The organism is Pseudarthrobacter sp. CC12, assembly GCF_039907755.1.
Classification (GTDB): Bacteria; Actinomycetota; Actinomycetes; order Actinomycetales; family Micrococcaceae; genus Arthrobacter; species Arthrobacter niigatensis.
In genome coordinates this window covers 1-55076 of the sequence record NZ_JARDJH010000017.1, presented here as the reverse complement: position 1 = coordinate 55076, position 55076 = coordinate 1, and the positions used below count along the sequence as shown (strand labels likewise).

Genomic DNA, 55076 nt, shown 5'->3' with positions numbered 1-55076 from the left:
CCAGTGTAGGAGCACCGCGCAACGGGGCGGGCAGCCGTGTTGCCGAACAGCCGCCGCCCCGCGGGCCGGGACCCGGCTTAGCAGCCCTCGAAGTCGGTGAGGACCTTGACCTTGCCCGCCGAGGCCGACGCCGGATCGAACGTGTACCCGATCCATTCCTTTGCCAGGCGGCGGGCGAGTTCGATGCCCACCACGCGCTGCCCCATGGTGAGGACCTGGCAGTCGTTGGACAGGATGGACCGCTCCACCGAGAACGAGTCGTGCGCGGCGGTGGCGCGGATGCCGTCCACCTTGTTGGCGGCGATGGCGACGCCGATTCCGGTACCGCAGAACAGGATGGCCCGGTCAGCGGCGCCGTCCCTGATCATCTCGCCGGCCGCTATGCCCACATACGGGTAGGGCTTGGTGAAATCATTCGGGGCGTCGCTCCGGTTGACGCCGATGTCGATGACCTCGCTGACGCGCGGATCGTTCCGCAGGTCCGCGAGGACCTTGTCCTTGTAGTCCACGCCGGCTTCGTCCGCGCCGACAATGAGCCGCAGCCCCATGGTGTTCCCTTCCGTTGTCATGACTCAGCGGCCGTCGCCGCAACGGTGGTGGTGCTGCCTTCGGACCCGGTGGCACCGGTGAAGTGCGGCCCCATGACGGCAAAGACCATGGCCAGCGATGTGGCGCCGGGATCCGCCGTGCCCAGGCTCTTTTCCGCAAGGGGCCGGGCCCGGCCCTTGAGTGGCAGGAGGTCCGCGGTGGCTTCCGCGGCGATGGCCGCCTCGCGTGCCGCGTCCTCCCAGGCGCGGCCCGGTTCCACGCCGTAGCCCACCGCACGGCTGAACCCGGCAACAAATGGCAGCAGCGCGTCCACCATGGTCTTGTCCCCCGCTTCGGCTTTGCCCAACTGGACAATCCGGTCCGCGAACGCCGTCACTGCTGCCGCAAGGGCACTGGGAGCGGGTGCGGAGGCATTGCCCACCGTTTCACCGAAAGCCCGCAGTCCAGCGCCCCACAGGACACCGGAGGTGCCGCCTGCCTTGTCCGCCCAGGCGTCCCCGGCGGCAGCCAGCACATCGCCGGCTCCGGCACCGTGGCCCAGAGCGGCGGACGCGGCTGCGGCGGCCGCGTCCACGCCGCGGACCATGCCCCGGCCATGGTCGCCGTCACCGGCAATCGCATCCATGCGGCCCAGCCGCTCTTCGGCGTCGTGCAGCGACGAACGGGCGGCGTCGATGGCCGCTACGCAGGCCGCGGCATACCCGCGGGAGGATGCGGTGGCAACGAACGCAACAGCGGCCGCGCCGCCGTCGGACGTTTCCTCGACCCCACGCGCCCCGGTCTCCCGGGCAGCGCTGCCCCGGCGGTAGGCAGGAGTCTCGGCAGGGGCAACCCACAGCAGTTCCAGTTCCTCATCAAGCCAGGTGACGGTAAGCGAGACGCCTGCCATGTCAAGGCTGGTGACCAGCTCCCCCACCTCGGGCATCACCAGCGTGTAGCCGGCGGCGCGCAGCAGCGGTGCCACGGTCCCCCAGAGGACGAAGAGCTCCTCATGCTTGGTGGAGCCGAGGCCATTGAGGATGACGGCGATGCGGCTGCCGGCGTCCGGCGGGGTTTCGGAGAGTACGCGGGCCACCAGTTCGCGGCCCAGTTCCTTGGCCGAAGGCAGGTGGGTGTCGTGCAGGCCGGGTTCACCGTGGATGCCCAGGCCCAGGCCCATCTGCCCCGCCGGGAGCGTGAACAGCGGGGCGCCTGCGCCGGGGAAGGTGCAGCCGGCGAAGGCGCTGCCGATGGTGCGGGTGCGCTCGTTGGCCTTGCGGCCCAGGCGGACCACTTCGGCCAGGTCCGCGCCATTCTCGGCGGCAGCGCCCATCACCTTGAAGACCGTGAAGTCACCGGCGATGCCGCGGCGCTTGGCGGATTCCGACGGCGGGGCGCTGGCGATGTCGTCAGTCACCAGGACGTTGTCGACGGCGATGCCCTCGGCGGCCAGGCGCTCGCTGGCCATGCCGAAGTTCATCACGTCGCCGGCGTAGTTGCCGTAGGTGAAGACGACACCGGCGCCGGACTCTGCGGCCTTGGCCACCGAGTAGGCCTGCTGGGCGGAAGGCGAGGTGAAGATGTTTCCCACCACCGCTCCATCCGCGAAGCCGGTGCCGATCACCCCGGCGAACGCCGGGTAGTGCCCGGAGCCACCGCCGGCCAGGACGGCAACCTTGGGCTTTGCCGGCCGGAAGCGGCGGACGGCACCGCCGGGAACCTGCCGGACCAGGTCCGAGTGGACGTCGCAGAACCCGGCCAGGGCTTCTTCGGCGAAGTCGGAGGGGTCATTGAAGATCTTTGTCATTGGGAGCTTTCTGGCTGGCGCCGGGGCCGGCTGCTAGTGGATGTGGCTGCCGCCGTTGATGTCGACGGTGGTGCCGGTGAGGTAGGCCGAGTCCTCGGAGGAGAGGAAGGCGATCACGGCGGCCACTTCCTCGGTGGTGGCGTTGCGTCCCAGCGGAATGCCGGCGTTGATGGCTGCTTCCTGCTCCTCGGTGCTGCCCACGCGGATGTTGGTGTCCACGGCACCGGGGGTGATGGCGTTGACGGTGACGCCGGTGGTGCCCAGCTCACGGGCCAGGGCCTTGGTGAAGCCCAGGATGGCTGCCTTTGCGGCGGAGTAGGGGACCTTGCCGAAGACGCCGCCGCCGCGCTGGGCGGACACGGAGGACATATTGACGATCCGGCCCCAGCCGTTGCCGATCATGTCCGGCAGGAAGGCCTTGGTCACCAGGTAGGTACCGGTGGCGTTGACGTCCATGACCTTGTGCCACAGCTCCAGGGTGGTTTCCAGGAACGGGACGGGCGAGGTGATGCCGGCGATATTGGCCAAGGCGCCGACGGGCGCGAGGTTGCCCGCTGCCACTTCGGCGGCGACCGCGGCCTGGGCGGCAATCACGGAGGCTTCGTTGGCGACGTCGATCTCGTGGCCGAAGGCGGGGACGTTGAACTCGTTGCCGATTTCGGCTGCGACCTTGGCGGACTTCTCGCCGTCGAGGTCGAGGATGACGATGCCCCAGCCGTCACGGGCGTAGCGGCGGGCCGTGGTGATGCCGATGCCCCGGTCCGAGGTTGCTCCGGTGAGGACTGCGGTGCGCTGGATGGTGGTCATGGTGGTGCTCCTTGAATTGATTTTGGGGCTCAGATGAGGTCGGTGATGAAGCTTGCCGCTTTGGCGGCGGCGGCCGGGCGTTCGTCATTGGTGACGTCCCGGGTTTCCAGTTCAAGCGAGAAGTGGCCGGTGTAGCCGTCGGCGGCAAGGCGTTTCAGGCCGCCGGCGAAGTCGGCGTCACCGTTGCCGATGCTGAGGTTGATGTTCCCCGGCACGGCGTCGCGCAGGTGGACGTGGCTGATGCGGCCCTGGTGCCGGTCCAGGTAGGCCTGGATATCTTCGCCGGACGCCACAATGTGGCTGAAGTCCATGACGATTCCGACGCCGGAACCGGCGAGGCGGTCGGCCAGGAGTCCTGCGCGCTCCAGGTTCCAACAGAACCGAAGGAAGTGGAGGGACTCGGTCCAAAGTCCGACGCCGAACTCCGCGGCCCGCTGTCCGGCACCGGTGAGCTGGGCGGCCACGAGGTCCAGATCCTCTTCGACGCTCCGGACCGGGGTATGGTCCAGGGCGCCGCACGGCAGGACCAATGCCTTCGCCCCTATGTTGGCCGTCAGGGTCAGCAGGGCGTCGAGGTGGCGCTCCCGCGCAGCCCGGCCCTCGTCGTCGAGCACCTTGTTGAGGTCACCGACGTCGCCGTTCACGGAGCGGACCCGCAGGCCGGACGCGTTGACCTCGGCGGAGACAGTGTCCACCGCGGCCGCGTTGAGCCCGTAGGGCACGTGGTCGCAAACGCCGGGCAGGGCGCCCAGATCGATTTCTTCGAAGCCCAGTTCCTTCATGGTGCGCAGGGCCGTGCCAAGGTCCAGGTGCCGGAAGCTGATGGATGAGCACCCAAGTCTGGAGTGGAACATCATTGATCCTTTGGTTCGTGCCGGGCGGTAGTGATGGGGACCACAATACGTTCGTTAACTGTCAACAGTCAACTCTAAAAGTCGACTGTTGACGGTCATAATGATGTAGGTCACACTGGTGTCCATCAATTGTTAACAGTCGACAGCGGCGGACTTCCTCCAGCCGCTTTTCGAAAGGGAACCACCATGAGCAAAGATGCTCTGACCATGCGCGGGCCGGTCCACGGCACCAAGGACGCCCGGCGAGTTGCCATCGGATCCGGCGTGGGGGCCGTCATCGAGACGTATGACTTCATCGGCTTCGGCACCGCTGCCGCACTGTACTTCGGCACCGCGTTCTTCCCCGGCAGCGATCCCGTAACGGGGACCCTCGCCTCCTTTGCCACCCTGGGCGTCGGCTTCGCCGCCCGCCCGCTGGGCGGCATCATCGGCGGCCACCTCGGCGACAAGGTGGGCCGCAAGCCGGTCCTGGTCGCCTCCCTCATCCTGATGGGCCTGGCAACCTTCGCGATTGGCCTGCTCCCCACCTACGCCGCGGTGGGACTGCTGGCCCCGGCACTGCTGGTCTTCGTCCGCATCGTCCAGGGCCTGGCCTTCGGCGCGGAATGGGGCGGCGCCATCCTGATGAGCTACGAGCATGCCCCCTGGAAATCAAAGGGCAAGTTCACCGGAATCGTCCAGGCCGGCTTCCCCGTGGGCCTGCTGCTTGCCAACCTGACTTTCCTGGCGAGCACCGGCCTCGGAGGTGAGCTGGCATGGCGGATCCCGTTCCTGGCCAGCATCGTGCTGGTCGTCGTAGGCCTCATCATCCGGTCCAAGGTCCCGGAATCCCCGGTCTTCGATGAGGTGAAGGACAGCGGCACCATCGTGAAGGCACCGATCGTCGAGGTCATCAAGACTGACTGGCGCAACATCGTCAAGGGCATCGGCCTGCGCATCGCCGAGACTGCCGGCTACGCAGTATCCATCACCTACATGATTTCCTACCTCAACAGCCAGCACCTGGCGGACAAGACCCAGACCCTGGTCGCCCTCTGCATCGCGTCTGCCATCGGCATCTTCGCCACCCAGGCCTGGGCCGCACTGACGGACCGCATTGGCCGCCGCCCCCTTTATGTCTGGTCCACCGCTTTTGCCGCACTGTTCGCGATCCCGATGTTCCTGCTGGTTAACACCGGCCTGTTCATCGCCATCATCCTCACCATCGTGATCTCCTATGCGGTCTGCCAGAACTCCTTGGCCGGCGCCCAGGGTGCCTGGTTCCCGGAGCTCTTCCAGGCCAAGACCCGCGCCTCCGGTGCCAGCCTCGCGTACCAGATCTCGGCCATGGTTTCCGGCTTCACGCCGTTCATTACCACCTTGCTGTTCGTCAGCTTCGGCTGGATGGGCCCGGCACTGCTCTTCGGGGCGTACGCCCTGATCGGCCTTTGGGCCGCCGTCGCTACCCGGGAAACCTGGGGCAAGCGGGAACGCGAACTGGCTGACGAGGCCACCAAAAGCACCCCGAACACCGTCAACGCCTGAATGACCACCGCGCACGAAACGACCACGGAGCCAGCAATGCCTACAGATACCGTCCAGGACGCCGCCCCGCAGGGTCAAACACTGCAGACCGCAGTGACGCCCGAACGGCTGGAGAAGATCAGCGCCGCCGCGTACCGCATCCGGCACCACGCCCTGAACATGGGCGAGGTCCAGGGCCAGGGGTACGTTGGCCAGGCCCTGGGTGCCGCGGACATGCTCGCCACCGTCTACGGGGACCAGCTGAACTTCCGCGCCGGGGACCCGCACTGGGAAGCCCGCGACCGGTTCCTGCTCTCCACCGGCCACTACGCCATCGGCCACTATGCCGCTCTCGCCGAAGCCGGGATCGTCCCCGTGGAGGAACTGGAAACCTACGGCTCGGACGACTCGCGGCTGCCGATGTCCGGGATGTCCACCTACACCCCCGGCATGGAAATCTCCGGCGGTTCGCTGGGGCACGGGCTGACCATCGCCGTCGGCATGGCCTTGGGCCTGCGCTACCAGGGCTCGTCTGCCCGGGTGTTCAACTTCCTCTCCGACGGCGAACTGGACGAAGGCTCCACGTGGGAGGCCGCCATGGGCGCGCACCACCACCAGCTGGGCAACCTCACCGCCATGGTGGACATCAACGCCCTGCAGGCCGACGGCAAGACCGACACCGTGCTCCGCACCGAGCCGGTCACCGAAAAGTGGGAATCCTTCGGCTGGTACACCCAGCGCGTGGACGGGAACGACGTCGGCGCGCTGCTGGCAGCGTTCGACAACGCAGCCGCCCGGGCCGCCGCCGTCGGACGCCCCTCCGTGATCCTGTGCGACACCAAGGTGGGCCGCGGCGTTCCGCTGCTGGAAAACCGCGAAAAGGCGCACTTCATGCGCATCGAAGAGAACGAATGGCAGACCTGCCGCGAGCAGCTCACCGCCGGATACGAAGGAAAGGCTTCAGCATGAGCACCACCACCGAGGCCCCCGACACCGCAGCAGCGGCCAAGCCGAAACTGAAGACCTCGGCGATGATCGCGTCGTTCGCCGACCCGGGCCAGAAGACCTCCAACGCACCGTTCGGGCACGCCCTGGTCAAGGCCGCACAGGAAAACGACAAGATCGTGGGATTGACCGCGGACCTGGGCAAATACACGGACATGCACATCTTCGCCCAGGCCTACCCGGAGCGGTTCTTCCAGATGGGCATGGCCGAGCAGCTGCTCTTCGGCGCCGCCGCCGGGCTCGCCGAGACCGGGCTGGTGCCGTTCGCGTCCACCTACTCGGTGTTCGCAGCCCGCCGCGCCTACGACTTCCTCTGCCTGGACGCAGCCGAACCGAACCTTAACGTCAACATTGTGGGCGGCCTGCCCGGCCTGACCACCGGATACGGCCCCAGCCACCAGGCCACCGAGGACATGGCGATCTTCCGCGGCATGCCCAACCTGACCATCGTTGACCCCTGCGACTCGATCGACATCGAACAGGCCGTCCCGCAGCTCGCCGCCTCCGAGGGACCCACGTACCTGCGGCTGCTGCGCGGCAACGTGCCCACCGTCCTGGACGAGTACGGCTACACGTTCGAACTCGGCAAGGCCAAGGTGCTGCGCGGCGGCAACGACGTCGTCTTCATCTCCTCCGGACTGATGACCATGCGTGCCCTGCAGGCAGCCAAGGCCCTGGCGGCACACAACGTGGACGTCGCCGTCGTGCACACCCCCACCATCAAGCCGTTCGACGCCGAAACCGTCCTCAAGGAAATCAACACGGACCGGCTCGCCGTCACCCTGGAGAACCACTCCGTGGTGGGCGGGCTTTTCGAAACTGTTGCCTCCGCCGTCGTCACCGCCGGAGCAGGCAAGCGCGTGGTGCCCATCGGGCTGCCGGACCAGTTCCTCGACGCCGGCGCCCTGCCCACCCTGCACGAGCGCTACGGGCTATCCGTGGACCGCATCGTGGCCAAGGTCCTCGCCGAACTCGGCTGACGGATTTCAAGACATGTGGGAAAGCACGGCACCGGTCAAGGCCGGTGCCGTGCTTTCTGCCGTACCATCGGAATTACTACCGACTGTTAGCAGTCGACTTAAGACATTGAGGACAAAGCCATGGCCGGATTGGGCGCACCCCTGCTGGGACTGGAAAAGAAGAGCCTTCGTGAGCAGGCGCTCTCGGCGCTGCGGACCGCCATCACCAGCGGCGAGCTGGAACCGGGCCGGCACCTGGTGGAAACGGAACTGTCCGAGATGCTGCAGATCAGCCGCGGCACGCTCCGCGAAGCCCTCCGCCAGCTGGAACAGGAAGGCCTGCTGTCCGCCGGCCCCCGCGGACGCCTGTCCGTCCGCCACCTGGATGAAAAGGAAATCCGGGACATTTATGCTGTCCGTGCCGCCCTGGAATCGCTGGCCGCCCGGACCCTCTGCGAACTGCCGGACCGGCAGCAGGTCACCGAGTCGCTGCACAAGGCCATTGATGCCATGGAGGCCGCGGCCAGCGGCAGCCTTGAGGAACGGATTGAATCCGACCTCGAGTTCCACCGCACCCTCTGCCGGCTTACGGGCAACGAAACACTGCTCCACTCCTGGGAATCCCTTGAGGGCTCCATCCGGATGTCCATCATGTTCGCCGGACTGGAAAAGGGCGTCAGCAACATGAGCGTGGACCGCCACAAGGACATCGTGGGCGCCATCGACACCGGCGATGCCACCCTGGCCCGGAAGACCATCCTTGAACACATGAACACGGCTGCCGCCAACCTGGTGGCGTAGCGCGTCACGGCCCGCGTGCTGGGAATCCTCGCGGCCTCCCGGCCGTTAACCTACTGAGCGGTAAATAGCCGCGGTGGTAACGAGGGATGGTATGACCGCGAAGTTTGTGTCAGTAGAGGACGACGCCGGGAAGGTCACCCGGTACAGCCGCCACGACAACGGCGGCGGCCTCATCGCTCCGGGGGCCAGCGTGGCTGAGAGCACCCGGATCGGCCCCATGACCTATGTGGAGCACGGCGCGAAGGTGGGTTCAGGTTGCCGGATTGGACACGGCAGCTGGATCGACCGCGGCGCGATCATCGGTGACAGGACGGTCATCGGCGACGGCGTGCGCATCGGCCGGGGCACGGTGATCGGCAACCGTGTCCACATTGGCAGCCACTCGCGCATCGGCTCAAGCGTCCTGATCGAGCACGGCGCACACCTGGATTCGGACAGCACCGTGCCGGACGGCAGCGAGGTCCTCGCGGGCGCCCATTCACGCCTGGCGCCGGCCAGGCATCGGACGCACCGCAAGGTAAAGGGCGGCCTGGCCGCCTAGGTGCAACCAGGCGGTCGGGCCGACATCCTGCGGCTTTGGGTCCGCTACTGCACGGAGCTTCCGCGCACCACCAGTTCCGCAGGATAGATGACTGGTCCCGGAACCCCGTCGAGATTCGCGATGGCACCCACCAGGAGCTTTCCGGCTGCGGCTGCCATGTCCACCATGGGATGGGCCACCGTGGTGAGGCCCAGGCCGTTTGCCGCCTGGATGGAGTGGTTGTCGAAGCCCACCACTGCCACGTCGTCCGGCACCCGCCGCCCCCTTCCGCGAAGGGTGTCCACGACGCCGAGCGCCATCAGGTCCGATGCGGCGAATATTCCGTCCACGTCAGGCGATGTAGCCAGCACTTGGGCTGCAGCATCGGCACCGCCCGCCGTCGTGAAGTCCCCGTGGATGACCGGTCCGGGCTCAAGGCCGGCTTCCCTGAGTCCCTTCCGCCATCCTTCCAGGCGGTCGACGGCGGCCGTCATGTCAGGAGGGCCGGCAACAGTCGCCAGCCGGGTGCGGCCGATACCGGCCAGGTGCCGTGCCGCCAACCGGCCTCCCTCGAAGTTGTCCAGGTCCACATAGGGAATTCCGGACGACGTGTCCCACGGCCTGCCGATGAAGACGGTGGGCAGACCGGTGCCGCCCAGGGTCTCCACCCAGTCATCAGCGTGGTGGTGGGAGACCACGATCGCGCCGTCAACGTGGCCGCCGCGCAGGTAGCGGATGGTCCGCGCCGAGTCGTCACCGGCCCGGGACATCAGCAGTACCAGCTGCAGGTCCGTCTCGCGCAGTGCTTCATTGACTCCAGTAATGACGGCGGCGAAGTACGGGTCCAACATGACCCGGGCGTCAGGTTCGGGGATCACCAGTGCCACGGATCCGGCGCGCCGGGTGACGAGGCTCCGGGCAGCACGGTTGGGGGTGTAGCCCAGCGCCACGATCGCGGCGTCAACGGCCGCCTGGGCCTGCGCGCTGACCTTTGAGCCGCCATTGATGGCACGGGATGCTGTGGAGCGGGACACCCCTGCCGCTGACGCCAAGTCCTCCAGCGTGGGACTGAGCCGCCCTGCCCCTTCCGGAGCGGACCGGCTGGTCTTTTCGTTCATTACACCGACAATACGACACCGATCCAGCGTGGGAGCGCTCCCGTCAACCCTTGCCGGGGCAAAATCCCGATGCTACGCTCTCCCGACGGGAGCGCTCCCACCACTCGGCCCCGGCTGCCTGTCGCAGCCGTCGTGGTCGTCCAGCCCCTCCACTGACAGGACCAGCAATGCCGCTAGCCTTACGCCCAGACGCACCCCGACCCCTTCCGGCGCAGCGCCCGAGCCGCGCCGGCACTGTTGCAGCCGCCACCGCCCTTCTCCTTGGCCTTGTTGCCGCCGGCGGGACGGCCGCAGCACAGGCGGCGCCCTCAGCAGCCCAGCCCGCAGCCCAGGCTCCGGCGTCGCCGCCACCGCCGGCACCGACGCCGCAAAACCCGTTCGGTTCCAATACCTACGTCTTCGACCCCGGCATGCCGGTGGCACAGATCCAGGCCACCGTGGACGCCATTGCGGCCCAGCAGGTGGACGATGAGATGGGCTCAAAGCGCTACTCGCTGCTGTTCAAGCCCGGGACTTATGGCACCCCCGAAGAGCCGCTGATCGTCCAGGTGGGTTACTCCACCGAGGTGGCGGGACTGGGCGCCGCACCCACCGACGTCACCATCAATGGACACGTCGACGTCTACAACCGCTGCCTTACCGCGGACAATTGCATCGCCCTGAACAACTTCTGGCGCTCCCTGTCCAACCTCACCATCAACGTCACCGGCCTGGAAGGCTGCCGCAGTTCCGCGAATTTCTGGGCGGCTTCCCAGGCTTCACCGATGCGCCGGGTCAACATCACCGGCGGCAACCTCTCCCTGATGGACTACTGCACCGCCGGCCCGCAGTACGCCAGCGGCGGGTTCCTTGCGGACTCAAAGACCGGTGCCATCATCAATGGCTCCCAGCAGCAGTACCTGGTGCGCGACAGCAGCATCGGCAGCTGGTCCAATGGGGTCTGGAACCAGGTCTTCTCCGGCGTGAACGGCGCGCCCGCCGACTCCTTCCCCAACCCGCCTTACACCACGCTGGACAAGACTCCGATCAGCCGCGAGAAGCCCTACCTGACGTTGGATTCGGCCGGCCAGTACAGCGTGTACGTGCCCTCCGTCCGCAAGGACCCGGCCGGGACCACGTGGGAAAACGGTCCCGGCCAAGGCCGCAGCATCCCCCTGTCCGATTTCTATGTTGCAAAGCCCGGTGATTCAGCGCAGGCCATCAACGCGCAGCTGGCCCGTGGAAAGAACCTGCTCCTTACTCCCGGGGTCTACGACGTTGACCGGAGCATCGAGGTCAAGCGTGCAGGAACAGTGGTGCTTGGACTTGGAATGGCAACACTTTCCGCCGTCAACGGATCGGTTCCCCTGACAGTTGCGGACGTCCCCGGCGTGGACATCGCCGCCGTTACCGTGGACGCGGGCGAGGTCAACTCCCCTGCCCTGATGCGCATCGGCAAAGCGATTCCAGGCGCAGGGGACGGACCAGCCAGCTCAGGCGTCCTCAGCGATCCAGCCAACCCCACCACGCTCCACGATGTGTTCTTCCGCATCGGCGGGCCCCACGTGGGCAAGGCCTCAGTCAGCCTGGAAGTCAACAGCGACAACGTCCTCCTGGACCACATCTGGGCCTGGCGCGCAGACCATGGGAACGGTGTCGGTTGGACCACCAACACCGGCAGGAACGGCGTGATCGTCAACGGCAACAACGTCACTGCCACCGGCCTGTTCGTGGAGCACTACCAGGAGTACAACGTCATCTGGAACGGCGAAAACGGCAAGACCGTCTTCTTCCAGAACGAACTGCCCTACGACGCCCCCAACCAGGCAGCGTGGCAGCATGACGGGGTCCTGGGCTGGGCCGGGTACAAGGTGGCAGACTCCGTCAAAACCCACGAACTCTGGGGCGGCGGCAGCTACGTATACACCAACGTGGATCCCACCATCCACGCCACCCGCGGTTTCGAGGTTCCGGTGACGCCGGGCGTTAAGCTGCACAGCCTGCTGACCGTGAATCTCGGCGCCGGGACACTGGACCACGTGGTCAATGACACCGGAGCACCGGTGTCCACGGACGCCGTCGGAGTTCCCAGCTACGTGGCCGATTTCGGCTAGGAGCCACGGGGCGCGTTGCCGGCAGTGGATGCCGGCGACGCGTCCCTATCCGTTCCGGGCCTGCCTCCACGCCAGCGCGGCGCCGCCCCAGACGGCCAGCAGCAGTCCCACCAGCAGCAGGCCGGCCTCTCCCAGGTCGATCGATGAAAGCCAAGCCGTCACCGGATCATCCAGGCCGAAGGCAGCGTGCATGAAGCCTGACAAAGTAATCACGGCAATGAACAGGGCCGAGACCGCCGAGATGCCCGTCACCACAGCATTGAAGCCAAGCTTCCGCCGCGGGTCGGCCAGTGCCGACCGGTACATCCGCATCATCACCATGCCGTTCACCGAATCACACAGCGTCATTGCGGCTGCGAAGGCGAGCGGCAGGGCGAGCAGGGCGAACGGGGGTACCCCGGCCAAGGACGCCGCCGTCGTCATCATCAGCAGCCCGATGGTGGTTGCGGTATCGAAACCCAGCCCAAAGAGGAAGCCGACCACGTAGATGTTCCGCGGCCGGCGCACCCTCGCGAGGGGTTTGGCCAGCAGCCGCGCCACCAGTCCCTGCGGTTCCAGGTCGCGGGGATCGATGGCCGCTCCGGCCCGGGAGCGCCGGAAGGCAGCGGCCGAGCGGGTGAAGGCCGAGCCGTTGAACAGCCCCATGGCCAGCAGGAACAGCCCGGATACACCGCTGCCGATCAGCCCCAGCACGACGTTGCCGGCCGTACCTTCCTCCATCAGGCTGCCAACCATGGACGCACCGGCGATCACCAGCACCCCGGCCAGGGTCACCACCGAGCTGTGGCCCAGGCTGAACGCGAAGCCCACACTCACCGGATGCTGCCGCTGTGCCACGAACTTTCGGGTCGAGTTGTCGATGGCCGCCAGGTGGTCCCAGTCGTAGCTGTGCTTCACTCCGGCGAGGTAAGCGGTGAGGACAAGTCCCCAGGAGAGCGCCCCGCCGCCCCCGGGCCGGGTTCCGGCAAGCAAAAGGACGACGGCGGCAGCGTGCAGCGCGGCCACTGCACCAAAGGTGAACAGCGCGCGGGTCCGGAGCGGCAGGGAGTCCCGGTCCCGGTAGAGCGCGGCGATGCTGGTCATCAGTGCTTCCTCAGGTCCAGCGGCCCTTGGCCGAACCAGCGACTGCGCAGGAAGTCGGTGCAGGACCGAAGCAGGCGGTTCAGTTCGTCGGTGCTGTTGGACAGGCTCCGCAACACCAGCCCGGTAGTTCCCGCAACTGGGCGCGTCAGTGAAATGCCGGTCAGCGCTTCGCCGCCGGCGGTCAGCAGGTGCAGTTCGTCGGCGAGCGCCTGGTCCACCCGGGGATCCACCACCACCAGGGATCCGAGGTGGCTGTAGCCTTCCATGAAACCGAGCCCGCTTACGTCGTGCAGCGGCGGCCGGATCAGCAGGTTGTCCAACACCAGCAGTTCGGTGCCCGCCCCGGTTTCCACGCAGATGCGGTTCCTCAGCCGCACTTCCTCATACCGGAAGGCGGCGCCGTCCGGCGACCAGCCGGGCGTCACCACCTCGGCCATGACCAAGGACGACGACGGCCGCAAGGTTACAGAGGTCCGTTGCCGGTAGCTGGCCTCCCGGTAGGCGATGAGCTGGTCCGGCATGAGTTCCAGCCGAGCCCCCTCCCCCAGCCGGACAGCCATCCGCTGCTCGGCAAAGGACCCGGGAGTCCGATAAACCTTCGTAGCGGACTGCGTCGTCAACAACAGGTCAGCAGAATCGTGGACCTCAACATCAACAAGAAAGAGATCCGCCCCCAGATAGGCCCCGCCAGGATTCACAACGACATAACAAACCTGCCCGGAGTCATCCAGATAATGAGGGCGAAGAACCCTCAAAGCACCTTCGTGGAACTGATGTGAGGCAAGGGACCGACCGCCCCGCAAAGTGATGCCCAGCTCAAGCCGCCCCATCGGTGACGTTCCCACTGAGGCGGCTGAGCCGGATGTAAGGGGCCGCGGCGTGGCGGGCACCGCGGAGCGGGCACGGCCCCTTACATCCGGTGAAGCGCCGGAAGTCGCACCGTTCCCTGGCCGGGGCGCCTCGACCGCCGTCGTGCTCATGCCAAATCAAGCATCAGGACGTCGTGCCGAATCCAGTCGATGACCTTGTCGAGTCCCTCATCAGTCTTGAGGTTCGTGAAGCAGAACGGCTTATTGCCGCGGAACTCCTTTGAGTCCCTCTCCATGATGGCCAGGTCCGCCCCGACGTGGGGTGCGAGGTCGGTCTTGTTGATGATGAAGAGGTCGGACTTGATCATGCCCTGGCCGGCTTTGCGGGGGATCTTTTCGCCTTGGGCCACGTCGATGATGTAGATGGAGAAGTCGACGAGTTCGGGGCTGAAGGTGGCGGAAAGGTTGTCGCCGCCGGATTCTACGAAGATGACCTGCAGGTCGGGGTGCCGGGCCTTGAGTTCCTCGATGGCGGCGGTGTTCATGGAGGTGTCTTCGCGGATGGCGGTGTGGGGGCAGCCGCCGGTTTCGACGCCGATGATCCGGTCCACGGGGAGGATGCCGTTGGCGGCGAGGATTTTGGCGTCCTCGATGGTGTAGATGTCGTTGGTGATGGCGGCCATGGAGATGTCGCCGCTCATGTGCCGGGTGAGCCGCTCCACGAGCTGGGTTTTACCGGCGCCGACGGGCCCGCCGATGCCGATTTTGATGGGTTCGGTCATGGTTTCCTCCTGCTAGCTCATGAACATGCGGGCACGTTGGCGTTCGTGCCGCATTTGCGAAATTTCCAGTCCGGGGCTGACGGCGCCGAAGTCGTCCGCCGTCAGGTGCGCGATCGTGGCGATGGCGGCAGCGACGTCGTCGTGCGCTTTCCGCAGCACCCGCTGCCCGGCGTTCTGGCCCAGGGGGATGGCGCGGACGGCGTTCTGGGTGAGGGAGGTGACGGTGGCGAAGAGGTAGGCGGCGAGCGCTTCCTGGAGCGGCACGCCCAGTGAGCGGGCGACGACGGCGAACGCCAGCGGCTGATGCCCGGCGGCCCGGCCGGTGGTCACGAGCTCCCGGTACAGGTCCAGGGCGGGCGAAGGAAACACTTCAGCTCCAATCTCCAAAAGCCGGCCGCCCGTCTTCAAACTGGCCTCCCGAACCTGCCGCGGCAAGAGAGAAGCAGAAAGCAAAGAATCCAGCTCCCCAAGATCAACCTCCTCGTAGTACAGCCGAACGGCAAGCCCATCGGAATAGGTCAGCTGCTGCGACACAAAAGCGGCCAGCCACCTACCAAACGAAGCCTCATCTAAAACGAGCTCCCGCTCGATGTAGGTTTCGAAACCCAAAGAGTGCGCAAAAGCCCCAGTAGGAAGCGCAGAGTCCACCAATTGCTGAAGAGCAAGCTGATACCCACTCACGAATGACGCACCAAAGGCGAGGAACCCAAGCGACGCCCGGGGATGGGGGCCGCGGCGTGGCGGGCACCGCGAAGCGGGCACGGCCCCCATCCCGGGGCGGCGCACCCAACTAAGGAATCGCTTGAAGCGCTTAGCGCTAAAGAGTCAGTGCGAGTGTTCAGCATGGCGGAAAGGCACAGGCATGACGCGTTCCTGGCGGGTGTAGGGCACTGAGTTGTGGCGGAGGTAGTCCTCGACGGTGTGGTCGTAGGCGCACACCATGACATCGGCCCCGTATTCGGAGGACGCGTCAAAGAACTGTGCCTGGAGGTGCCGGTTGCCAAGGGAGTGTGCGGTAACGCCCATTTCGTGCACGGTGCGGGGTGCGATGACCAGGACGTCGGTGGGCAGCACCGACACCACGATCATGTTGGCGTCGGCGACGTGGAGGATGTCGCCATCACGGAGGTCGCCTGACCCGGACGGGAGCCGGATGCCGATCTCTTTGCCGTGGTCCGTGGTGGCGCGCTGGATGCGTTTGACCAGCTGGGCACTGGGCAGGACGACTTTTTCGCGGTGCAGACCGGCGTAGGCGGCGAGGTCGGAGTCCGGCAGGTCGTGCAGGTTGCCCAGGACTTTGTCGATGATCATGTGGTTGCTTTCGGGGTCTTGAATTCGCGGCTCTAGAAGAGGAAGTACCGCTGCGCCATGGGCAGCACGTCGGACGGTTCGCAGGTGACGTCCTCGCCGTCCACCGTCACCTGGTAGGTTTCCGGGTCCACCTGGATATCGGGCGTCGCGTCGTTGTATTTGAGGTCGGCTTTGGTGAGGTTCCGGATGCCGGAGACGGGGCGGATGACCTTTTCCAGCCCCAATTCCCCGGGCACGCCGGCGTCGATCGCTGCCTGGGACAGGAAGGTGATGGAGGACTGCTGAACCGCCTTGCCGAAGGTGGCGAACATGGGCCGCATGGTCCGCGGCTGGGGGGTGGGAATGGACCCGTTGGAGTCACCCATCAGGGCGTAGGCAATCTGTCCGCCCTTGAGCACCAGTTCCGGTTTGACCCCGAAGAATGCCGGATCCCACAACACCAGGTCCGCGAACTTGCCCACTTCCACTGACCCTACGGTGTCTGCGATCCCCTGCGCGATGGCGGGGTTGACGGTGTATTTGGCCACGTAGCGCTTGAGCCGGAAGTTGTCGCCGTCCGCACTGCCGTGCGCCCCGCCGTCGTTGTCTTCCAACACCCCGCGCTGCTTCTTCATCTTGTCCGCCACCTGCCAGGTGCGGGTGATCACCTCGCCCACGCGGCCCATGGCCTGGGAGTCGGAGGAGGTGATGGAGAAGATGCCCAGGTCCTGCAGGACGTCCTCGGCGGCGATGGTCTCGGCACGGATCCGGGAATCGGCGAAGGCCACGTCCTCGGGGATGTCCGGGTTGAGGTGGTGGCAGACCATCAGCATGTCCAGGTGCTCTTCGATGGTGTTGCGCGTGTAGGGCAGCGTGGGGTTGGTGGAGGCGGGCAGGACGTTGGGCATGCCCGCGATCCTGATGATGTCCGGGGCATGGCCGCCACCGGCGCCCTCGGTGTGGAAGGTGTGGATCACGCGCCCGTTGATGGCCCGGATGGTGTCTTCCACGAACCCGCACTCGTTCAGGGTGTCGGTGTGGATGGCCACCTGGACGTCGTATTCGTCAGCAACCCTCAGCGAGGTGTCGATGGAGGAGGTGGTGGCGCCCCAGTCCTCGTGGACTTTGAGCCCGATGGCCCCGGCGCGTATCTGCTCGGCGAGGGGTTCGACGGCGGACGCGTGGCCCTTGCCGAACAGGCCGATGTTCATGGGGAACGCCTCAGCCGCCTGCAGCATCCGCTGGATGTGCCACTTTCCGGGCGTCACGGTGGTGGCCTTGGTGCCTTCAGCCGGGCCGGTGCCGCCGCCGATCATGGTGGTCACGCCGCTGGCCAGGGCGGTCGGGATCTGGTCCGGGGAGATGAAGTGGATGTGGGTGTCGATGCCGCCGGCGGTGAGGATCTTCCGCTCGCCGGCGATGATTTCCGTGCTTGAGCCGATCACGATGTCCACGCCGTCCGTGATCTGCGGGTTGCCGGCCTTGCCGATCCGGAAGATGTGGCCGTCCTTCAGCGCCACGTCTGCCTTGTAGATTCCGGTGTAATCCAGGATGACGGCGTTGGTGATCACGGTGTCCGGGATGTCCTCGTCGCGGGCGGCCTGGCCGTTCTGGCCCATGCCGTCACGGATCACCTTGCCGCCGCCGAACACCACTTCCTCCCCGTACACGGTGAGGTCCTTTTCTATTTCCAGGAAGAGTCCGGTATCTGCCAGGCGGATTTTGTCACCGGTGGTGGGTCCGTAGAGGTCGGCGTACTGCCGGCGCGGAATGTCGAAGCTCACTCGCCGTTCCCTTCCGTGAGGAGCCCGCTTTGGCGCGCCCCGCCGTCGAGCCTTCCGTTGACCGCGTTGCTGAGCCCGTAGACCTCCCGGTTCCCGGCCAGCCCAATGAGCCGGACCGTCCGCGAATCCCCCGGCTCAAACCTGGCCGCCGTTCCTGCGGGGATGTCCAGGCGCCGGCCGTAAGCTGCTTCGCGGTCGAAGGACAGGGCGGAATTGGCCTCGGCAAAATGGAAATGCGAGCCCACCTGGACGGGCCTGTCGCCAGTGTTGGTCACGGCGACCTCGATTGCCTCCCTGCCCGCATTCGCGGTGACGGGCTCCGGCCGCAGGATGTACTCACCTGGAATCATTGCCGCGCTCCTTAACGGATGGGGTTGTGGACGGTGACCAACTTGGTGCCGTCCGGGAAGGTGGCCTCGATCTGGACGTCATGGATCATCTCCGGCACGCCTTCCATCACGTCGTCGCGGGTGAGCAGCGTGGTGCCGTAGCTCATGAGCTCGGCCACGGTCCTGCCGTCCCGCGCACCCTCGATCAATTCGTAGCTGATGATGGCCACGGCCTCGGGATAGTTCAGTTTGAGGCCGCGGGACTGCCTCCGGCGGGCGAGATCGGCAGCCACCACGATCAGGAGTTTTTCCTGCTCACGCGGCAACAAATGCATGGGGTTCCCTTCGACGGCCTGGGGACAGCGTGGATTCAGCGTAGGCCCCGCACGTTTCCGCCACGTTTCAGGTCCATCATCCGGACGGAGCCTAGGGCGCGGATTCCCGGATCTTCAGTTCGAACCCGGCTTCCACATGCACCCCCTGAACCGATGGCTCGCGGCCGGCGATCCTGTCCAGCAACAGCCCGATGGACCGCTCCGCGATCTCGTCCATGCCCGGCGCGATTGTTGTGAGGGAGGGGGACGCAAACCGCCCTTCGTCGAGGTCGTCATAGCCTGCCACCGCCACGTCCTGCGGGACTTTGACCCCCCGGACCTGCAATTCGTGCATTGCCCCCAGCGCCAGGACGTCGTTCAGTCCGAACACTGCGTCGAACTCCACACCCTTGTCCAGCAGCCCGGCGACGGCGGCGGCACCGGTGTCGCGGCGCCATTGCGCGGGTGCCACCAGCGCGGGGTCGTAAGGGATGCCCGCCGCTGCCAGGGCCGTCCGGTACCCGTCCAGGCGCAGCCCACCGGTTCCGGCGGACTCGCCGGGGTCAGCTCCGATGACGGCAATACGACGGCGGCCACCGGCCAGCAGGTGCCTGGTCAGGGCGTCCGCGGCCTCCCTGTTCTTCATGGTCACCAGGTCGAAGCGGGGATCCACAATGTGCTCACCCAGCATCACCAGCGGCTTCCTGCCCGCCCGCGCAGCTATGGCCTCCGCATCCACCACCAACGGCGTGAACAGGAGGCCGTCCGTAAGCTGGCGGAAGGTCCCGTGGAGGGCGCCGAGTTCAGCGGCGGCCTCTGCGTCGGACTGCTCCACCAGCACCCGGTAGCCGTGCCGCGCCGCGGCTTTCATCAGCCTGGATGCCAGCTCGGCGTAGTAGGGGGCGGACAGGTCGGACAGCACCAGGCCCAGCATGGACGTCTTGCCGGACCGGAGGCTGCGGGCGGTGAGGTTCGCCTCGTAGCCCAGCTCCGCAATGGCATCCTGCACCCGCTGCTTGGTGGCGGGACGGATGAATTCGTAGTCGTTCAATACGTTCGAAACGGTCTTGAGGGACACACCGGCAGCCCTCGCGACGTCGTTCATGGTTACTGCCATTAACGCTCTTTTCCAGCCTTCGCCGCCGCCTTCGCAGCCTGCTTGCTGGCGCGGACCTTGGCCAGGGATTCCGGGTCCACAATGTCGGCCACCGAGAGGTAGGCGCCGTCGTCGCCGTAGTGGCCCGCCGCCTCGCGCCATCCGGACGCCTTGAGGCCGCGCTGCTTGCCCAGCAGGGCCAGGAAGATCTTCGCCTTCTGCTCCCCGAAACCGGGCAGGGCCTTGAGTCGGCGCAGCACCTCGGCACCGTCCGGCGAGCCTTTGGTCCAGATGGCGGCGGTCTCACCGCCCCATTCGTCCTGGACCGCCGCGGCAAGCGCCTGGACGCGTGCAGCCATGGAGCCGGGGAAGCGGTGCACGGCGGGGCGCTCCTTGAACATCTCCACGAAAGCCGCCGGATCATGTGTTGCGATGGCGTCGGGTTTGAGCGACCCCAACCGTGTCCGGATCTTTTCCGGCCCGGCGAACGCGGATTCCATCGTTACCTGCTGGTCCAGCAGCATGCCGGTCAGGAGGGCGAAATCGTCCTCACTCAGCAATTTGTCCGCAGCAGGATCCCCTGTGATGTGCAGTTCCATGCCGTCCATCCTCCCACCTGCGGGGCGTCGTCGTCATAAGGGCTTCCGGCATCGCGTCCAGGTACGTCGGGACCCCACAGCCAGCCGGATCATGGACCAGGAGACTGCCGGGAGCTCAGCGGTGAGCCGCCCGTCGTCGGCCTTTACCGTGGCGTTTCCGGAAGGCAGGACGGAAGTGGAGTCATCGGCGCTGGCCTGCCAGTAGGGGTCCTTGTTGGCGTAGGTCACCGCTTCCAGCACGCGCACGGTACCCAGGGCACCCACTGCGGCGTCGAGGGTGAGCGCCTGGCGCGCCGAACGGTTCACGGCGAACAGCACGGCCTCGCCCTTTTCCCGGTCAAACGTGGCGACGGCGGACAGGGCGGCGAAGTCGGCCGTCGTACCTCCGCTGACAGGGGGGGATTCGACGGCGAGCTGCAGCACCGTGCCGGATGCGTGCCGCGAGGTCAGGGCGAACGGGTGGAAGGTGGTCTGCTTCCAGGCCCGGCCGCCGGGTTCGGTCATGATGGGTGCGATCACGTTCACCAGCTGCGCCAGGCTGGCCGAGTGGACGCGGTCGGTGTTCCGGAGCAGCGTGAGCAGCAGGTCGCCCACCACCACGGCATCCGCCACCGTGTAGCTGTCCTCAAGCAGGGCGGGTGCCACCGGCCAGTCCTTGCCGGTGGGGACCCTGGACGCCTCGCGGCTCATGTGCCAGACGTTCCATTCGTCGAAGGAGATATTCACCTGCCGGCTGGACTTCCTGGCTGATCTCACATGGTCGATGTGACTCACCAGGTCGTGGATGAAGGCTTCCATCTTGTGCGCGGCGGCCAGGTGTTCCTGCAGGTCGCCGGTGTCCTCGAAGTACTGGTGCGCGGAAATGAGGTCCACCAGGTCATAGGTTTCGGTGAGGACCACACGCTCCCACTCGCCAAAGGTGGGCATGGCGGGGCTGGAGCTGCCGCAGGCAACGAGCTCCAGGCCGGGGTCGATCATGCGCATTCCGCGGGCGGTGTCCGCGGCCAGCCTGCCGTATTCGAGGGCGTTCTTGTGGCCGATCTGCCACGGGCCGTCCATCTCGTTGCCCAGGCACCACATGGTGACGCCGTAGCCGTTGGCGGCCCCGTTGGCGCGGCGTTGTTCGGAGCGGGTTGTCCCGCCGTCGATGTTGCAGTACTCCAGGAGGTCCAGTGCCTCCTGGATGCCGCGGGTGCCCAGGTTCACGGCCATCATCAGTTCCACGCCCGCCTTGGCGGACCATTTGGCGAACTCGTCCACGCCCACGGTGTTGGGTTCAGTCGAATGCCAGGCCAGGTCCAGGCGGACGGGACGCTGGTCCACCGGACCCACGCCGTCCTCCCAGCGGTAGCCGGAGACGAAGTTGCCGCCCGGGTAGCGGACGGTGGTGACGCCCAGCTCGCGGGTCAGTTCCAGGACGTCCTTGCGGAAGCCGTCCTGGTCGGCCGCCGGGTGCCCGGGCTCAAAGATCCCGGTGTACACGCACCGGCCAAGGTGCTCAACGAACGCGCCAAACGTACGACGACGGACGGGACCCACGGTGAACGACGGATCAATGGTGATTTTTGCTGCGGCGGGCTGTGGCTGGGTCACGAAGGTATCCTCGGCAATCAATTTACAACGTTATAGAAACATTGTTTGCCGTGCCGCTGCCAGCGTCAAGGATGCCGCCGGCCATCCTGCGCAACGGCTCCTGCGCGTCAGGAGCGGGCCAAGGAGCACCTCACCTGCGGCAACGTCCAGGTCGGCGGCGAACAGCCAGTCTCCAAGTACTACCTAATCGGAAAAACAGGTACCAGCTACGCATTCACCGGAGGCAGGAGGGCAATTAGGTTTTTCACAGAGACAAGGCCTCCAGGCTCTCGGTACTTGTCTCACTAGGGGGGTTCGAGACTGGTATGCATCACTCACAACATATAGGCCCAAGCTTCCCGGTCCACCGGACCCGGGTAATAGGCGGGGCCGGCGACGAGGAGTCCTTCGAGACCAAGGGCTCTCCCCCAGCCGTCGCCGGCCCTCCGGCCCGTCTGGCCCGCCGCGGCGGGCATTCCCCCCTGCCCTCCGCTGCCAGCCAAGTACGGGCGGCTCCACGGAACAACGCCCTTCTTCTTGACCTGGTGAACGGCGCCCAGACCCTGGCAGATTCCCTGGACCTGCTGGTGGCAGCATCGGCTGTCCACGTGGTCCGGACCGCCGGAATCGATGTGGGCTGCGGACTGGTGCTGCTGCAGCCCAAGCGCGGGGCTGTAATCACCGGCACCACCGACGAGGTAGTCCGGTTGCTCGACTGGGAGCGGGAAAGGGCCGAGGGGCCGGTGACCGATGTGATGTCCGGCGGCCACCCCGTGGCGGTCCTCCAACGCAACGGCGATTTCCGGTGGCGGCAGTACTCAAGCCAACTGCAGGCGGCCGGCTTCGGCAGCACCCTTGCCGTCAGGCTTCGCCTGGACGCTGATCTTCCCTCCGACGACGGGGTCCCCGGCACCAGCAACCTCGGCCAGTCGAGCGCTGCCCTCGCCTTCTTCGCCCAGGACGCAAAAGCCTTCCCACTCCAGGCCATTGCCGAAGCACGAAGCTTCGCGCAGCTGGCCACGAGAAGCCTCCAGATGGCCATCAACCTGCACACTGCACGCTCGCTGGCCAGCGACCTCCGCTCGGCACTGGACAGCCGCACCTCCATCAACGTGGCGTGCGGAGTGATCATGGCCCAGAACAGGTGCTCCTACCAGGAGGCCTTCTCCATCCTTGCCAAGGCTTCGAGCCACCGGAACATCAAGGTCCGCAAGGTGGCCGAAGACATCCTTGAGCGCCTGCCCGAAGGTGCGCCGCACCCGCACTTCGGCCGCTGACCCGCAAACGCACTGCGACGGGGCACTCCCGGGGCGCCCCGGCGCAGCTCAGGATGTGAGGGTGCCCCTGGCGATGCTGACGCTGGAGTGGGCCGGATTGCCGTCCATGGGTTCGTCGGACACGTCCACCACCGGGTACTGGGAGAGGTCAAGGCCTGCCGGCACCTGGAACGTTCCCGACGTGGTGTTCATGACCCCCAGGCTCACCAGCTTGGAGAGGTCCGGCGCAATGAGCCAAACCTCCTGGTACCCCTTGGCCTCATCCTTGTCCAGGCTCACATACAGGCTGCGCGAACCGTCTGCGGCCGCCACCACCTTGGCCGACCCCGCCGCCGAGTGCTGCGCGAGGGGGCTCAGCCGGGCTGCGGCCAGCTCCTGCGGCTGGGGTGGCCGGTCGAAGGCCCAGACGGCGCCGAAAACCACCAGGACAGCAGCTGCCGCCGTGGCCAGCCAGGTGCCTGGATGCTGCCACCATGCCGTCCCGCCGCGGGCACCCCTGGTGGGCGCGCCCTTCGTTCCGGTACCCAGCCGGACAACGTTCGACGACGTCCCAGCCGCGGGTGCCGGCGTGGCAGCGGGAGTTGCCATACCATCCGTGCCGGCGCCTGCCTCCTGGGGAGCCGCAGCCGCGAGCGGGTCCTCCCGGACTCGCTCCCCGAGGCCCAGTTCGCGGTGGATTCCGGCCCAGACCTGGGGCCCGGGAACGGACAGCCGGCTGGTGTCAGGCGTTGTCTTTACCGCTTCCACGGTGCGGCGCAGGGCAGCGTAATCGGCGGCGCACCGAGAGCAGACCAGGAGGTGCTGCCGGCCATCCGGGTCATCCCAGTCGTCGTACAGCGCCAGGAGGCTCAACTGTTCCGGATCAAGATGCGGCATGGTCTACCTCCAATCTGCTTCTTAGGTGCGTCAGGCTGCGGCGGATGTGGCTCTTGACGGTACCAAGCGGCAGGTCCAGTTTCCGCGAGATCTGTTCGTGCGTCAGGTCCTCGTAGAAGGCAAGCTTCATGATGGAGCCCTGGGGCTCACCCAGCCGCTCCAGTTCGCCGTCCAGGAGCAGCCGGTCGGCGAGCGTTTCCGCCGCTTCCATCCCCGCCCCCGCCTCCGTTGCCATCCCGGCGCCCGCAGCGGCATAGGCCTTGAGCGCTTCGCGGGCGGACGACTGCTGGGCGTCCGTGATGGCATTGCGGGTGATTCCAACGATCCAGGCCGGGAGCCGGGCCACCTGCGGATTGAAGGTGTTCCGCGAGCGCCATACCCGGATGAAGACCTCCTGGGTGACGTCGTCTGCGGCCGCCCGGTCCGCCAGGGACCGCAGGGCCAGCGTGTGCACCAGTGGCGCGAACTCGCGGTAGGCCGCCGCCAGCGCCTGCTCATCGCCGGACAGGAAGGATGCAGTCAGCCCGTCATCCCATCCAGGGGAGTCACTGCCGGGGAGCGTCACGGGCGGCTCCCTCCCGGCTTCGGCGACGAGATACATTGCGGTCCACTGGCCGGGCACGAACCGGTTCATGGCGGAGCCGGCTCAGGCAGGGACTGCGGTAACAATCACATTGTCGCTGTAGTCCATCCGCTCGTCCAGCCATGTGCCGCCGCAGGTAACCAACTTGAGTTCGTGTGGACCCGTCCGCCTGAAAAGGGACCCGCCGTCGAGCCTGTCCTTCGCCATCAGTTCCACGCCAACCACCCGGTAGGTGACAGCGGGAGCGCCTTCCCTTCCCACCCGGATGATGGTTCCGGCCGGGACCGACTTCAGCGCGGAGAACGGCGCGCGGTCCGATCTTGTGTCGATGTGGCCGGCGATAACGGCAGCGCCTTCGGCTGCCCCGGGCGCCGGGCCGAACCTGTACCACGCGGCGCGGTCGAACACGTCCGGAATCTCCATCGCTCCCCCGGCGGATACTCCCCCGGGCACCACCGGCATGTCGATGGCGGTGCCCGCCACACTAAGCGTGGTGGGCGCCGGCACGGCGGCACTGGCCGGCAGGGTGGCCGGCCTGACCTGAATGGCACCTGGCGGCGCAACCGCAGGGCCGCTTCCGCCCGTGGGGGCCTGCGGCAGGGCGGAGGCCGACGGAGCCGCCGGGCTGGGGGCAGCCGCTGGAGGCGACACCTGCGGGGAACCGTCCGGCCCAGGGGAACCGCAGCCGGAAAGAGCCAGCACCCCGACTGCCACCGCCGCTGCCACGCTCCTGAAGGAATGCCGACGGCGGTACCCACCCGCCGGCGTCGTACGTGCGTTCATTGCTTCCGCCCTTCCCGGGAACATGTCACTGGACAGGAAATGGCCCGGCGCAAAGGCCCGTCCGCGGGTGAGCGGCCGGGCCCCTGCGCCTGACGGTCAATCAGCGGCGCCGCTTACAGCTCCGCACGCCGGGTACGGACTGCGCGGCTTACGCCCACAGCGCCGGCCAGCAACGCCAGGGCTGCAAGGCTGAACCCGGCAGTGGCAACTGCGGAGCCTGCCCTGCCGGGGTCAGGTGAGCCGCCAAGGGCACCTGGCACGGATGCCGGAGCCGTGTGCAGGCCTTCGATGGTCTGCACGGCGAGCTTCAGGTTCTGGTCCACCAGGCTGCCCCAGGCGTAGACGATGGTGTGCGTCCCTTCGGCCACGGTGACGTCCGCCGGGCCGATCACCGGGGTGGTGGTGCCGGCGGCGGCGACCGCGGCAGGAACCGTTCCCGGATCAAGGGTAAGGGTCTGTTCGTTCGGGTTGGCCAGGTTGGTGACCACGGCGGTACCTCCTGCCAGGACGTCGACGGCGGGTGCCGCCGCGGCATGCCGGACCGTCAGTTTGCCCTTGCCCGCCGGGATTTGGGAGACGTCATTGGTGAACAGGCTCGCCGTGGGCTTGCCGTCCGCGCCCAGGTGGGCCGCGGCAGTGTAGTTTCCATTGGCGGCCAGGTTGACGCTGACGGGACCGATCGCCGGGGCGGAGGCGTCCGCGGCGTCGGCTGCCGTGATGGCAATTTCGTAGGTGCCGGCCGGGAGGGCAAGCGGCCCGGCAAGGGTTCCCGGGGCGAAATCATCAAGCGTGCGGTCGCCGTTGACCCATACATCCACGGTCAGTCCGGGGACCCCGTGCAGCACCGAGAGCTGGGCGTCTCCCTCTGCAGCATTGGCGGGACCGGCCAGAGCGATTGCGGCTGCAATGGCTGCCGCACCGGCACCTGCGGTGAAGATCGTTTTGCGCATGTCCATCTCCTTGAAAGGCCCGGCTGCCGGGCGTTTTGTTCTGACACCCCTACTACCGCCGCGAGCACGGATTTGGATGCAGATTCATGGAGATTTTTTTTGGATTTTTCCTGCCGCAGTGTTGCGTCCCGCCCAAGGGCTTGCGGCGCCCCTGGCTTTTGGCCCCCTGGCTTCCGTCGCCGCTAGGACGAGGCCGGGGAGGCGGTGCTGGCGCGGAGGACCAGTTGCGGCGGCACCACGGTGGAGCTCACCGCAGCCCCGGACTCGATCTCCTCCAGCATGATGTCCATGCAGCGGCGTCCCAGTTCCTCGAAGTCCTGGCGGACGGTGGTCAGCGGCGGCGTGAAGTACCCGGCTTCCGGCTGGTCGTCGAAACCCACCACGGAGACGTCGTCGGGCACCTTGACGCCTGCCTCCGTGAACGCACGCAGGAGGCCCAGCGCCATCTGGTCGTTTCCCACGAAGATGGCTGTCGCCGTGAGTCCGGACGCAAGCCGGCGGCCGATCGCGTAGCCGCTCCCCGCGCTCCAGTCCCCCTCCACCAGGAGGGATTCATCCAGGCCTGCCTCCCGGAGGACGGCCCGCCACCCCTCCGCCCTTTCTGCCCCGTCCGTCCAGTCGGGCGGCCCGGCGATGTGCCCGATCTGCCGGTGGCCTTCCCCGACGAGATGCTCGACGGCGAGCCTTGCGCCAGCACGCTGGTCCACCATGGCCCCGCTCACCTTCGCGCTGCCAGCAGAGCCCACGGCCACCACGGGCACCGGAAGGTTCATCTGCTCCAGCACGGCGAGGGTGTCCGCGTGCGGCACCAGCACCGCGATCCCGTCCACGGCCTGGTCCATAAAGTGGCCTACGGCGTCGGAAATGGCTTCCCGGCTGACCTCGCGCAGTGCAGCGATGCTGACAAAGTAGCCGGCGTTGCGGGCGGCATGCTCAACGCCCAGCAGGGTGTTGGCCGGACCGTACTGGGAAAGCTCACTGGCCAGCACGCCGATGGTCTGCGAGCGCCGCGTAACCAGGCTCCGGGCTGCGGTGTTGCGCCGGTATCCCAGTTCCGCGATGGCTGCCTCCACCTTTTCCCGGGTTGCCTTGCTGACATTGGGGTGGTGGTTCACCACGCGGGAGACGGTCTGGTGGGAGACGCCGGCCACCTTGGCCACGTCTTCCAGGCGCGGCATCCGGCCCTTGCTGGTATTTGCCATGAGCCTATTGTGCCTGTGACCCCGGTGCCCCGCGTGCGCAAATGGGCTGGCGATTCCGGAGGAATCCTTGCGCCGCAGCTGCCCGGTGGGCCGCGAAAATCGCCAGGGCCTGCCGCTGCGCACAGGAGGTGCGGGCTTTCCAGTACGACCCCGCCAGCTGAACCATGCACCCGCCGGAACACATCAGGGGGTTTGGGCGGGTTGCCGCCGGGATGGAAGCTGGGGTCCGGAAGAGGTTAAAAGGAAAGGCCCGCCTGCGCTAGCGGCGGACCTTCGTAGTCCTGATGGGTGGGCCCTGTGGGGCTCGAACCCACGACCCACGGATTAAAAGTCCGATGCTCTACCAACTGAGCTAAAGGCCCCTGCCGGCCGGTCAAACACGCTGTGCCTGCCCGTACGGCCCAATCCATTTCTGGACGTTAATACTCTAACCCATGGTTCCAGCCACTTCGCACACGCCGCCGGGCGCCGCCGTCGAACCTTTCCACCCCACGGTTCCAGGCCTTCCCGCCGCCAGCGGACAAGCCCTGAAGACGCTCGATTTCCGCGGCGGCACAGGAGTAGCGTGGGGGCATGAGCGAGCAAGCAGGACACACTCCGTACGGCGGCAGCAACCGGCACCATAAGCCCAAGCCCTTCGCGCCGATTGACTTCGAGCCCTTCGCAGGCGGGGCCGATCCCGCCCGCGTGTCCGAGGCCGCCCACCTTGCCGCGCAGGCACTGGTCCGCCATGGCCGCGACAGCGACGATCCCGTGATCACCGAACGGCTGGTCAAGCTCGCGGACGAACAGGGGCTGGACGCGATCGCCGAGATGTGGGCGGAGAGCCCCGCCCGCTCACTTCCCGGCGCACTGTGGCGGCTTTACGCGCTGCGCGCCGCCACCGTCCAGGACCCTGAGCGCATCAGCGTCTATTTCCGGGCGGGACGGGACACCGCCCAGGTATCCAACGTGGTGGCCGGCGCGGCTGAGCCACCGGGCGCCGACGAAATGCGCACCATGGCGGATGCCATCCTTTCCGGCGCATTCGACGGCGACTTCGACGTCGCGCTGGAACGCTCCGCCGCGTTCTGCCGCGTCGTGGCGCTCGGGCAGGCCAGCCTCGCCGACGGCGCCGAACACGCCAACGAGGCCCATGCCAGCAAGCTGACCCGCAACTCCCACCAGCTGGTGAAGACCGCCGAGGACCTGGAACATGCCGCCAACGCGTGGCGCCTGGGCGAACTGGACTGAGCCCCGGCTGGAGCCGGCGGACCGGATTTCCGGGACGAACCAAGCCCCCGCTGTCAAGATTGACTTGGGCCGGGTGAAGTAGAAGACTGAAACCGGTGCCGAGCCGCGAAACCCCCGGGCTTCAACAATTAGCCGCCTAGAGCGGCCTACCGCCGAGAGGCGTATCCGGTTCGGCACCATTTTTCTGCCCTCTTCCAGGTGGCCGATTCCGGGGTGCAGTTACGGGCCGGTAGAGTAATCCCCAGTTGCCCGCCGCCGTCAAGTCACACGGCAGCAACCCCCGCCTTGATAAGTCCCTGGAGACCGGTAAACACGTGAAGCTGCGCCTTTTTCCACAGGAGCCCGCAGGGCTGAACCTGCTCTCACAGATGGCACAACAGATCGTGCTGGCCACCGCCACCCTGGCCGAGATCCTTGGCGTACCCGCGGACGAGCACGCCAAGCTCGTCGAGGACATGCACAACATCGAGGCCAAGTCCGCCGAACTGCATTTCGCGCTGCTGACCCACATGCGCACCAGCTTCGTAAACCCCCTCCCCCGCGAGGACATGTACGCCCTGTCCCGGTACCTCAACGAGGCCATGGAAAAGATGGACGCGGCAGCGGAACTGGTGGCCCTGTACCGGCTTGACCGTCTCCCCAAACGCGCCGCCGACCAGCTGGAGATCATCAGCCGGCAGGCCGAACTGACCGTTGACGCCATGCGCAGGCTCAATGACCTGGACGACCTCGAGGACTACTGGATCGAGATCCTGCGCCTCGCCAAACGGGCGGAGCGCACACACCGCGTGTGGGTGGCGGACATGATTGCGGACATGAAGTGGGCGCAGTATTCCCGCAACCGCGACATCGCCAACCAGCTGGTGGAGGTCACCAAGGACATGCGGCGGGTGGCCACCCAGGTAGGCAGCATCATCGTCAAGGAATCCTGACGTGGCGGCAGTCATCTTCGGCGCGGTGGTCCTGCTGGCCGCGGCGTTTGCCTTCCTGAACGGCTTCCGCGACGCATCCACCTCAGTGGCCCTGGCGGTGCGGAACCGGGCCCTCACCCCCAGCGTGGGCATCCTCCTGGCCGCGTTCTTCAACTTTGTCGGCGCCCTCCTCAGCGCCCTGCTCGCCGTCGCCGTCAGCCGGACCTGGATCAGCCTCCCGGCCGGCACCGACGGACTGTCCATCCTGGTGGCCGGCCTGGCCAGCGCGTGCGCATGGGGCATCCTGATGTGGTGGCGCGGCATTCCCGCGTCCTCCACCCATGCCCTGGTGGGCGGCCTTGCCGGTGCAGGGCTTGCGAGCCTGGCCATCGGAGGCCCGGGCGTTGCCGGCGTGGACCAGTCGCTGCTGTTCCAGGTGGTCCTGCCGCTGGTCCTCTCCCCGCTGGTGGCCTACAGCGGCTCCTTCCTCCTGGTGTACCCGGCCACATGGGTGGCCCGGTACACCCAGGCCAACGTGGTGAACCAGCGGTTCCGCCGGGGGCAGGCCGTAGCGGCGGGGGCGGTGGCGTTCGGCCACGGCCTGCAGGACGGACAGCGCGTCAGCGCCGTCCTGCTGCTGGCACTGCTGGCGGCCGGCTATGCCGACGGCGGGATCCCCACCTGGGTGGCGGGGCTTTCCGCGGTGATGATGACCGCCGGGACCCTTTTCGGAGGGTGGCGGATCTCGCACACCATCGGCTACAAGATCACCAGGATCGATCCCCTGCGTGGCTCCGTGGCCCAGACATTCAGCGCGGTGATGCTTTTTGTGGGCGCGATCGGGCTGCACTGGCCCCTCTCCACCACCCACACCGTCACAGCCGGCGCCCTGGGTGCAGGGGAGAACCAGCATTTTTCGGTCACCAACCGGAAGCTGGTCATCCGGATCCTGTGGCTCTGGGGGCTGACCCCGCTGGCTACCTGCGCCCTCGGCTTCGTGCTTGCGCTGGCACTCTCCCCCATCTCCACGTAGGCGGGCAGCTCCCCCTATACAGGGAATCCGGTGTGACGTACATTCAAAGTGCGCCCCCGGGTCAACGGTGCCGGGGACCGGCGTCCACGCCGTGTGCAGGGCTGCGGACGACGCGCCGCTGCAGCCAACCGGCGGTTCGGATGCACAACGCGGAAAAGAGCAGGCGTCATGTCTCCCTCGTATTCCCGGCGCCCCCTTCCACAGCCCCGGCAGCCCCGGTGTGAGGCCTGCGGAACCGAGCACCAGCTCACCATCCACGCGATCACGGCCATCGGCGCGGCATGCAGTGACCTGGTCACGGTCTCTTACACCTGCAACGACTGCGACCTGTTCCAGGAACACACCGCCTACGCCACGGACGTTGCGGCCGCGCTGAACCAGGTGCACTGGAAGACCGACGTCATCCTCTTCGGGGACGACTACATCCACTGCGGCTTCCCCATGGAAGAGGCGGAGTTCGAAGTTGAGCGGCTCTGCTACCGCAGCGGCAGGTCGGGCAGCACGCTCAGCGCCGTGGCCCTCCCCACCCGGGTCCTGCGCTGCCACTGCGGGTTCCAGCTGGAAGTTCCCGAATAGCCACTCCGCAGGGCGCCCCTGTACCGCGCTGGACGTACCGCGCGGCGCAGTGACGGGCCGGCTCAGCGTGCAGGGGCAGTCCGTGCGCAGCGAGCCCAGCCCCCAATGGGGACGGCCAGCCACAGGGTTTGCTAGAGCTCCAGGGTTACGGGCGCCGCGCCCACCAGCACGGTGGCGAGTTCGTCCTGCGTGAGGTTGGCCGCCGCGCACAGTTCATGGTCCGCGACTCCGGCTGCCGAGGCTTTGCGGACTGCCTGCCGCAGGGACTCCTGGGCGGTATCCAGCTCCCACTGCATGCTTTCGAGGCGGGAGCTGGTGCGCCACACCTCGGCCAGCACGTCCTCTTCCTCAGCGGGGGCCACAGCCAGCGAGAGATGCGGTTCAAGCTCGGGCGCCAGCGGCCCGGCCGCAAGGGGCCCCGCCAGCCCCGCCGCGGCGGCAAACGCCTGGGCCGGTTCCACGGCATCCTGCACGGCGTCCCTCTCAGGTACGGAAACAGTAAGTTGGGGGCCCATGGGGTCACTGGCCGTCTGCGTCATGGCAAAACTCCTTTAGCGGGCTTACTACTAGTTCCGGAAGTATCTAGATAAGCGTACTAAACCCGTCAGTAGATCGCCAACGGCGCCAATGGCTCACCCGAAGCGGCCGGAAACGTAGTCCTCGGTGGCCTTCTGCACGGGGTTGCTGAAGATGGTGTGGGTATCGCCGTACTCGATCAGCTTGCCCGGCTTGCCGGTGCCCGCGATGTTGAAGAACGCCGTCTTGTCGGACACACGCGCGGCCTGCTGCATGTTGTGGGTCACGATCACCACGGTGTACTGGTCCTTGAGCTCGTTGATGAGGTCCTCGATGGCCAGGGTGGAGATCGGGTCCAGGGCGGAGCAGGGCTCATCCATGAGGATCACCTGCGGCTCCACGGCAATGGCACGGGCAATGCAGAGGCGCTGCTGCTGGCCGCCGGAGAGGCCGGAGCCGGGCTTCTCCAGCCGGTCCTTGACCTCGTTCCACAGGTTGGCGCCCTTGAGCGAGCGTTCCACCAGGACGTCGGCCTCGCCCTTGGAGATCTTCTTGTTGTTCAGCTTCACGCCTGCCAGCACGTTGTCCCGGATGGACATGGTGGGGAACGGGTTGGGCCGCTGGAAGACCATGCCGATCTGCGAGCGCACGGTGACAGGGTCCACGCCGGGTCCGTAGAGGTTGTCGCCGTCCAGCAGGACCTCGCCCTCGACGCGGGCGCCGGGGATGACCTCGTGCATGCGGTTCAGGGTGCGGAGGAAGGTGGACTTTCCGCAGCCGGAGGGGCCGATGAACGCGGTGACGGACTTGGCTTCGATGTTGATGCTGACGTCCTCAACGGCGAGGAAATCGCCGTAGTACACGTTCAGGTCCTTGACGTCGATGCGCTTAGACATGGTGTTCCTTCACTTACTGGGTATGGATTGAAGTCTAGGATCCGCCACGGGTGGGCGGAAGATGCGGCTGGTCTGGCTACCGGCCCGTTTTGGGGGCGAAGATCCGGGCGATCAGGCGTGCCACCAGGTTCAGGACCATCACCAGGATGATCAGCACCAGCGCCGCACCCCAGGCCCGCTGTGAGGACGGGTCCGGGTTGGAGGGCGAGGTGGGGTTGAGGATCTGGGTGTAGATGAACGTGGGAAGCGAGGCCATCCAGCCGCCGAACACGTTGGAGTTGATGCTGGTGGCAAAGCCTGCGGTGACCAGGATGGGCGCCGTCTCACCGATAACCCGGGCGATCGCCAGGGTGACGCCGGACGCGATGCCCGAGATCGCCGTCGGGATAACCACCTTGAGGATGGTCCGCCACTTGCGGACGCCCAGGGCATAGGCGGCCTCGCGGAGCTCGTTGGGGACGATCTTGAGCATTTCCTCGCTGGAGCGGACCACCACGGGGATCATCAGCACGGAAAGCGCGACCGCGGCGACCGCACCAGTCTTGGTGCCCGGGCCCACCACCGCGAAGAAGAACGCGGCTGCGAACAGGCCGGCCACGATGGACGGGATGCCGGTCATGACGTCCACGAAGAACGTGATGGCCTTGGCCAGGCGGCCGTCGTGGCCGTACTCCACCAGGTAGATGGCCGTGAGCAGGCCCACGGGAACGGAGATGACGGTGGCCAGCAGCGTGATCTGCACCGTGCCCAGGAGGGCGTGGTAGATGCCGCCCATCACCGGGGCGCCGCTTTCCACGGCCTTGTTGTCGAAGGCGCCGGTGACCCCGTTCATGGAGGTGGTGAGGAATCCGGGGTCGATAAGTCCGGGGATGCCGTTGACCAGTACGGTCCAGATCACCGAGACGAGGGGCAGCAATGCCACCAGGAACGAGCCGACCACCAGGCAGGTGGCCAGCTTGTCCTTGGCCTTGCGGGAGCCTTCCACGGCGGCGCTCCAGGAAACCAGGCCAACGGCGAACAAAATCGCCGAAACCAGGCCCCAGCCGAACGGGTTGAAGCCGATCAGGGCGAGGATGGCGGCCCCGACGATCAGGGCTCCGACGAGCACTGCATAGGGTGCATACTTGGGCAGCTGGCCCTTGGTGAGGGCAGACCGCTTGCTGCGGACCGGGGTAAGCGTGGAGGTCATTTAGTTGGCTCCCGAGAATTCTTTGTGCCGGGTGATGACCCAGCGCGCGATCATGTTCACGCCAAGGGTGATGACGAACAGCACCAGGCCCGCGGCGATCAGGGTGCTGACCTTGAGGCCGCTGGCTTCGGGGAAGTTCAGGGCGATCTCGGCGGCGATGGTCTGGTTTCCGGACTGGATCAGGCTGGCGGTCAGGGCACCGGAGGAGAGCACCAGGGCAACGGCCATGGTCTCGCCGAGTGCGCGGCCCAGGCCCAGCATGATGGCGCTGATGATGCCCGGACGGGCGAAGGGCAGCACGGCCATCCTGATCATCTCCCAGCGGGTTGCACCGAGCGCGAGGGCAGCTTCCTCATGCAGCTTGGGGGTCTGCAGGAAGATCTCGCGGGAGAGCGAGGTGATGATGGGCAGGACCATGACGGCGAGGACGATGCCCGCGGTGAGGATGGTCTTGCCGGTGCTGGACGCAGGGCCTTGGAAGATGGGGAGCCAGCCCATGTTTGCTGCGAGCCAGCCGTACGCCGGGGAGATCTCCTTGGCAAGGAAGGCAGCGCCCCAGGCGCCGTAGACCACGGAGGGGATGGCGGCGAGCAGGTCCACCACGTAGCCGAGTCCGGAGGCGAGGCGGCGGGGTGCGAAGTGGGAGATGAACAGCGCCACGCCGATGGCGATGGGGGTGGCGATCACCAGCGCGATGGCTGCGGCGATCAGGGTGCCGATCACGATGGGCCAGATGTAGGCGAAGAAACCCTGCCCGCCCTGGATCTTGTCTGCGGGCGCGGTCAGCGCGGGAATTGCCTGGACTACCAGGAAGAGTGCGACGCCGAAGAGGACGGCGAGGATCAGGCACCCGGCGGCGAGCGTGGCACCGGAGAAGACTTTGTCCCCGGCGCGCCCGGCGCCCTGGGTACTGGTCAGGGAGGTGGCGGTCATTCGACGGCCCTTCGATTCGTTGCTGGATTAAGGAAGCGGGGTGCAAAGCCAAGTTCCCCGCACTGCCATCCGGCAGGCGGGGAACCCGGTTTTACAGCGTTGGCTAGGACTTGACCTTGATCGAGTCGATGGCCTTGGCGGCCTTTGCTGCGAGGTCGGAGGACAGCGGGGCGGACTTGGCCGAGTCTGCTGCAGCCTTCTGGCCTTCGGAGGAAACTACGTAGTGCTCGAAGGCCTTGATCAGGTCAACGGTCTCCTGCTTGTCGTAGGTGGTGCACAGGACGTGGAAGGACACCAGGACGATCGGGTAGGCTCCGGCGATGGTGGTCTTGCGGTCCAGCTTGATGGAGAGGTCGTTGGCGGCGCGGCCGGCGACGGGCTGGCCGGCGTCCACTGCCTTGGCAGCAGCGTCGGCGGAGATCTTGGTGAAGGAGTCGCCCACCTTGATCTGGGCAACGCCCAGCTTGCCGCTGACGGCGGAATCGTCAGCGTAGGTCACGGCACCGGGGGTGTCGGTGACGGTCTTGACCACACCGGAGGTGCCCTTGGCGTTTTCGCCCTTGAGGCTGGCGGGCCAGATGCCGGCGGCCTTGTCGGTCCAGACGTCGGACGCGGCGGCGGACAGGTAGTCAGTGAAGTTCTGCGTGGTGCCGGAGTCGTCGGAGCGGTTTACCGGCGTGACCTTCAGGTCCGGCAGCGTAACGCCGGCGTTCAGGGCAGCGATGGCGGGGTCGTTCCACTTGGCGATCTGGCCGCGGAAGATCTTGGCCACGGTGGTGGCGTCCAGCTTCAGGTCGGTGACGCCGGGAACGTTGAAGGCCACGGCGATCGGGGAGATGTAGACGGGAACGTTGATGGCGCCGTCGGGTCCGCAGACGGACTTGGACGAGGCGTATTCATCATCCTTCAGGTAGGCGTCCGAGCCTGCGAACTGGGCCGAACCGTCCAGGATTGCCTTGCGGCCCGCACCGGAGCCGTCCGGGGAGTACTGCACGGTGGCGCCTGAGTTGGCGGAGGCGAAGTTGGTCTTCCAGGCGTCCATGGCTGCGCCCTGGGCGGAGGAACCAATGCCGGTCAGCGTGCCGGTGACCTTGGGGCCGCCGGCGGACTGGGAGCCTGCAGGCGCGGTGTTCGTGGCGTTGTCTGAACCGCAGGCGGTAAGCGCGAGTGCGCCGGCTGCGATAACAGCGATAGCCGCGTGGCGGCCGAAGCGGAGTGCCTTCACTAGATGTACCCCTTCCAGGGTTATTCAGGTGCGGGACAGGGACGGAGAACCCTGCTGCGCGATGCGTACGTTTTGTACCTTCAAGTAAGTTATGGGCCGCAGGTAACGGGATGGGCTGTCCAAAGTGAACGGAGGATTAACGACGGCGGGATTTTGGCTGACAAATGCCGGGTCACCATTGCGCAGATCACACGCGTGGCCGTAGTGCACCTGAGCAGGGCAGGGGATCGGCACTGAATAGTATTGGACCCATGGCCATCCCAGCAGGACTCTCAACAACTAAGCGGTTCCTGCGCAGCCGGGTCCGGACCGGGCTGATCCGCAGCCGCAACTCGTTTGTCCCTGCCATCCAGATGACGGTCTGCGCCGTGGGCGCCTACGCCTTCGCGGAGTACATCCTTGGCCACACCGGGCCGCTCTTCGCCGCCACCTCGTCCCTGATCGCCCTGGGTTTTTCCCGTGAGCCCCGGCTGCGGCGGGTGATGGAAGTCGGCCTGGGCTGCACCATCGGCATCGCCGTCGGTGACCTGCTCCTGCACTGGCTGGGGGGCGACATCTGGGTGGCCGCCGTCGTGCTCCTCTTCTCCATCCTGCTGGCCCGGTTCCTGGACAGCGGAAACATCTTCACCACCCAACTGGCGCTGCAGTCGCTGCTGGTGGTCTTGCTCCCGGCACCGTCCGGTGGCCCGTTCACCCGCAGTATCGATGCTGTGGTGGGCGGCATGTTCGCCCTGCTGGTGACCATCCTTGTGCCCAAGGATCCCCGCCAGGAGCCGCGCCGGGATGTGCGGAAGCTGCTGCATGAACTGGCGGAGGTACTGCGGGAATGCGCCGGCGCGCTGGTCAACAGTGACTCCACGCAGGCCTGGCACGCCCTGATCCGCGGCAGGAACTGCCAGCCCCTCGTGGATGCCATGCGCCAGTCCCTTCGCGCGTCCGGCGAGGTTGCCACCCTGGCTCCCGCCTACCGCCGGCACCGCGATGAACTGGACCGGCTGAAGCAGTCCCTGGATTTCATCGACCTTGCCCTGAGGAACAGCCGCGTGTTCGCCCGCCGGCTGACCAGCGCCATCAACCACACAGCGCTCTCGGATGAGGCGACGGACAGCATCGCCGGGGTGCTGCAGGAGACGGCCGCCGCCATCGACGAGCTGTCGCTGGGGCTCGCGGAGACGCATGAAGGAGTGCGCCGCGCCCACCTGCGCACTGCCCGTCGGGACCTGAGCGAGATCGCCCTTCGCCTGCATCCCAAACTGCTGGAGGTCCAGCGGCTGGAAGGCGAAACCGTCGTCATGCTGTTCCGGCCGCTGATGGTGGACCTCCTGGAAGCCACCGGCATGGACGCCGCCGAGGCCAGGGACGTCCTGCCCGCGCTCTAGTGTCGGTGGCCGCCACTAGGGTTGGACGCATGGCAACAAAGACATCCCGGGCGTCCAAGGCGCCCGCGTACAAATGCGCCGAGTGCGGCTGGACCACGGCCAAGTGGGTGGGCCGCTGCAGCGAGTGCCAGGCCTGGGGCACGGTTGAGGAAACGGGCACCGCCGTGGCGCGGACGACGGCGGCCACCACAGTCGTGGAGCCTGCGCGCCGGATTGCCGATGTGGACGCCACCACGGCGGCTTTCCTTCCCACCGGCGTGGACGAACTGGACCGGGTGCTGGGCGGCGGATTGGTTCCCGGCGCTGTCATCCTGCTCGCTGGCGAACCCGGCGTCGGAAAATCCACGTTGCTGCTGGACGTGGCCGCCAAGTTCGCCCGGACTGCCCAGGATGTCCTCTACGTCACCGGCGAAGAGTCGGCTGCCCAGGTGAAGCTGCGCGCCGAGCGGATCGACGCCGTCGCAGAATCCCTGTACCTGTCGGCGGAAACGGACCTGGGGCAGGCCCTGGGGCAGGTGGAAAAGATCGAACCTCGGCTGCTGATCGTGGACTCCGTGCAGACCCTCAGCAGCGCCGACGTCGACGGCAGCGCCGGCGGCGTATCCCAGGTCCGCGAGGTGGCGGCATCGATCATTGCGGCCGCCAAACGGCGGAACATGACCACCCTGCTGGTCGGTCACGTCACCAAGGACGGATCCATCGCCGGTCCCCGCCTGCTGGAACACCTGGTGGACGTGGTGTGCCAGTTCGAGGGCGAGCGGCACTCCCGGCTGCGGCTCCTGCGCGCGGTGAAGAACAGGTATGGGCCCACCGACGACGTCGGGTGCTTCGACCTCAATGAGAACGGCATCGAGGGCCTGGCCGATCCGTCCGGACTGTTCGTCAGCCGCACCAAGGAACCTGTCTCCGGGACCTGCATCACGGTCACCATGGAGGGGCGCCGTCCCCTGCTGGCGGAGGTGCAGTCGCTGCTCGCCGAAAGCCCCAACTCGCAGCCGCGCCGCGCCACCAGCGGCCTGGACAGCTCGCGGGTGTCCATGCTGCTGGCCGTCCTGCAGCAGCGTGCGGGCACCCTGCTGCACAAGGATGACTCCTACGTTGCCACCGTGGGCGGGGTAAAGCTCAGTGAACCTGCCACGGACCTTGCCGTCGCCCTTGCCGTGGCCTCAGCCAAGGCCCGCAAGCCATTGCCCATCCGCCTGATTGCCTTTGGCGAGGTAGGCCTGGCCGGCGAGGTCCGGCCCGTTCCCGGGATCAACCAGCGCATCCAGGAGGCCCACCGGCTGGGGTTCACGCACGCCGTGGTTCCTGCCAGCCACACGGGGCCTGGGCCTGTGCCGGCCGGCTTCTCGGTGCGGGAAGTGGAGCACCTAACGGAGGCGCTCAGCCTGTTAATCGGCTAGCAGCCCAAGCCTGGCGGTCGTAGGGCCTGGCGGCCGCCCGGTTTCCTGGCGGGTACTCTAGGTGCAGAACCTTCAGGCAAACGGAGGTCGTTGATTTCTGTGCTGGGGGAAGCTTGGTGATGCAGGAACAGCAGGGCGTCGCAGACGTTGCCGGCCAGGCACGCAGGGCACCCATGCAGCCTGTGGTGTCGGACCGTCTGGATAGCCTGTTCGGGGGGCTCAGTGCGCGCAAGCGCATAGCGGTGTGCCAGTTGCCGGTCTCGGCGACTGTCGGACTGGTGGTACTTGCCGCGGCCGCCTTCAGCCCGGCGACGCTGGCCAGCAACCTGTTCATGGCGGCCCTGCTGTTCCATGTGGCCATCGCGGCCGCATGCGTTGCCATCCCGTGGGGCAGGCTCCCGGCAAGCGCCTTCGCCGTTATTCCGCTCCTCGACTGCCTGGCCATCGGGTTCACGCGCGAGGCGGGAGGCCCGGCCTTCAGTGTCCTGAGCGTGACGCTGCTCTTCCCCGTCATTTGGCTCTCTGCGCAGGTCCGGCCGTACATGCCCGTCCTGGCCATTGTGGGAACCGTCCTCAGTACGGTGGCCCCCTCATTCGTCCAGGGCTCGGTACCGGCGGGCGGATCCATGATCCGTGTCCTCATCCTCCCGTTGGTAATGGCCGTCGTCGCGGTCAGCGCCCACGTCGTAGCCACCACCCTCCGCCGGCATCGCGCGCGGATCGTTCAGGATGAGCAGGACCTGGCGCGCACCCTGGACGAAAGCGTCCGCCGCCAGGGCCTGCTCGACGCAGTGCTGAAGGCCGTGGGTGTGGGCGTGTGGGTGGTGGATGCCCGGGGCCGCACCGTGCTGGCAAACAAGGCCATGCGCACGGACCCTGCCCTGGCCGGCGTCGTGGATCCTTCCGGCGGGCAGGGCCTGCTGATGGCGGACCGTTGCACCCCCGTACCGGCGGCCCTTCTACCCGCAGCGCGGGCCGCAGCCGGGGACGCCTTTGCGGACGAGCTGTACTGGGCCGGCCCTCCGGAGCGGCAGCATGCCTACTCCGTGAGCTCGCATGGTTTCCCGCCGGTGGGTGGCCAGGGAGCCGGTGCCGTCATTACCTTCGTTGACGTCACCAGCCTGGTGAGTGCGCTGGCCGCCAAGGACGACTTCGTTGCCACTGTCTCTCACGAGCTGCGGACACCGCTGACCTCCATCCTGGGCTACCTGGAACTGGTCCTGGACGAACCCGGCCACGAGGACGTCAGGGAGGAGCTCAATGTGGTGCGCCGGAACGCAGAACACCTGCTGAACCTGGTCAATGACCTCATCGCCGTCGCATCCGAGCGCGTTGACCTCTCACTCGAGGAGACGGACCTGGCCCGCCTGCTGGCGCTGGAGGTTGACGCCGCCCAGCCCAAGGCGGCCGGCAACGGGCTCCAGCTGGTGCTTGACGCGGAGGAGCCGCTCCCAGCCAGGGTGGACCCGGAGCGGATCAGCCAGGTGTTCCGGAATCTGCTCTCGAATGCCATCAAGTACTCCCCCAACGGCGGCACCATCACGGCCCGCGCCCTCAGCACCGGCTCGGGCATGGCGTGCTCCATCACCGATACCGGGCTGGGGATGACCGCCGAAGAGCAGGAACAGGCGTTCACCAAGTTCTTCCGTTCGGCGCGGTCACGCGAAACGGCCATCCCGGGCGCCGGCCTGGGACTGCCCGTCAGCAAGACCATCGTCGAAGGCCACGGAGGTTCCATCAGCCTGGACAGCGAGCCCGGCGTGGGCACCACGGCAACGTTCATCCTGCCGCACGCCTAGCCAGCCCGGAGCCTTGCCAGCCCCCAAAGCCGGGAAAGGGTTGCGGGCAGGCAATTCAGGACGGGGCGCCTGCCAGCCAACTGGAAACGTCGCTGCGCAGCACCAGCAGCGGGCCGCCGGTGGCGCTGACGTTGCCGTTTGCCACATAGTATCCCCGGCCCGAGCCCGTCCCCCCGGCCGCGCGGTCCAGGGCATCCACCAGATGCCGCGGCAGGTGGCCCTGCGGACCAAGGCTGCGGAGCTCGTCCACTTCTTCCGGCGTAAGCCGTCCCAAAACCTCAGCAATGTTGGCCACGAGTGCTCCTTTCGAGCGGAGTGACTGGCAATGTGCCTGAAGGAATAACCTAGAGCAGCGCCGTGAACTCCACGTTAACGGCGGACGGCAACTGCACTTTTCTGACGATCCGGAGACCCAATGCCCATTCGAAGCGCAGGCATCCTGCTGTACCAACAGGACTCCGCCACTCCCGCGGAGGCCCGGGATGGCTTGCAGGTGTGGATCGCCCACATGGGCGGTCCCTTCTGGGCGCGCAAGGACGCCCACGCCTGGTCCATTCCAAAAGGTGAGTATGCCGACGGCGAGGATCCGCTGGCCGCGGCGCTGCGGGAGTTTGCAGAAGAGATGGGGACCGCGGCCCCGGAGGCCGAATACCGGCTGCTGGGCGAGTTCCGGCAGTCCTCGGGAAAGCTCATCACCGCCTATGCCGCCGAAGCCGGGTTCGCCCCTGAGGTGGTCTCCAGCAACACGTTCCCGTTGGAATGGCCCAAGGGGTCCGGCAAAATCCAGCACTATCCCGAAATTGACGACGCCCGCTGGTTCCCGGAGCAGGAGGCCCGGACCAAACTCGTGAAGGGCCAGCTGCCCATCCTGGATGCACTGGTTGAGGGCCTGGCAGCCAGCTAGAAGACCTGCGTGGATGGCCCGCTCCCTCCGGATCGCCGGTACAGTGCGGGAACGCCGGAGGGTTCCGGCGTCCCCGCACCATTCCGGCGTTTTCAGCGTCTGCCTAGGCGCCGGCGATCACCAGGGCAACGCTGTGTCCACCGAAGCCGAACGCGTTGACCAGGCCGGCACGCGGGGATCCGGCAGCCAGGGCCAGGGAGTTTTCGGTCACGACGTTGAGGTCCACTTCCGGGTCCAGCGACTCCACATTCAGCGTCCCGGGCAGGTGTCCGGTGCGCAGGGCTTCGAGGACCACGACGGCGGCCAGCGCACCGGCGCCGCCCAGCAGGTGTCCGGTGTGCCCCTTCGTGGACGTGACCGGCACGGAGGCGCCGAAGACTGCATTGATCGCCTGGCCTTCCAGCCGGTCGCCCACCGGGGTGGACGTGGCGTGTGCATGCACGAAGCCGATGTCAGCCGGCTGCATGCCTGCCGCATCCAGTGCCTTCTGCATGACCCGCCGCTGCATCGCGGGATCGGCGGCCACAATGTCGTTGGCATCGGAAGTCACCGCTCCGCCGGCCACGGCCCCAAGGACGGCGGCACCGCGGGCACGGGCGTGCTCCTCGCTCTCCAGCACCACCACTCCGGCGCCCTCGGCGAGCACAAAGCCGTCCCGGCCGCCGTCGAAGGGACGCGAGGCCCGCTGCGGGTCATCCGAACGGGTGGACAGGGCACGGATCTGGGCGAAGCCGCTGATCACCAGGTCATTGACGGAAGCATCCACACCGCCGGCAATCACGACGTCGGCAGCACCGGAGCGGATCAGCTCTGCCGCCTGCACAATCGCCTCAGCCCCGGAGGCGCAGGCGCTGACAGGCGTCCGGGCGCCCCCGCGGGCACCGAGGTCGATGGACACCCACGCGGCCGGCCCGTTCACCATCAGCCGGGTCAGGGTATGGGGCGACACCTTGCGCGGACCTGACTGGTTCAGTGCCCGGTCCTGCTCGATGGTGGAACCCAGTCCGCCGTAAGCGGACCCGATCACCACCGCGAACCGTTCAGGGTCCACGTCGGGGCTGCCGGCCTGCGTCCAGGCCTCCCGGGCCGCAACCAGGGCGAGCTGGCCGCAGCGGTCCATCCGCTTCATTTCGCGGGTGCTGAGGTGCTCCGAAAGGTCAGCGGTGACTTGGCCGGCCATTTGGACCGGCAGCTGTTCCGCCCAGTCCTGGTCCAGCACCATGATTCCGGAGCGGCCGTCCAGCAGGGCTTCCCAGGTTTCCTTGACCGTGGAACCAAGGGGGTTGATGGTTCCGGTGCCGGTTACTACGGCGCGGGGTGCAGGAGTTTCCACAAGTGCCTTACTTCGCCGGGTTGTGCGTGCCGATGGGCAGCAGCGTCAGGTCAGGGTGGTTCTTCTCGATCCGGCGCAGCGCCCAGACGTCGTTGAACAAGGCGAGGTATTCGCCGTCGGACCGCAGGAGCACCTCGGCGCCCGGAACGTTTGCCAGCGCGGGCATGGCATCCGCCGTCGAAATCCTGGCCAGCGAGTAGGGCAGGCGCTCCAGCCGCATGGGGGCGCTGAAGTCGTGCGCCATGCGGTCCTCCACCACTTCGAACTGCATGGGCCCGACGGCGGCAAGCACCGGCGCCTGGTCTCCGCGGAGGTCGGAGCGGAGCAGCTGGATGACGCCTTCGTGTTCCAGCTGCTCGATGCCGCGGCGGAACTGCTTGAACTTGCTGGGGTCCTTGGACCGGGCCACCTGGAAGTGCTCAGGGGCGAACAGCGGGATGGCCGGGTATTCCACCGCCTCCTCGAGGAACAGGCTGTCTCCCACCCGCAGCGAGGAAGCGTTGACCAGGCCCACCACGTCGCCGGGGTAGGCCTCGTCGATGACCTCGCGTTCGCGGCCGAACACCTGCTGGGCGTACTTGGTGGCGAAGGACTTGCCGGTGCGGGTCTGGGTGACCACCATGCCGCGCTCGAAAACGCCGGAGCAGACGCGGATGAAGGCCACGTGGTCGCGGTGCGCCTTGTTCATGCCCGCCTGGACCTTGAACACAAAGCCGGAGAACGGCGATTCGACCGGTCGCGGCTTGCCGTCGATGTCCGGGCGGGGCGCGGCCGGCGGGGCGAAGTCAACCAGCGCGTCCAGCAGTTCCTTCACGCCGAAGTTCAGCGCTGCGGAGCTGAACAGGATGGGGGTGGCCTTTCCGCCGTGGAAGGCCTCGACGTCGAAGTCCAGGTTTGACTCGATCACCAGACCCGCTTCGTCGACGGCCTCGGACCAGTTGCTGCCCTGGTCCTCGGCTGCTTCCTCGGGGGTGAAGTACTCGGTGATGGCAATCTGGGCTCCGGCGTTGTTGCGCTGGAACCGGGCGAAGCGGTCGTTCCGGAGGTCCCAGACGCCGCGGAAGTCGCCGGAGATCCCTACGGCCCAGGTCAGCGGCATCGGCTGCAGGCCGGTGCGTTCGGTGATCTCGTCCATCAGGGCCAGCGCGTCCAGGCCGGGACGGTCCCACTTGTTGATGACGGTGATGATGGGCAGGTTCCGCTGCTTGCAGACCTCAAAGAGCTTCATGGTCTGGGTTTCCAGGCCCTTGGCGGCGTCCACCAGCATGACGGCGCAGTCGACGGCGGCGAGCACGCGGTAGGTGTCTTCCGAGAAGTCTGCGTGGCCGGGGGTGTCCAGCAGGTTGATGACAGTGTCCCGGTAGGAGAACTGCAGCGCGGCGGAGCTGATGGAGATACCGCGGTCCTTCTCCATCTGCATCCAGTCCGAGACCGTTTCCTTGCGGTTGGCCTTGCCGCTGGAGGCTCCCGCGGTACCGATCACCTTGGCATGCAGGGCGAGGGCCTCCGTGAGCGTGGACTTGCCGGCGTCAGGGTGGGAAATGACGGCGAAGGTCCTGCGGCGGCCCGCCTCCTTGTGAATCTCGGAGATCCGGGCGGGGGTCAGGACATCTTGGGACACGGTGCTACTTTCGCTGCGGTTGTGGCTGCCCAGGGCCTTTCGGGTTCTGCACTGCGGCTCACGGGCGGGAATGTCATTGGCAGAGGGCCAAAGTACAAGTTTATCGCAGGGCCGCAAACCGGTCCCGGCTGCGCTTAACGCGGGCGAAACCGGACGTTCAAAGCCTCGAAATGCCGGGCCGTTAGCTTTGGCGCATGATCCACGGCGCCATTTTCCCGGGCAACCTCTTCTTCGATCCGCTCGCCACCAACCTGGCCGCCGGCCCGGCTGGTGCGGCCACGCAGGGGCCGGCTGCTGCCCTTCCGTCAGCCGCGCAGCGAAAACGCGGCGTCCAGACCGCGGCCGAGCACAAAGCGCTCCGGGCGGCGTCCCTTTCGAAGGTCAGCCGGGATTTGGAGCGGATGCTCCGGGACCGCAAGCGCTGACGTTTCCCCGGCCACCCCGCCGACCGGCATGATGTGCTTATGCGCAGCATCGAACTGGTCTTTGATGACAACACCGCCGCCCTCCTCCGCGCCGACTGGGAGAGGCTCGGGGCCGCCGGCCTCCCAAGCCTGGCCGCGCACACCTCCCCCAGCAACAGCCCGCACGTCACGCTCGCCGCAGGCATGGACCTGCAGGCCGGGCAGGAAGGACCTTGGGCAGCATTGCCCCTGGACATGACGTTTTCCGGAGCCATCGTTTTTCCGGCCGGCCCGGGCAAATATGTGCTGGCCCGCGCGGTCCTGCCAACCGCTCCCCTGCTGGACCTGCACCGGCGCCTGCACCAGGGCCTTTCCGGTGCGCAGCCGCTGACGCTGCCGGGCGCCTGGACTCCGCACGCCACCATCTCCCGCCGCATCCCCGGTCACCAGCTGGGAACGGCCCTGGACCTGCTGGACCTGCGCATCGTCGGCCGATGCGCGGCGGCGCGGCTGTGGGACAGCAGCACTAAAACGGTGACGCCGCTGGCCGGGGCGGCCTGAGCGGAGATCCCGGCCGCGGGCCGGGAGCACGAAAAGTACCCATCGGGTGCGTGGCCCGGACTGCACTTTCCCCGCTGTCCGGCCCACCCCCTAATGAGGCACTTTGGGGCTTGCCCGTGCGGAACTTGGGCTTCTTACCCCTATCATTGAGCTTGCGGGAACCAGAGCACTTTTTGGTCCTGCCGGACAACTGCAGATGCCGGCATTCCTGCGGGCGGCGGTCCGCACCTTCGAAGGGAAACACCTATGGCGCGGAGCCCCGAAGAATCGCTGAGGGCCACGCTGGGCCGGGTTGCACCCGGAACTCCCCTCCGCGACGGCCTGGAACGGATCCTCCGGGGGCGCACGGGCGCACTGATCGTCCTGGGCTCTGACCGCACCATCGATTCCATCTGCTCCGGCGGCTTCGATATCGGCATCGAGTTTTCGCCCACCCGCCTGCGGGAGCTGGCCAAGATGGACGGTGCCATCATCTGCGACAAGGACGCCGGCAATATCCTGCGCGCAGCCGTCCAACTGGTCCCGGACTCAAGCATCGAAACACAGGAGTCAGGCACCCGCCACCGCACGGCGGAACGGGTGGCTAAGCAGACCGGAGTGCCTGTTATCTCCGTCAGCCAGTCCATGCAGATCATCGCCCTGTACGTTAACGGTTTGCGGCATGTCCTGGAGGGTTCCGAAAACGTCCTGGCACGCGCCAACCAGGCTCTCGCCACCCTGGAGCGGTACCGTGCCCGGCTGGACCAGGTCACCAGTTCGCTGTCCGCGCTGGAAATCGAAGCAATGGTGACGGTACGGGACGTTGCAGTCACCCTTCAGCGGCAGGAAATGGTCCGCCGCATCTCCGAGGAAATTTCACAGTATGTGCTGGAACTGGGCGAGGACGGCCGGCTGCTCTCCCTCCAGCTCGACGAACTCACCGTGGGAAGGGGGCCCGGCAGCGACGTTATTATCCGCGACTATGCCAGCCCTAATGCCTCCGCGGATGACATCGACAAAGCCGTCCACGAACTGGTCAACCTTGGCCCCACGGAACTGATCGACCTGGGCAAGATCGCGGCCATTGTTGGTTTCGCGGGCGGGGAAGCCAACCTCGATGCAGTGGTCCAGCCCCGCGGGTACCGGCTGCTGTCCGGCCTGAAGGCAGTTCCCAAGGCCGTAGCCGACCGCCTGGTGGACCATTTCGGCGGCCTGCAGTTCCTGATGGCTGCCACCATTGACGACCTCATGACCGTTGACGGGATCGGTGACCAGCGCGCCCGCACTGTGCGCGAAGGCCTGAGCCGGATGGCAGAGGCCAGCCTCCTGGACCGCTTCCTCTGAAATCCCCATCCGTGGGATGACGCCCATCGAGTGCTCCGTCGTTGTCGTTATGAAGCCTGAAAGCGACAGTTACGCAGCAATCGATGAAAGGGCAGCTCAATTCAGCTGGAAGACGGCCTTGGGGCTGGCCCGCGAACCGAGTTTCGCGGTGAAGATGTAGTACGCCCCGCCGCCACCGGGGGCGGCGGCCACGGCTTTGCAGCCATCGGCGCTGCGGTTCCTGCCCCACGGAAAGTTGGCGGTTTCGCTGGCGCCCGGCGCAATCACCTTCACCAGGTCCTCGCTCGAAGCCTGGCAGTCCTTCGAAGAGAAGATCCGGTCAGCGCCGCTGGTGACCAGGAACTCCATCTGTGAGGTTCCGATGTTGACCTCGCAGGGGACGGTGCCGCCGTTGGTCACTTTCAGGGTGAGCAGCGGGTTTTCGCCCGGGCCGTAGGAGGGCTTGTCGGTGGCGGCCGTGACGGTCACCAGGTTCTGGTTGCAGGTGGGGGTCGGCGCCACAGTGGGCGTCGGTGAGGCGGATGGAGTTGCCGGGGCCGAAGCTGAGGGGGCGCCTGCCGAAGCCGCAGAGGCGGAATCGGTGGAGGAGGGCTGGGTGGATGAGGCCTGCTGCGAACCGCCGCGGAAGGCACCGGCGAGCGCGAAACCGCTGACCACCAGCACGATTGCAAGCAGGAGCGCGCCGCCGGCCGCCAGGCGCCGCCGCCGGTACACGGCGGCACTCGGTTTCCGGACGCTGCTGGAACCCGCTGCAGTGCCGCGCGCTGATGAATTGCCTTGCCTGCCCATCCTCCTAGGCTAGGGAAACCCACCGGATCTGCACTGCCACCACGCCGCCGCAGCCGCATCGCTCTCGTCACAACCGGTTTGCCGCCCGCGCGAACCCATCCACTACAGTGTTGGCATCGACACTCAAACCTCCCCCATCACGCCTGCCCGGGCGGACAATGCAGAACTGGACCAGCTCCACCAACGGATCAACGGGTGGTTCGCCGGCATTGCCCGCGATTTGCCCTGGCGTGAACCCGGTTGCTCCCCGTGGGGCGTCCTGGTCAGCGAGATCATGCTGCAGCAAACACCGGTGGTCCGGGTCCTCCCCGTGTGGCAGGAGTGGCTCAAGCGTTGGCCCACCCCCGCCGGGCTGGCGGGCGAACCGGCAGGGGAAGCCGTCCGTTCCTGGGGCCGGCTGGGCTACCCCCGCCGGGCGCTGCGGCTGCACGCCGCAGCGGCCGCGATCGTGCAGGACCACGGCGGCAGGGTCCCGGACGCCCACGCCGAGCTGCTGGCCCTTCCCGGGGTGGGCAGCTACACGGCCGCCGCGGTGGCAGCGTTCGCGTACGGCCGCCGGGAAACGGTGGTGGACACCAACATCCGCAGGGTGCACGCCCGGCTGGTGTCCGGCGTCGCACTGCCCGCCCCTGCACTGACGGCGGCGGAGATGCGCCTGGCCGCTGCCCTGCTGCCGGACGACGACGATACCTCCGTGCGCTGGAACGCCGCGGTGATGGAACTTGGGGCCTTGGTGTGCACCGCCCGGGCGCCGAAGTGCGCCGCCTGCCCGGTCAAGGACTCCTGCGCCTGGCTGGCGGCGGGTGAGCCCCCGCCGTCGTACGTTCCCAAGGGGCAGGCATGGCACGGCACCGACCGCCAGGTCCGCGGCGCCGTGCTGGCCGTGCTCCGGCTGGCGGAATCGCCGGTGCCGCCGGACATGTTCCAGCGTGAACCCGCCGACCTTGGCTTCGCCCCCGAAGGGATCGGCGTGCCGCTGGCCGCGCTGCACCGGCTCAACTCCGCGCCTGAACAGCTGGAACGGGCGCTGGCGGGGCTGCTGGCGGACGGGCTGGCGGAGATGCACGACGGCGGTTACCAGCTTCCAGCCTGACCCGCCGGGGCGCCCGCCCGGGATGGCATACTTCTTGGTGACCGGAACCGGGGGAAACGTGAAGACCATTCTGTACATCGTGTGGGCGCTGTTCGTTGCCGGCGTGGTATTTTCGCTGCTCTACGCGGCCCGCAGGACCAGGCGCCAGCAACAGCAAATGGCGTCCTGGCCGAAGGCGCAGGCAACGGTCACCGGCAGCGCCACCGGCTGGACCAGCGGCATTGGCGGCTCCAGCAGGAACCTCCGCCACTTCCCCACGTACCAGTTCACGGACCCGCGCGGCACCCTCTTCATGGGCAAGTCGGAGATTTCCGGGGTGCAGCCGCCTGTGCCGGGCTCTCTGATCGAGGTGGCCTACAACCCGGCGGATCCCAATGAGTCACTCCAAGTGTCATCGGAGCCACGTACCGCCACGGGGTGCCTGATCGCGTTTTTCGCCGTCTTCGCGGTGGCGTCGTTCTGGTTTATCGGCATTTTCCCGATGGGCTGAGTGTCCCGCCGGCGCGGTAGCCTGAAGGCATGCACAAGCCGGGACTGCTGGTGGCATTGGGGATGGCTGCGGCGCTCCTTTCCGCCTGCGGGCCGGCCGGCAGCGCCTGCCCGGCGATTGCGCAGGCCACCGCCGTGACCGTGACAGTCACCGCCGGCTACTCCTCCCAGGTGCGCACGTTGCACCTGCGGGCCTGCCAGGACGGCACCTGCAAGGAGTCCGACGCCGAACTGCGCGCCGGCAGCTCCTCCGTGGGTCAGGGGTGCACCGAAGAGGGTGCCTGTTCGGCCACCGCATCTCCGGACGGAACCAAGGTGGCAACGCTGATGCTGGAGACGCTTACGGAATCACCCATGGTGGTGACCGCTTCCGGCACGGCTTCCAACGGCACGGCGCTGGCCGTCCGCACCCTGGAGTTCCGTCCGCAGGCGCTGTATCCATTCGGTGAGCAGTGCGGAAAGTTCCTGTCGGCATCCCTCACGCTGGACGGCGGCGGGCTGCACCAGCAGCCCGTACCCCAAAAGCCGCCGGGCTAGAAAAACACCGGCTGGGTGAAGGTATCGCCCCCAGGGTTTCCGGGCAGCGGTCCTCCGGCCACCGGCTCAGCGCTCCAGTCGAAGCCGAGTTCGGCGAGCAGTTCCTCCACGGAGGCCTGGCCGTCCAGCACTTCGATTTCCTGGGAGTTTTCTGCAAGCGGCCGTTCCATGGCATCGAGCTTATTCGCAGGAACCGTTTGGCGGCTCAGGGCTCGCCGAAGCCGGCCTCCACCAGGCCCCCGACATACTCCACGGCCTTTTCCGCGTCGGCGCCCCAGGCTTCAACGTGCAGCACCGTACCCTTGCCTGCCCCGAGCGTCATCAGGCCGGTCATGGACGCTCCGTCCACCCCGTTGATGGTGACCTCCGCGTCAAGGGAGGCCAGGCCGCCTGCCACTTTCGCGGCGGGCCGGGCATGCATGCCTGCCTGGTTGACCAGTTCGAAATCGCCGGTGAAGTCAGGGGCGGCGCTGGTGGGAGATTCAAGGTGGTCCGTTCCGCCGGCGGCCGGTGCCGGCTGGCCGGCGGGGATCCCCACGCCTTCGGCCGCCTTCCGGACCGCCTGCACATCTGCTCCACCCTGCGCGGCGACGGCCGCGGCCACCAGTCCTTCCACCAGTGGTGCGTCGGCGAGCAGGACGCCCGCGGGGTTCTCCAAAAACTCGAGGGCCGATTCCGCGGTCATCACTGCTGATCCCAGGTCCGTCAGCACGACGGTGCCCTCCGCACCAGCCCCTGCCGCCTGCCCACTGGCTGCTTCCAGGGCGGCGAGGACCTTCTCCAGGCTGGTGCCGATCCTGCCATCATCGGTGCCGCCGGCTGGAAGGATCACCACGTCCGGTGCCATTTGGGCGGCCAGCTCCACGGCGCCGTCGGCAATCTTTGCGCTATGGGACACCACCACGATGCTTACGGTCACGCAGCTGCCCCAACGGCCGCGCGCAGGATCAAAGCGCTGGAGGCTGCCCCGGGGTCCCGGTGGCCAGCGCTGCGTTCGCCAAGGTAGCTGGCGCGGCCTTTCCGCGCCACCATGGGGTCGGTGGCCACCGCCCCTGCCTCGGCAGCCTCAGCGGCGGCCACCAGGACGCCCAGAACATCCGTACTGCCGCCGTCGGCTGCCGCGCGGGCAGCATCAACCGCCGGCGTCCACGCATCCACCATGGTCTTGTCCCCGGACTCAGCCTTGCCGCGCGCCACGATCCCGTCCCGGGCCGCTGCCAGGGCGCCTGCCCAGGCGGAGGCATCAATTTCTGCGGAATCACCCAGGGCGGTGGCAGCGCGAAGGAACGCGGTCCCGTAAAGGGGGCCGGCGGCACCGCCTACCTTCGACATCAGGGTCATGGCGGTCATCTTCAGCGCGGCCCCCGGCGTCTCGGGCGTCGATTCGCCCAGTTTGGCAAGGACCGCCTGGAAGCCGCGGTCCATGTTCTCGCCGTGGTCAGAGTCCCCGATGGCGCGGTCCAGCTCGATGAGTTCGACGCGGTGTTCAGCCATGGCCTGCGCGCACAGCGTCAGCCACTTCACGGCCCAGTTTGCATCAAGCACCACGGCTACACGCCCCAGCGCAGGGCGGCGGTGTGCACGGGGGCGTCCCAGAGTTCCGTGAGCTCGTCGTCGAGCCGGAGGACCGAGATGGAGCAGCCCTGCATCTCCAGTGCGGTGATGTAGTTGCCCACCAGTGTCCGTTCCACGGTGGCGCCCGCGTCAGCCAGGACCTGCACTGCCCGCCGGTACACGATGTACAACTCGCTCAGCGGCGTGCCGCCCATGCCGTTGACGAAAAGCAGGACCTTGTCCCCGGAACTGATCTTGAGGTCGGCCAGCACGGGTTCCAGCAGGCGGTTGGTGATGCTGTCGGCGTCTTCCATGGGAATCCGGTGCCGGCCGGGTTCGCCGTGGATACCGATCCCAATTTCGATCTCGTCGTCGGCGAGGTCGAAACTGGGCGTGCCCGCGTGCGGCACCGTGCAGGCCGACAGTGCGACGCCCATGGTCCTGACGTTGGCGTTGACCCGTTCGCCGATGGCGGCCACCGCGTCCAGGCTGTCGCCACGCTCGGCGGCAGCACCGGCAATCTTCTCCACTAGGACGGTGCCGCCCACCCCTCGGCGGCCGGCGGTGTACAGCGAGTCCTCCACCGCGACGTCGTCGTTGACCAGTACGGTCCGGACGCTCACCCCCTCAGCCTCGGCCAGCTCGGCCGCCGTCTCGAAATTCAGGACGTCCCCGGTGTAGTTCTTGACGATATGCACGACGCCGGCACCTGAGTTGACGGCGAGGGTGGCGGGAAGGATCTGGTCCGGGGTAGGTGAGGTGAACACAGCCCCGGGCACCGCGGCGTCGAGCATTCCCCGTCCCACGTAACCGGCATGCAGTGGCTCGTGCCCGCTGCCGCCGCCTGAAACCAGCCCCACCTTGCCGTCCACTGGCGCGTCCTTGCGCGTGATGTAGATGGGGTCTTCACTGACGGTGACCAGTCCGGCGTGCGCCAGGCCGAAGCCCTGCACAGATTCCTGGACGACGGATTTTGGATCGTTGATGAGTTTCTTCATGGCGGTGCTCCTGGCTGTGCTCCTGAAGGATGTGTCTCCGACCCTACTACCGGCATCACGGCTGGCGGTAGGTTCCTCCGGTCCCGGTTTTCCGGCCGCCCGCCAGGGCAACCGGTCCGGGACGCAGCAAAGGGACAGCCCCCAATGACTGTCCCTTTCCTGAGGCCCCCCACATACCGGCCTCCAGAAGTTTATCCATCAATTCGAATAAAGCAAACAGGCGTTTGCCCTGGTGGAAGGCCCTGCTTCCTAGAGGGTGCGGATCATCCGGGTGTTGCCAAGGGTGTTGGGCTTGACGCGCGCCAGGTCGAGGAATTCTGCCACACCTTCGTCATGCGAACGCAGGAGCTCCGAATACACTTCCGGGTCCACGGCGGACTGGTCCGCCATCACCTCGAAGCCGTGGCGCTTGAAGAAGTCCACCTCGAAGGTCAGGCAGAAGACCCGGGACACCCCGAGGGCCCGGGCCTCCTCCAGCAGGCTTTCCACCAGGACGTGCCCCACTCCCTTGCCGCGCCATTGCCCGGACGCGGCAAGGGTTCGGATTTCGGCGAGGTCCTCCCACATGACGTGCAGGGCCCCGCAGCCGATCATTTCGCCGTCGCTGGACTCAGCGATGCGGAACTCCTGCAGGCTCTCGTAGTACGCCACCGTCTCCTTCGCCATAAGGATGCGCTCCTCGGCCAGGGGAGCCACAAGCTTCTTGATGGCGTGGACGTCGCTGGTGCGTGCTGGGCGGATGTGGAAGGAGTCGGTCACTAGGCAATCCTACGAGGCGCAGGAGCGGCCGGGAGCCTACAGCCCCAGTTCCGCGGGCAGCTCAAGCTCCTGTCCCAGGACGTTCTTTGCCAGGAACCACTCCACCACCTGGTACCAGACCTTGGCGTGCTGGGGCTGGAGGACCCAGTGGTTTTCGTCCGGAAAGTAGAGGAACCGGTGCGGGGTCTGCCCGTCCTGGTCCGCTGCCAGCCGGGACTTGGACAGGAGCTCGTACCAGAGCCGCAGGCCTTCCCCGATGGGCACGCGGTAGTCCTTGTCGCCGTGGATCACCAGCATGGGCGAACTGATCTTCTCCGCGTGCAGGTGCGGTGAATTCTCCAGCGCCATCTCTTCGGTCATTTCCTTCAGCCAATACTGCGAGGCATCCGTTGTGGGTCCAAACTGGTCCAGCGCCCACAGGCTGGCGTGGGTGACCACGGCCTTGAACCGGTCCGTGTTCCCCGCCACCCAGTTGGCCATGTACCCGCCGAAGGAGCCTCCCATCGCAGCGGTCCGGGCTTCATCGATGTCCGGCCGTTCCACTGCGGCGTCCGTGACGGCCATGAGGTCCGTGAACGGCGCCTTGCCCCAGGCTCCCCAGCCGCGCTGGATGAAGGCCTGGCCGTAGCCCGTGGACAGTGCCGGGTCCGGCAGCAGCACCGCGTAGCCCTTTGCCGCCAGGAGCCACGGGTTCCACCGCCAGGTCCAGGCGTTCCAGGATCCCAGCGGGCCGCCGTGGATCCAGAGCAGCATCGGCGCGGGCGCCTCCGCTGATGCGCCCTCAGGCAGGGCCAGGTAGGCCGGAACCCGGGAGCCGTCCGGAGCCGTGGCGGCAATCCGCTCCAGCCGGCCCGGGCGGGACGGCCGTTCGGCCGGTGCAGGCAGGCAGGTGGTTTCCCCGGTGGCCACGTCGATCCGCACGGCTTCGGGCGGGAATTCGTACGAGCTGCGCAGGGCGTAGGCATAACGGCCATCCGGGGAGATGACGACGTCGGAGTATGCCGCAGCGTCCTGCGTCACCCGGGCGATGCCCACCTCAGCCGCAGCCGCCGGAACGCTGACCCGGAAAACCGGCGACGCGCCGTCGTCGTCGGCTGTGACCAGGAGGGCGGACCCGTCTGGAAGCCATGCTGCCGGCTTGGGCCAGCGGTCCCAATCGTGGGCAAGGGGCTGGAGGCCGCCGGGCTCCCCCGGTCCGCCGGAGACGTCCAGGAGGTGCATCCTGATCTCTGGAGCCTGTTGCGGGGTGGAGTCGCTTTCGCTGAGCACCACCAGGGTCTTGCCGTCCGGGCTGACCGGACCCGGGAAATAGCTCATGCCCTCCTGGTCCAGGAGAACCTTGAGGCTGCCCGATGCCACATCCACCGCCACCAGGACGGATCGGCTGTCCGCCCTGGCGAGGGGTCTGGTGTAGCTGCTGTAGACGGTCTTTCCGTCCGGGCTGACCACTGTCTCAGCTTCCCTCAGCCGCGGGCCGGCAGCGGGCGTAAGGTTGCGCAGGACCAGGGGCGCAGTGGAGTCAACGGTTTTGGGCTTCCCTTGCTCCTTCTCTTCGCCGGTTTCCACGGCGAAGATCCGCGGCTGGCCGGGACCCAGGTCGGCGTCCCAGTATCGCACCGGGTACTCGCTGTGCAGGATGGCCGAAACTTTCCGGTCCTTGCGGGATTTGCGCCGTTCAGCGTCGTCCTCCTCATCCGCGGAACCTGCCAGGACCTCGGCGGCCACGAATGCCGCATCAGCGTTCCTGGCGGTCATCACCTTGCCGACGCCGCCGGGCCGGCTGAGGACCACCCTTGCTTCCCCGCCGTCTGCCGGAAGGAGCCAGAGGGCGTTGACTGGCTCTTCATCGGGGCTGTCCGGATCGGGCCGCGCGGACGTGAAGTAGACATCGCCGTTCGCGGCGAACGCCGCGCCGGCCTCGCCCTTGGCACTGCGGGTGATGCGCCGGGCATGCTTTTGCCCCGCAGGGTCCAGCTCCCACAGCGCACTGGCATATTCGGTGCCCTTGCCGTTCAGGGTACTGACGGTGGTCACCAGCCGGGAGCCGTCGGGACTCAGGGCAAGGCCGCTTACCCGTGGGATGGACAGGTAGTGGTCGAGGTCGTGGAAGGGGGTCAGTGGTTGCTCGTCCGGGATCGCCGGATTCTGATTAGCCATGCCTTCGATTCAACATGGTTTGTGCCGCCGATCACAATGCGAAAGCCCCGCCGCTCCTTGTGAACTGGTCCCCGAAAGTTGGACTCGTAAATGTACGAGGTCAACTCTAAGGGCTTAGCTGCGGTTCTCGAAGAAGT

57 protein-coding genes and 1 tRNA gene are annotated in these 55076 nt (G+C 67.1%); 21 read left to right on the top strand and 37 right to left on the bottom strand.

Translation table 11 applies throughout. The features are described from left to right. Positions 1 to 77: 77 nt before the first annotated feature. From PV772_RS13135 to PV772_RS13120, 4 genes are read right to left on the bottom strand one after another with little or no spacing between them, the layout of a single operon-like run. Positions 78 to 569 carry an RpiB/LacA/LacB family sugar-phosphate isomerase gene (locus PV772_RS13135; RefSeq protein WP_347886424.1) on the bottom strand — a complete coding sequence of 164 codons (492 nt, stop codon included), beginning with the start codon at positions 567 to 569 and terminating at the stop codon, positions 78 to 80. After that, on the bottom strand, positions 566 to 2335 hold the full coding sequence (locus PV772_RS13130; RefSeq protein ID WP_347886423.1) for a dihydroxyacetone kinase family protein: 1770 nt from the start codon (positions 2333 to 2335) through the stop codon (positions 566 to 568). The genes PV772_RS13135 and PV772_RS13130 overlap by 4 nt, the downstream gene beginning before the upstream one ends. Positions 2336 to 2368: 33 nt before the next feature. Then, entirely contained in the window at positions 2369 to 3142 is a 774-nt protein-coding gene (locus PV772_RS13125; protein ID WP_347886422.1) for an SDR family NAD(P)-dependent oxidoreductase, read from the bottom strand. Between the two features lie 29 nt (positions 3143 to 3171). After that, entirely contained in the window at positions 3172 to 3996 is an 825-nt protein-coding gene (locus PV772_RS13120) for a sugar phosphate isomerase/epimerase (protein WP_347886421.1), read from the bottom strand. Between the two features lie 186 nt (positions 3997 to 4182). Between PV772_RS13120 and PV772_RS13115 the strand changes: the two genes are divergently transcribed. The 5 genes from PV772_RS13115 to PV772_RS13095 all read left to right on the top strand — a co-directional run bounded on the left by PV772_RS13115 (position 4183) and on the right by PV772_RS13095 (position 8805). Continuing rightward, the gene (locus PV772_RS13115) at positions 4183 to 5520 is read left to right on the top strand and encodes an MFS transporter (protein ID WP_347886420.1); all 1338 of its coding nucleotides are present in this window, start codon (positions 4183 to 4185) and stop codon (positions 5518 to 5520) included. 36 nt (positions 5521 to 5556) lie between these two features. Next, complete coding sequence (locus tag PV772_RS13110; RefSeq protein ID WP_347886419.1) at positions 5557 to 6468, top strand: transketolase; 912 nt, start codon at positions 5557 to 5559, stop codon at positions 6466 to 6468. Then, entirely contained in the window at positions 6465 to 7484 is a 1020-nt protein-coding gene (locus tag PV772_RS13105) for a transketolase C-terminal domain-containing protein (RefSeq protein WP_141158520.1), read from the top strand. Before PV772_RS13110 ends, PV772_RS13105 begins: the two co-directional genes overlap by 4 nt. Positions 7485 to 7604: 120 nt before the next feature. Further along, positions 7605 to 8264: a GntR family transcriptional regulator gene (locus PV772_RS13100; protein WP_347886418.1), complete on the top strand. Its 660-nt coding sequence runs from the start codon at positions 7605 to 7607 to the stop codon at positions 8262 to 8264. A 91-nt stretch (positions 8265 to 8355) separates the two neighbouring features. Beyond that, positions 8356 to 8805, top strand: coding sequence for a transferase (locus PV772_RS13095; RefSeq protein WP_141183047.1), 450 nt, complete (start codon positions 8356 to 8358; stop codon positions 8803 to 8805). Between the two features lie 44 nt (positions 8806 to 8849). On the opposite strand, the gene PV772_RS13090 is transcribed toward PV772_RS13095, so the two are convergent. Then, on the bottom strand, positions 8850 to 9902 hold the full coding sequence (locus PV772_RS13090; RefSeq protein WP_347886417.1) for a LacI family DNA-binding transcriptional regulator: 1053 nt from the start codon (positions 9900 to 9902) through the stop codon (positions 8850 to 8852). 167 nt (positions 9903 to 10069) lie between these two features. Here PV772_RS13090 and PV772_RS13085 point away from each other — a divergent pair, with 167 nt between their 5' ends. After that, positions 10070 to 11995 (top strand): adenylyl cyclase, encoded by a 1926-nt coding sequence (locus PV772_RS13085; protein WP_347886416.1) that lies wholly within the window; start codon positions 10070 to 10072, stop codon positions 11993 to 11995. 45 nt (positions 11996 to 12040) lie between these two features. Here the strand turns inward: PV772_RS13085 and PV772_RS13080 are convergent, their stop codons facing one another. The 11 genes from PV772_RS13080 to PV772_RS13030 form a co-directional block, all read right to left on the bottom strand. Next, positions 12041 to 13078 (bottom strand): nickel transporter, encoded by a 1038-nt coding sequence (locus PV772_RS13080; RefSeq protein ID WP_347886415.1) that lies wholly within the window; start codon positions 13076 to 13078, stop codon positions 12041 to 12043. Continuing rightward, positions 13078 to 13908, bottom strand: a complete 831-nt coding sequence (locus PV772_RS13075; protein WP_347886414.1) for an urease accessory protein UreD — start codon at positions 13906 to 13908, stop codon at positions 13078 to 13080. The genes PV772_RS13080 and PV772_RS13075 overlap by 1 nt, the downstream gene beginning before the upstream one ends. A 146-nt stretch (positions 13909 to 14054) precedes the next feature. After that, positions 14055 to 14669: an urease accessory protein UreG gene (gene ureG, locus PV772_RS13070; protein ID WP_307358806.1), complete on the bottom strand. Its 615-nt coding sequence runs from the start codon at positions 14667 to 14669 to the stop codon at positions 14055 to 14057. Between the two features lie 12 nt (positions 14670 to 14681). Further along, complete coding sequence (locus PV772_RS13065; RefSeq protein ID WP_347886413.1) at positions 14682 to 15350, bottom strand: urease accessory protein UreF; 669 nt, start codon at positions 15348 to 15350, stop codon at positions 14682 to 14684. Positions 15351 to 15494: 144 nt separating this feature from the next. After that, positions 15495 to 15980: an urease accessory protein UreE gene (ureE, locus tag PV772_RS13060; protein WP_141183040.1), complete on the bottom strand. Its 486-nt coding sequence runs from the start codon at positions 15978 to 15980 to the stop codon at positions 15495 to 15497. Between the two features lie 32 nt (positions 15981 to 16012). After that, the gene (gene ureC / locus PV772_RS13055; RefSeq protein ID WP_347886412.1) at positions 16013 to 17743 is read right to left on the bottom strand and encodes an urease subunit alpha; all 1731 of its coding nucleotides are present in this window, start codon (positions 17741 to 17743) and stop codon (positions 16013 to 16015) included. Further along, entirely contained in the window at positions 17740 to 18093 is a 354-nt protein-coding gene (locus PV772_RS13050; RefSeq protein WP_141183038.1) for an urease subunit beta, read from the bottom strand. Before PV772_RS13050 ends, ureC begins: the two co-directional genes overlap by 4 nt. A gap of 11 nt (positions 18094 to 18104) precedes the next feature. Further along, entirely contained in the window at positions 18105 to 18407 is a 303-nt protein-coding gene (locus PV772_RS13045) for an urease subunit gamma (RefSeq protein WP_141158532.1), read from the bottom strand. Positions 18408 to 18498: 91 nt separating this feature from the next. After that, a complete protein-coding gene (locus tag PV772_RS13040) occupies positions 18499 to 19503 on the bottom strand; it encodes a LacI family DNA-binding transcriptional regulator (RefSeq protein WP_347886411.1) in 1005 nt (334 codons plus the stop codon). Next, positions 19503 to 20090 (bottom strand): HhH-GPD-type base excision DNA repair protein, encoded by a 588-nt coding sequence (locus tag PV772_RS13035; protein WP_347886410.1) that lies wholly within the window; start codon positions 20088 to 20090, stop codon positions 19503 to 19505. Before PV772_RS13035 ends, PV772_RS13040 begins: the two co-directional genes overlap by 1 nt. 24 nt (positions 20091 to 20114) lie before the next feature. Next, a complete protein-coding gene (locus tag PV772_RS13030) occupies positions 20115 to 21674 on the bottom strand; it encodes an alpha-N-arabinofuranosidase (RefSeq protein WP_347886409.1) in 1560 nt (519 codons plus the stop codon). A gap of 305 nt (positions 21675 to 21979) precedes the next feature. Here PV772_RS13030 and PV772_RS13025 point away from each other — a divergent pair, with 305 nt between their 5' ends. Beyond that, positions 21980 to 22930 carry an ANTAR domain-containing protein gene (locus PV772_RS13025; RefSeq protein ID WP_307358787.1) on the top strand — a complete coding sequence of 317 codons (951 nt, stop codon included), beginning with the start codon at positions 21980 to 21982 and terminating at the stop codon, positions 22928 to 22930. Between the two features lie 48 nt (positions 22931 to 22978). Here the strand turns inward: PV772_RS13025 and PV772_RS13020 are convergent, their stop codons facing one another. From PV772_RS13020 to PV772_RS12995, 6 genes are all read right to left on the bottom strand, one after another. Next, positions 22979 to 23806 (bottom strand): anti-sigma factor, encoded by an 828-nt coding sequence (locus tag PV772_RS13020; protein ID WP_347886408.1) that lies wholly within the window; start codon positions 23804 to 23806, stop codon positions 22979 to 22981. Further along, complete coding sequence (locus PV772_RS13015; protein ID WP_210418890.1) at positions 23793 to 24407, bottom strand: sigma-70 family RNA polymerase sigma factor; 615 nt, start codon at positions 24405 to 24407, stop codon at positions 23793 to 23795. Before PV772_RS13015 ends, PV772_RS13020 begins: the two co-directional genes overlap by 14 nt. 45 nt (positions 24408 to 24452) lie before the next feature. Further along, positions 24453 to 25172 carry a class F sortase gene (locus tag PV772_RS13010; RefSeq protein WP_141183032.1) on the bottom strand — a complete coding sequence of 240 codons (720 nt, stop codon included), beginning with the start codon at positions 25170 to 25172 and terminating at the stop codon, positions 24453 to 24455. 113 nt (positions 25173 to 25285) lie between these two features. Beyond that, positions 25286 to 26122, bottom strand: coding sequence for a DUF4397 domain-containing protein (locus tag PV772_RS13005; RefSeq protein WP_347886407.1), 837 nt, complete (start codon positions 26120 to 26122; stop codon positions 25286 to 25288). A gap of 182 nt (positions 26123 to 26304) precedes the next feature. Further along, on the bottom strand, positions 26305 to 27324 hold the full coding sequence (locus tag PV772_RS13000) for a LacI family DNA-binding transcriptional regulator (RefSeq protein WP_141183030.1): 1020 nt from the start codon (positions 27322 to 27324) through the stop codon (positions 26305 to 26307). A gap of 289 nt (positions 27325 to 27613) precedes the next feature. Continuing rightward, positions 27614 to 27686, bottom strand: a tRNA-Lys gene (locus tag PV772_RS12995). 211 nt (positions 27687 to 27897) lie between these two features. Here PV772_RS12995 and PV772_RS12990 point away from each other — a divergent pair. The 4 genes from PV772_RS12990 to PV772_RS12975 all read left to right on the top strand — a co-directional run bounded on the left by PV772_RS12990 (position 27898) and on the right by PV772_RS12975 (position 31077). Further along, positions 27898 to 28557 carry a hypothetical protein gene (locus PV772_RS12990; protein WP_347886406.1) on the top strand — a complete coding sequence of 220 codons (660 nt, stop codon included), beginning with the start codon at positions 27898 to 27900 and terminating at the stop codon, positions 28555 to 28557. A gap of 314 nt (positions 28558 to 28871) precedes the next feature. Then, positions 28872 to 29489 (top strand): nuclease PIN, encoded by a 618-nt coding sequence (locus tag PV772_RS12985; RefSeq protein ID WP_141161397.1) that lies wholly within the window; start codon positions 28872 to 28874, stop codon positions 29487 to 29489. A 1-nt stretch (position 29490) separates the two neighbouring features. Further along, the gene (locus PV772_RS12980) at positions 29491 to 30501 is read left to right on the top strand and encodes an inorganic phosphate transporter (protein WP_141183028.1); all 1011 of its coding nucleotides are present in this window, start codon (positions 29491 to 29493) and stop codon (positions 30499 to 30501) included. A gap of 168 nt (positions 30502 to 30669) precedes the next feature. Further along, complete coding sequence (locus PV772_RS12975; protein WP_347886405.1) at positions 30670 to 31077, top strand: hypothetical protein; 408 nt, start codon at positions 30670 to 30672, stop codon at positions 31075 to 31077. 131 nt (positions 31078 to 31208) lie between these two features. On the opposite strand, the gene PV772_RS12970 is transcribed toward PV772_RS12975, so the two are convergent. The 5 genes from PV772_RS12970 to pstS form a co-directional block, all read right to left on the bottom strand. After that, positions 31209 to 31616: a hypothetical protein gene (locus tag PV772_RS12970; RefSeq protein WP_347886404.1), complete on the bottom strand. Its 408-nt coding sequence runs from the start codon at positions 31614 to 31616 to the stop codon at positions 31209 to 31211. A gap of 93 nt (positions 31617 to 31709) precedes the next feature. After that, a complete protein-coding gene (pstB, locus tag PV772_RS12965) occupies positions 31710 to 32489 on the bottom strand; it encodes a phosphate ABC transporter ATP-binding protein PstB (protein WP_018763202.1) in 780 nt (259 codons plus the stop codon). A 76-nt stretch (positions 32490 to 32565) separates the two neighbouring features. After that, positions 32566 to 33678, bottom strand: coding sequence for a phosphate ABC transporter permease PstA (gene pstA, locus PV772_RS12960; RefSeq protein WP_141158546.1), 1113 nt, complete (start codon positions 33676 to 33678; stop codon positions 32566 to 32568). Beyond that, entirely contained in the window at positions 33679 to 34611 is a 933-nt protein-coding gene (gene pstC, locus PV772_RS12955; protein WP_141158547.1) for a phosphate ABC transporter permease subunit PstC, read from the bottom strand. It abuts the gene before it with no gap. A 103-nt stretch (positions 34612 to 34714) separates the two neighbouring features. After that, positions 34715 to 35836: a phosphate ABC transporter substrate-binding protein PstS gene (pstS, locus tag PV772_RS12950; protein ID WP_347886403.1), complete on the bottom strand. Its 1122-nt coding sequence runs from the start codon at positions 35834 to 35836 to the stop codon at positions 34715 to 34717. Positions 35837 to 36087: 251 nt separating this feature from the next. On the opposite strand from pstS, the gene PV772_RS12945 reads away from it, so the two are divergent. From PV772_RS12945 to PV772_RS12935, 3 genes are all read left to right on the top strand, one after another. Then, on the top strand, positions 36088 to 37215 hold the full coding sequence (locus PV772_RS12945) for an FUSC family protein (RefSeq protein WP_141158549.1): 1128 nt from the start codon (positions 36088 to 36090) through the stop codon (positions 37213 to 37215). A gap of 29 nt (positions 37216 to 37244) precedes the next feature. Then, a complete protein-coding gene (gene radA / locus PV772_RS12940) occupies positions 37245 to 38618 on the top strand; it encodes a DNA repair protein RadA (protein WP_347886402.1) in 1374 nt (457 codons plus the stop codon). 119 nt (positions 38619 to 38737) lie between these two features. Then, positions 38738 to 40417, top strand: coding sequence for a HAMP domain-containing sensor histidine kinase (locus tag PV772_RS12935; RefSeq protein WP_347886401.1), 1680 nt, complete (start codon positions 38738 to 38740; stop codon positions 40415 to 40417). A 55-nt stretch (positions 40418 to 40472) separates the two neighbouring features. Here the strand turns inward: PV772_RS12935 and PV772_RS12930 are convergent, their stop codons facing one another. Next, positions 40473 to 40712, bottom strand: coding sequence for a hypothetical protein (locus PV772_RS12930; RefSeq protein WP_141158552.1), 240 nt, complete (start codon positions 40710 to 40712; stop codon positions 40473 to 40475). A gap of 120 nt (positions 40713 to 40832) precedes the next feature. Between PV772_RS12930 and PV772_RS12925 the strand changes: the two genes are divergently transcribed. Continuing rightward, on the top strand, positions 40833 to 41321 hold the full coding sequence (locus PV772_RS12925) for an NUDIX domain-containing protein (protein WP_307358762.1): 489 nt from the start codon (positions 40833 to 40835) through the stop codon (positions 41319 to 41321). Between the two features lie 103 nt (positions 41322 to 41424). Here the strand turns inward: PV772_RS12925 and PV772_RS12920 are convergent, their stop codons facing one another. Together PV772_RS12920 and PV772_RS12915 are read right to left on the bottom strand one after the other, a co-directional pair. After that, complete coding sequence (locus PV772_RS12920; protein ID WP_347886400.1) at positions 41425 to 42654, bottom strand: beta-ketoacyl-[acyl-carrier-protein] synthase family protein; 1230 nt, start codon at positions 42652 to 42654, stop codon at positions 41425 to 41427. Between the two features lie 7 nt (positions 42655 to 42661). After that, a complete protein-coding gene (locus PV772_RS12915; protein WP_347886399.1) occupies positions 42662 to 44275 on the bottom strand; it encodes a peptide chain release factor 3 in 1614 nt (537 codons plus the stop codon). 194 nt (positions 44276 to 44469) lie between these two features. On the opposite strand from PV772_RS12915, the gene PV772_RS12910 reads away from it, so the two are divergent. From PV772_RS12910 to disA, 3 genes are all read left to right on the top strand, one after another. Next, positions 44470 to 44700: a hypothetical protein gene (locus tag PV772_RS12910; protein WP_347886398.1), complete on the top strand. Its 231-nt coding sequence runs from the start codon at positions 44470 to 44472 to the stop codon at positions 44698 to 44700. Between the two features lie 39 nt (positions 44701 to 44739). After that, on the top strand, positions 44740 to 45240 hold the full coding sequence (locus PV772_RS12905; protein WP_347886397.1) for a 2'-5' RNA ligase family protein: 501 nt from the start codon (positions 44740 to 44742) through the stop codon (positions 45238 to 45240). A 246-nt stretch (positions 45241 to 45486) separates the two neighbouring features. Next, entirely contained in the window at positions 45487 to 46563 is a 1077-nt protein-coding gene (gene disA / locus PV772_RS12900) for a DNA integrity scanning diadenylate cyclase DisA (RefSeq protein ID WP_141183018.1), read from the top strand. A 96-nt stretch (positions 46564 to 46659) separates the two neighbouring features. On the opposite strand, the gene PV772_RS12895 is transcribed toward disA, so the two are convergent. Next, complete coding sequence (locus PV772_RS12895; RefSeq protein WP_141158559.1) at positions 46660 to 47352, bottom strand: hypothetical protein; 693 nt, start codon at positions 47350 to 47352, stop codon at positions 46660 to 46662. 274 nt (positions 47353 to 47626) lie between these two features. Here PV772_RS12895 and PV772_RS12890 point away from each other — a divergent pair, with 274 nt between their 5' ends. The 3 genes from PV772_RS12890 to PV772_RS12880 are packed head-to-tail and all read left to right on the top strand — an operon-like array spanning position 47627 to position 49471. Continuing rightward, entirely contained in the window at positions 47627 to 48445 is an 819-nt protein-coding gene (locus PV772_RS12890) for an A/G-specific adenine glycosylase (RefSeq protein ID WP_347886396.1), read from the top strand. A gap of 58 nt (positions 48446 to 48503) precedes the next feature. Next, positions 48504 to 48935 (top strand): DUF3592 domain-containing protein, encoded by a 432-nt coding sequence (locus tag PV772_RS12885; RefSeq protein WP_347886395.1) that lies wholly within the window; start codon positions 48504 to 48506, stop codon positions 48933 to 48935. A gap of 29 nt (positions 48936 to 48964) precedes the next feature. After that, entirely contained in the window at positions 48965 to 49471 is a 507-nt protein-coding gene (locus PV772_RS12880) for a hypothetical protein (protein WP_141183015.1), read from the top strand. Here PV772_RS12880 and PV772_RS12875 read toward each other — a convergent pair. From PV772_RS12875 to PV772_RS12850, 6 genes are all read right to left on the bottom strand, one after another. Further along, positions 49468 to 49641 (bottom strand): hypothetical protein, encoded by a 174-nt coding sequence (locus tag PV772_RS12875; protein WP_347886394.1) that lies wholly within the window; start codon positions 49639 to 49641, stop codon positions 49468 to 49470. The two genes, PV772_RS12880 and PV772_RS12875, sit on opposite strands and share 4 nt — an antisense overlap. 35 nt (positions 49642 to 49676) lie before the next feature. Next, positions 49677 to 50390 carry a dihydroxyacetone kinase phosphoryl donor subunit DhaM gene (gene dhaM / locus PV772_RS12870; RefSeq protein ID WP_141183014.1) on the bottom strand — a complete coding sequence of 238 codons (714 nt, stop codon included), beginning with the start codon at positions 50388 to 50390 and terminating at the stop codon, positions 49677 to 49679. After that, a complete protein-coding gene (gene dhaL / locus PV772_RS12865) occupies positions 50387 to 51019 on the bottom strand; it encodes a dihydroxyacetone kinase subunit DhaL (protein ID WP_141158564.1) in 633 nt (210 codons plus the stop codon). The genes dhaM and dhaL overlap by 4 nt, the downstream gene beginning before the upstream one ends. Before the next feature lie 2 nt (positions 51020 to 51021). Further along, on the bottom strand, positions 51022 to 52023 hold the full coding sequence (gene dhaK / locus PV772_RS12860) for a dihydroxyacetone kinase subunit DhaK (RefSeq protein WP_141183013.1): 1002 nt from the start codon (positions 52021 to 52023) through the stop codon (positions 51022 to 51024). Between the two features lie 249 nt (positions 52024 to 52272). Further along, entirely contained in the window at positions 52273 to 52782 is a 510-nt protein-coding gene (locus PV772_RS12855; RefSeq protein WP_141158566.1) for an amino-acid N-acetyltransferase, read from the bottom strand. Between the two features lie 36 nt (positions 52783 to 52818). Continuing rightward, complete coding sequence (locus PV772_RS12850; protein WP_347886393.1) at positions 52819 to 54939, bottom strand: prolyl oligopeptidase family serine peptidase; 2121 nt, start codon at positions 54937 to 54939, stop codon at positions 52819 to 52821. Positions 54940 to 55076 lie beyond the last annotated feature (137 nt).

Bases quoted from the DNA above. Each gene is read 5' to 3' on its own strand.
- PV772_RS12935 (WP_347886401.1), top strand. From the start codon at position 38,738: ATGCAGGAACAGCAGGGCGTCGCAGACGTTGCCGGCCAGGCACGCAGG.
- disA (WP_141183018.1), top strand. From the start codon at position 45,487: ATGGCGCGGAGCCCCGAAGAATCGCTGAGGGCCACGCTGGGCCGGGTT.
- radA (WP_347886402.1), top strand. From the start codon at position 37,245: ATGGCAACAAAGACATCCCGGGCGTCCAAGGCGCCCGCGTACAAATGC.
- pstC (WP_141158547.1), bottom strand. From the start codon at position 34,611: ATGACCGCCACCTCCCTGACCAGTACCCAGGGCGCCGGGCGCGCCGGG.
- PV772_RS12890 (WP_347886396.1), top strand. From the start codon at position 47,627: ATGCTGCAGCAAACACCGGTGGTCCGGGTCCTCCCCGTGTGGCAGGAG.
- PV772_RS13050 (WP_141183038.1), bottom strand. From the start codon at position 18,093: ATGATTCCAGGTGAGTACATCCTGCGGCCGGAGCCCGTCACCGCGAAT.
- PV772_RS12975 (WP_347886405.1), top strand. From the start codon at position 30,670: ATGTCTCCCTCGTATTCCCGGCGCCCCCTTCCACAGCCCCGGCAGCCC.
- PV772_RS13000 (WP_141183030.1), bottom strand. From the start codon at position 27,324: ATGGCAAATACCAGCAAGGGCCGGATGCCGCGCCTGGAAGACGTGGCC.
- ureE (WP_141183040.1), bottom strand. From the start codon at position 15,980: ATGATCATCGACAAAGTCCTGGGCAACCTGCACGACCTGCCGGACTCC.
- PV772_RS13075 (WP_347886414.1), bottom strand. From the start codon at position 13,908: ATGGGGCGGCTTGAGCTGGGCATCACTTTGCGGGGCGGTCGGTCCCTT.
- PV772_RS13035 (WP_347886410.1), bottom strand. From the start codon at position 20,090: ATGGACGGCATGGAACTGCACATCACAGGGGATCCTGCTGCGGACAAA.
- PV772_RS13120 (WP_347886421.1), bottom strand. From the start codon at position 3,996: ATGTTCCACTCCAGACTTGGGTGCTCATCCATCAGCTTCCGGCACCTG.
- PV772_RS12910 (WP_347886398.1), top strand. From the start codon at position 44,470: ATGATCCACGGCGCCATTTTCCCGGGCAACCTCTTCTTCGATCCGCTC.
- PV772_RS13125 (WP_347886422.1), bottom strand. From the start codon at position 3,142: ATGACCACCATCCAGCGCACCGCAGTCCTCACCGGAGCAACCTCGGAC.
- PV772_RS13010 (WP_141183032.1), bottom strand. From the start codon at position 25,172: ATGAACGCACGTACGACGCCGGCGGGTGGGTACCGCCGTCGGCATTCC.
- PV772_RS12850 (WP_347886393.1), bottom strand. From the start codon at position 54,939: ATGGCTAATCAGAATCCGGCGATCCCGGACGAGCAACCACTGACCCCC.
- PV772_RS13105 (WP_141158520.1), top strand. From the start codon at position 6,465: ATGAGCACCACCACCGAGGCCCCCGACACCGCAGCAGCGGCCAAGCCG.
- PV772_RS12875 (WP_347886394.1), bottom strand. From the start codon at position 49,641: ATGGAACGGCCGCTTGCAGAAAACTCCCAGGAAATCGAAGTGCTGGAC.
- PV772_RS13090 (WP_347886417.1), bottom strand. From the start codon at position 9,902: ATGAACGAAAAGACCAGCCGGTCCGCTCCGGAAGGGGCAGGGCGGCTC.
- PV772_RS13040 (WP_347886411.1), bottom strand. From the start codon at position 19,503: ATGGCAGTAACCATGAACGACGTCGCGAGGGCTGCCGGTGTGTCCCTC.
- PV772_RS12905 (WP_347886397.1), top strand. From the start codon at position 44,740: ATGCGCAGCATCGAACTGGTCTTTGATGACAACACCGCCGCCCTCCTC.
- PV772_RS13095 (WP_141183047.1), top strand. From the start codon at position 8,356: ATGACCGCGAAGTTTGTGTCAGTAGAGGACGACGCCGGGAAGGTCACC.
- PV772_RS13115 (WP_347886420.1), top strand. From the start codon at position 4,183: ATGAGCAAAGATGCTCTGACCATGCGCGGGCCGGTCCACGGCACCAAG.
- ureG (WP_307358806.1), bottom strand. From the start codon at position 14,669: ATGACCGAACCCATCAAAATCGGCATCGGCGGGCCCGTCGGCGCCGGT.
- PV772_RS13045 (WP_141158532.1), bottom strand. From the start codon at position 18,407: ATGCATTTGTTGCCGCGTGAGCAGGAAAAACTCCTGATCGTGGTGGCT.
- PV772_RS13100 (WP_347886418.1), top strand. From the start codon at position 7,605: ATGGCCGGATTGGGCGCACCCCTGCTGGGACTGGAAAAGAAGAGCCTT.
- dhaK (WP_141183013.1), bottom strand. From the start codon at position 52,023: ATGAAGAAACTCATCAACGATCCAAAATCCGTCGTCCAGGAATCTGTG.
- PV772_RS13110 (WP_347886419.1), top strand. From the start codon at position 5,557: ATGCCTACAGATACCGTCCAGGACGCCGCCCCGCAGGGTCAAACACTG.
- PV772_RS12970 (WP_347886404.1), bottom strand. From the start codon at position 31,616: ATGACGCAGACGGCCAGTGACCCCATGGGCCCCCAACTTACTGTTTCC.
- PV772_RS13130 (WP_347886423.1), bottom strand. From the start codon at position 2,335: ATGACAAAGATCTTCAATGACCCCTCCGACTTCGCCGAAGAAGCCCTG.
- pstB (WP_018763202.1), bottom strand. From the start codon at position 32,489: ATGTCTAAGCGCATCGACGTCAAGGACCTGAACGTGTACTACGGCGAT.
- pstA (WP_141158546.1), bottom strand. From the start codon at position 33,678: ATGACCTCCACGCTTACCCCGGTCCGCAGCAAGCGGTCTGCCCTCACC.
- PV772_RS13005 (WP_347886407.1), bottom strand. From the start codon at position 26,122: ATGCGCAAAACGATCTTCACCGCAGGTGCCGGTGCGGCAGCCATTGCA.
- PV772_RS13025 (WP_307358787.1), top strand. From the start codon at position 21,980: ATGCATCACTCACAACATATAGGCCCAAGCTTCCCGGTCCACCGGACC.
- PV772_RS13080 (WP_347886415.1), bottom strand. From the start codon at position 13,078: ATGACCAGCATCGCCGCGCTCTACCGGGACCGGGACTCCCTGCCGCTC.
- PV772_RS12895 (WP_141158559.1), bottom strand. From the start codon at position 47,352: ATGGGCAGGCAAGGCAATTCATCAGCGCGCGGCACTGCAGCGGGTTCC.
- PV772_RS13015 (WP_210418890.1), bottom strand. From the start codon at position 24,407: ATGTATCTCGTCGCCGAAGCCGGGAGGGAGCCGCCCGTGACGCTCCCC.
- PV772_RS13085 (WP_347886416.1), top strand. From the start codon at position 10,070: ATGCCGCTAGCCTTACGCCCAGACGCACCCCGACCCCTTCCGGCGCAG.
- PV772_RS12945 (WP_141158549.1), top strand. From the start codon at position 36,088: ATGGCCATCCCAGCAGGACTCTCAACAACTAAGCGGTTCCTGCGCAGC.
- PV772_RS12880 (WP_141183015.1), top strand. From the start codon at position 48,965: ATGCACAAGCCGGGACTGCTGGTGGCATTGGGGATGGCTGCGGCGCTC.
- PV772_RS12990 (WP_347886406.1), top strand. From the start codon at position 27,898: ATGAGCGAGCAAGCAGGACACACTCCGTACGGCGGCAGCAACCGGCAC.
- PV772_RS13135 (WP_347886424.1), bottom strand. From the start codon at position 569: ATGACAACGGAAGGGAACACCATGGGGCTGCGGCTCATTGTCGGCGCG.
- PV772_RS12925 (WP_307358762.1), top strand. From the start codon at position 40,833: ATGCCCATTCGAAGCGCAGGCATCCTGCTGTACCAACAGGACTCCGCC.
- PV772_RS13020 (WP_347886408.1), bottom strand. From the start codon at position 23,806: ATGCCGCATCTTGATCCGGAACAGTTGAGCCTCCTGGCGCTGTACGAC.